The sequence below is a fragment of the Pseudoalteromonas sp. OFAV1 genome (genome assembly GCF_021532595.1).
GTDB lineage: Bacteria > Pseudomonadota > Gammaproteobacteria > Enterobacterales > Alteromonadaceae > Pseudoalteromonas > Pseudoalteromonas lipolytica_C.
The window spans coordinates 1-57,423 of record NZ_JAKGBG010000030.1 but is presented as its reverse complement, the minus strand read 5'-3'; the positions used below and the strand labels follow the sequence as shown (position 1 = coordinate 57,423).

The window sequence follows — 57,423 nt, the reverse complement described above, 5'->3', positions numbered from 1 at the left end:
GCCCCTGACTTAGAGCTGTATTGTGGTGTAAATACCACATCCTTGTCATCGCCTAAACCAAAGCCACTGTCTTCAACATCAAACAATAATGTTTTACTGGTTTCGTCAACCGTAACACGAACCTTAGGGGTACGTGTATCACTGGCTCTAATAGCAGCTTCAATTGCGTTATTAATCAAATTGCCAAGTATCGAGACAACCCGCTCTAGCATATCTTTACGGGTGATCGATCCTAGTAAGCTGTCTGGATTAAGCTCAAGGATTACATTAAGTTCACGGGCTTTGTGGTATTTACCGACCAGTAAACCAGCTAGCACTGGATCTTGGATCCTTTCGAGTAAATGATGGATCTGCGCTTGCGAGCCTTTGCTTTCTTGACCAATTAACTCAATCGCCTGCTCTGTTTGCCCCATTTGAATTAACGCACCAATTAAGTTTAGCTTGTTTGAGTAATCATGAGTTTGCACTCGTAATAACTCAGCAAAAGCTTGTACTTTGGTTAATTGCTGCGATAAATATTCAAGCTCATCCGCAGGGCGCATACTCAGCAAAATACCATCAGCCTCACCTTGCACTTGCAATGCATATCGCGACAACACAATGCGTTTATCAGCAGCAAATAATTCAAAACCAACAATCGGACGCTGTTGGTTATGCATTAAAAATTCAGCATGTTCAGGAAGCAAATCTTCAAGCTTAAGTGGCTGATGGATACAGCTGGTCGGTTTACCGAGGATTTCGCAAGCACGCTGGTTTAAGTTACGTACGTTCCCTTCAGGATCGAGGGCGATAATGCCACTACGAACGGTATTCAAAATAGCATCTTGCTCAGAGAACAGCCTTGCTATTTCGTCAGGTTGTAAACCAAAAATAGCGTTACGAACTCGTTGACCAATATACACCGCAGCCAAAATGCTCAAACCCACTAACAACAAACCCCAGAGCATGATTTCAGCACTACGAGCACGAATAAGCGGTTCAATTGATTGCACTAAAAAACCAACCGAAACCAGTCCTATTACTTCACCTTGCTCTGAAAGCACGGGTACTTTGCCACGGATAGACTCACCCAAACTCCCTTTTGCAATCGAGACATACCGCTCACCACGCAGTGCAGCTTTACTATCACCGCCCACCATAGGTTTACCCAGCTTATCAGAGTCGGGATGAACAATACGGCGTGTATTCCTATCACCGATAACAATAAAGCTCGCTGCGGTTAGTTCACGAATATGCTCTATTTGCGTATTTAACTCATCAAGCCCTTGCTTGGTTTGTAATGCATTTTGCACGTCATCTCGTGAGGCAATGCTGGTTGCGAGCGAAAGCGCTTTATCACCCATGTGGCTATGCAAGCTTTCTGCAGTGATCTGATACACCAAAGCGCCAAACAACACAGCTTGCAAAACACATAGACCGGTAACCCAAATAATGAGTCGCGTTTCTAAGCGCTTTGGTTTTTTAACCACATGCTGAAATGGGTTTAGCTTATTGGTGTATCTCATATCAGTGCCTTGTTCTACGCATGTTGCTCTGCTTGCGTAGCTGCTTTGTCTTTACGACGTTGGACAATATAGTCTTTCAGTGGGAACAACAACACTAAGATCGAAATCACAAAAATACTCAGTGTTAATGGGCGGTCCCATAAAAAGCTCAGCGAGCCATCTGAAATCATCATGGCACGACGGAAATTCCGCTCAATCATATCACCGAGAATAAAGCCAAGTAATAAAGGCGCCATCGGGAATGCTAACAATCTAAGCACCAAGGCCACCAGCGCAAAGCCCACCATCATAAATAAATCAAAGGTGTTAAATGACACTAAATACACACCAATTAAGCTGAAGAATAGAATCATCACTGTCAGCACAGATTTAGGCATCGCCAGCACTTTAGCGAAATACGGGATCAACGGCAGATTCAAAATCAGCAGTACAATATTGCCAAAATACATACTGACAATGACTGCCCAAAACACGCTTGGGTTTTCTTGCATTAACATAGGGCCCGGCTGAATACCGTAGGCAATTAATGCACCTAGCATAATTGCGGTGGTACCAGAGCCCGGAATACCTAAAGTCAGTAATGGTACAAATGAGCCCGTACAAGCTGCATTATTAGCCGACTCAGGTGCGGCTAAGCCACGCATCGAGCCCTTACCAAACTTATCTTTTAGTGCCTTTGGAGCAAGGTTGCGTTCAGTGGCATAGGCCATAAAGCTGGCAATCGTTGCCCCTGCGCCCGGTAAAACACCGACAATAAAACCAAGTAAAGATGAACGGCCAACCACAGGAGCCATATCTTTTACTTCTTCTTTGGTTAGTTTTGTTGAACCGATTTTTGGCGTATCAGGATCATCAATTTTTTTATCAGGTTCAGCTTCAGGGCGCGCCACATTAATCAGTGCCTCTGCCAGCGCGAACGTTGCCATTGCCACCAATAAAAAGCTAATTCCATCTAATAAATCAGCTTGGCCAAAGGTAAAGCGCTCGGTACCTGAAGAGGGATCAATACCAATTGTAGCCAGCATTAAACCAAATACCGTCATCATCATAGCTTTTAAAAATTGCCCTTTATTAGAGAATGCGGCAATGGCCGTTAAGCCTAAAAACATCAGTACAACATAATCAGGCGATTGAAAGCTTAATGACACTTTCGCTAATAATGGCGCTGCCACCATCAATAAAATGGCGCCAATCGTACCGCCTATAAAGGATGAATAAGCTGCAATAGCAAGGGCTTTACCTGCCTTACCCTGTTTTGCTAGCGGGTAGCCATCAAATGATGACGCTACCGTCCCCGCCACGCCCGGCGCATTAATTAAAATAGAAGAAGTAGAGCCACCGAATATAGCCCCGTAGTAAACACCCGCCATTAAAATCATGCCCGAATCAGCACCAATGCTGTAAGTGATCGGGATCATCAACGCAATCGCAGTAATTGGACCAAGCCCAGGTAGCATACCGATGAACGTGCCAACAAAGCAGCCAATAATCACATATAACAAGTTGTTCCAGTCGAGTACGGTCGACAAACCTAACATAATTCCATCAAGCATAACTTAACTCCACAAATTGCCAGGTACTAAGTAAATGCCCAGTACTTGTGTCATTAAAAACCAAAAAACCACAGCCACAGGTACAGAAGCAAACAACAACACCGTCTTACGGCGCTCACCCATAATAAAAAAGCCAGCAATTAAAAAGGCACTGGTGGCAATTAAAAAGCCGAACGGTTCAAGCATGGCGCTATAAGCAACCATCAACACCAACAATGCAAAAGTACGTAGTAAGTTGCCCTTACTGAGTAGCTCTGCTTTTTCTGTTGGCGCTTGCTTTAATAAGTTGGCACCGATCGATAGTACGCACACCACAATACCGAATACCGCATACACTTTTGGTAAGGTTGCAGAAGTAACGCTTTCGTACTCTTCAAATGGCATAAGTGGAATTTGCCAAGCCACAAGGGCGTAGAGGGTAAAGAGGACCAAGAATAAACTTGGTCCTATTAGTTCACGGTTTAACATTGTCTAACCTTAGCCTCGGATAAAACCAAGCTCTTTCATTACAACGCGTAATTGCGCCTCTTGCTGCTCAAGCGATTTAATAAACGCATCTTTTTCTTGAAATAGATTTAGCCAACCATTGCGGGCACGAACCGCTTCCCACTCAGGGGTTTGTTGCAACTTACGTAGCTTTTCTGTGTACTGGGCTAGTTTGTCTGCTGGTAAGTCTGGGGTTGCAAAAAAGCCGCGCCAGTTTACGAATTCCATGTCGTAACCTAGCGACTTTAAGGTTGGAATTGCTGGGTAATCAGGCAATTTATCGGCAGAAGTAACCGCTAAAATACGTGCCTGACCACCATTTGCGACTTCGAGTGCTTCACTTAAGCCTGTTGAAAGTAAGTTGACCTCGCCCGACAATAAACCTGCCTTCGCTTTACCACCAGCATCATAAGGAATGTAACGTAATCGACGGCCATCAATACCCGCCGCTTTCACCGCTTGTGCTGCCACTAAGTGATCCATGCTGCCGCGCGCAGAGCCACCCGCCACTTTTACAGAGCCTGGGTCTTTTTTCATAGCATCAATAACGTCTTGCCATGTTTTAAATGGCGAGTCATTGCGCACAACAAATGCACCATAATCAGCAATCATGCTGGCAACTGGCGTTAAATCGCGATAGCTGTAAGGAATTTTGCCTGATAATGCACGCAGAACGATAGGCGTTGAGTTAACCATCAACATATCGCCTTTTTTAGTGCCCGACTCAATCAAGTAAGCAATTGCACGGCCACCGCCGCCGCCCGACATATTCTGAAACGATGCATTGTCTTCAATGCCCGCTTTCACCATTGCTTCACCGACACCACGTGCTGTGGTATCCCAACCGCCACCTGGGCCACCCGGCACCAAAAAGTGTAAGTTTGCCAATGCCAGTGGGCTGGCTACTAATAATGAAGCTGCTAAAACAGATCTTTTTAATGATTTAAACATAGTCATAATGCACGACTCCTAAAATAAGTACTGCATACGAGCACTGATGCCCATACCTGAATCTTCATCACCAACCAGCGTAGAAGCACCGGCACCGTCAACATCGCTGTAAATCAGGTTGCCCATAAATTTAATATCGCTGCTTAGGTAATAAGATGTACCTAACGTATAAGTGGTTACGTCGGTACCTTGTTGTTTGCTGCTGGCATTCATTTGCGACACACGGGCAACAAGCTCCCATGCATCTTTAATCCCTTTTGGTTGCACAAATAATGCTGAACCTGCTTTGTAACGGCGCTGCTCACCGCCTAAGAAATAACTCGCCGAAACATGAAAGCCATCAAAACGTTCACCATCAAGTTCATTGCTACTATCAACCGTATCGAGGTAACGGCTGGCATATTCAGCCTCTAAAGTGAATGCATTCGCTTGGTAGGCAAATTCAAGACCGCTTTGCGACATACTATCTAGTGCTGCCGTTTCACCACCAACTGCGTAATCCACTAAGCGAACATTGGTTTCACGCACTTCACCACGGGCAAAACGAGCGCTTAAGTCATTGCCGCCCATATCACGATAAGAGTGCCAAGCACCTATATGAATCACATCACCCGGTGCTGCACTTGACCAAGTTAAGCGACCTGTTACAGCCAATGTTAGTTTGTCATCTTCGTCATGGCCCGATGCACCAAACGCGTCGTTTTTGTAAACACCCACCGCGTAACGTAAGCCTGAGTCTTTGAAGTATTGATAAGCCGAGATACCCCAGCGGAAGAAAGGCGAGAAGGTATTAGCAAGGGTACTGCGCTCAATGGTATTTATGTGTTTAGAGCTGGTTAGCGCATTGAGTGACATGTCTTCACGGATTTTACCGGCTTTTACTTTTAAGCCGTTGTCGAATGTATAGCGTACACGCGCTAACACGATTTCAGCCGTGCCTTCAGCAAATTCGAGTAATAGTTTGTGATCCCAGTTGCCATGTTCACTTTCAACATAAGTACGGATACGGCGAGGGAAGAAGTCGCTGCCTCCTGCGCCATCATTGTTGGCATTGTAAGCACCGTCGAAATAGTTGTAATCAAGTTGTACGCGACCACCAAATTCTAAGTTGAAGCCGCTAGATGTTTTTAATGAATCCACTTCTTTTTGAAGTGCATCGAGTTGTTGTTGTAGTTTTTCAGTGTCGCTTTGTGCGAATGCTGATGTACTTGCTAACGCCGCTGCAACGGCTAAAGCGAGCTGTGTGTTACTAGCTTTCATGAATTACTCCACACCAGATTATAATTATTTGTTGTCGTTGATCGGCCTACTGCAATCGGCGATCTGGTTTGGAGCATAGTGTTAACGATAGATTAACGAAATGTTTAGGGGGTAAGTTGCATTGATGGTGATAAATGGCTTTTTGCTCATAAAATTCATGAACAAAAAGCACATTATTGGGGTTTAGTATAAAATCTAGGCAAATTAGCTGCTTAAAAGTCGTAAAACTAGCTAAACGTCATCTCAGGAATGTCACCAGAGACAATAAGCTTGCCCTGTGTCTTAGCAATAATCTCATCAACCGAAACACCCGGGGCACGCTCTAATAAATGAAATGCACCGTCTTTAATTTCTAAAAGTGCCAAATCGGTGATCACTTTATTGATACAACCAACACCCGTTAACGGCAAACTACATTCAGTCAGCAGTTTTGATTCACCATGCTTATTAGCATGGGTCATAGTACAAATAATGTTTTTAGCGCCAGCCACTAAATCCATCGCACCGCCCATTCCTTTAACCAGCTTTTTCGGGATCATCCAACTGGCAATGTTGCCGTTTTGGTCAACTTCAAACGCACCCAGCACGGTTAAATCAACGTGGCCACCACGGATCATGGCAAAGCTTTCTGCTGAGCTAAAAATAGCCGCCCCCGTTGCAGCGGTGACCGTTTCTTTACCTGCGTTGATCATATCGGCATCAACTTGGTCTGCACTTGGGTATGGCCCCATACCGAGTAAACCATTTTCTGATTGCAGCATCACTTCGATGCCATCAGGGACATAATTAGCGACCAAGGTTGGAATACCGATGCCCAAGTTAACGTAGTAACCATCCTGTAGTTCCATCGCCACGCGTTTAGCGATTTGTTCTCGTGATAATGCCATCAGCGTGCTCCTTATTGATTCTCTTGCTTAGTGGTAACTTTCTCGATGCGTTTTTCAAATTCACCTTTAATCACCCGGTCAATATAGATACCCGGCGTGTGAATTTGGCTTGGCTCTAGCTCCCCTGGCTCAACAATTTCTTCAACTTCAAGAACCGTAATTTTGCCAGCGGTTGCTGCCATTGGGTTAAAGTTCATCGCCGTATGACGATATATGCAGTTACCATAACGATCTGCTTTCCACGCTTTAACTATCGCAAAGTCGCCAGTAATGCTTGGCTCCAATAAATAGTCACGACCATTAATATTGCGGGTTTCTTTACCGTCAGCCACCGGAGTACCCACGCCAGTTGCGGTATAAAATGCAGGAATGCCCGCGCCGCCAGCTCGCATTTTTTCAGCTAAGGTGCCTTGTGGTGTGAGCTCAACTTCTAGTTCACCATTTAATAGCTGCTGCTCAAATAGCGCGTTTTCACCAACGTAAGAGGCAACCATCTTGCTGATTTGCTTATCTTCAAGTAGCACACCTAAACCAAAACCATCAACACCACAGTTATTCGATACCACGGTTAAACCACGGGTGCCTTGATGTTTAATTTGCGCAATTAAGCCTTCAGGAATACCGCATAAACCAAAACCACCGGCTATCACTGTCATGCCATCTTCAAGGCCAGCCATCGCTTCGCTATAACTTGTAACTACTTTATCAAAACCTGCCATTGGCTCCTCCTATTGTGCAGTCCAACCGCCATCAATGGCGATTGCTTGGGCGGTAATATTGCGTGCTGCATCGGCCATTAAAAAGCTAACGGTATGCAGGATCTCATCTAAGCCGATAAATGCTTTTTTCGGCATCGGTGCTAGCATAATCGTGTCTATTACTTGTTGCTCAGAAATGCCATGTTCTTTGGCTTGCGAGGCAATTTGTTGCTCCACAAGCGGCGTTTTTACATAGGCTGGGCACACGGTATTAATCGTGATATTGGCATCGCCAGTTTCGAGTGCCATGGTTTTAGCAAAGCCGATTAAGCCATGTTTTGCAGCGATATAAGCCGACTTATATTTAGATGCCACCATGGCATGGATTGAACCAATATTAATGATGCGACCAAAATCTTGCTCACGCATGCGAGGGAGTACCGCCTTAGTCATCATCGCCGGGCCAACCAGCATAACTTGCTGTAAGAACTGCCATTTATCAGCCGGAAAATCTTCAAGCTTCGCAACGTGCTGAATACCCGCATTATTAATAAGTACATCAATTGGCTGATTAAGCTCAGTGAAAAACTGCTCTATTGCATTACTATCTGCCACATTTAGTGCATACCCTTCGGCGCTGCCGCCTTGTTCAACAATGCCTGCTGCCGCTTGTTGTGCTGCTTGCTGATTTAAATCAGTCACAATAATAGTGTGACCTTGCATCGCCAGTTGCTGGGCAACATAGAGACCAATACCACTTGCTGCACCGGTAATTAAAACTGTTTTGCTCATCGGGCTACTCCTCTAAAAACTCACTGATAAGCTGCGCTTTCGGGGCGATTGAGAAAATGCCATCAAGGTGTCCCCAGCCCCCTTCAATTTCTGAAATCTCAACGTCTTTACCTGCTGCTTTCATTGTGTCAAACACGGTGCGCATGTTTTCAGGGCGAAGCAGTAAGTCGTTCGTTGCGGGTAGTAATAATGTTTTGGCAGAGACATTTTTAAGTGCCGTTGTTAAATCGCTTTGCATACCAGCGGTAAATAGTTGTGATGCCCGGACCAAATAAAGTACATGGTTGGCATCTTGCGTTTTAGCTCGTGCCATTGCGCGCTGAGCGAGTACTTGGTTTAACTTAGGCAAGGTGCGAATGTCTTTTAACGCACCTTCATCCAATACATTAAAGTCAGGGAAGCTCGCGTTATAAATAATTGGATGCATCGCATCTTGCGTAATATTAAGCATGGTTGCTGCTAAGCCATCTAATGGGCGCTCTTTGCCGTAGTAATTACCTTGCTGCCAATTTTTATCTAAACGAATTGGTAACGCCCATTTTTCAAGTGCAGCGACTGTCCATGCATCCATGGTTGCAGCGCCAATCACATGAATTAAACGCTCTACTTTATCTGGGTAACGTGTTGCCCACTCAAGTGCTTGAAACGACCCCATTGATGCACCCATCACAGCATGTAACTTAGTGATACCTAGGCTGTCGAGTAAGCGCTTTTGCACATTCACAAAGTCAGTAATCGTAACCACAGGAAAATCTAAACCATATGGTTTACCTGTTTTTGGATTAGTTGACGCAGGGCCTGTAGTGATGACATTCGGATCATGCCAGTTGGCATTCACTAAAGTATCTGAGCTAATCACATAATATTTATTGGTATCGATAGCTTTACCTGGGCCGATAATCGCATCCCAATAACCCGGTAAGGCATCATCCGCTTTATATTTACCTGCGGCATGAGAAGTACCAGAGAAGTAATGGGTTATTAAAATCACGTTATCTTTATTGGCGTTTAGTTTTCCGTAACTTTCCCAACCAATGTCCACTTGCTCTAAAGTCACACCAGACACAGTGGTAAAATCTTTTGTCGTAAAATGCTGTTTTTCCACCAGCATGGTGTCGGCATTGTTGGCGGCGCCAAACGCAGTGCTACTAAATACAACTAGCCATAGCAAAATTATTAATTTGGTTTTCATTGCTGTTCCTTAAAAGAAAATAAAGAGTCCGAGTGCCAATGCGACACCGATAAGCGGAATAACCGCAGTCAGCGCTGCCATTGACCAATACGCTCGTTGATGCGTTTCTTTACAGATAGCGCGTATTGTAGTGACCACATAACCATTATGCGGCAAGGTATCGAGGGCTCCAGAGCTAATTGCCACTACTCGGTGCAGTTGTTCAGGGTTTACACCCATGTCTAAATAACCCGGTGCGACAAGAGGTAATGCAATGGCTTGCCCGCCTGAAGCAGAGCCTGTTAAGCCAGCAATTACACTGACCGCAACCGCAGCACCAACCAACTCATTCCCCGGCATATGGGTCATCACATCGACAGCGGCGGTAAATGCTGGTGATACTTTCGCCACAGCGCCAAAGCCAACCACAGCAGCGGTATTACCGATTGCCACTAAAGCGCCAGTTGTACCAACATTAATCGCGTTACCCATATCGTGAAAATGCTTGAAGTTAATAATCACAATACTCAGTACACCACCAAGTAAGGCAACAATAAGCGCTGTTTGCTGTAGTACATCATGTAGCGTAAATGATAAAAGTAGCACCACGATCAGCGGGATCACACCCGTAATTGGATGCGGACGACGACGCTCAATAATGACAGGGTCATCATCACGCGCTTCAAAGGTCTCGCCGTTAGCAACGGCCTTTTTGATCATCTTGTTTAACCAAAAGTAACCTGCTGTCGCCATGAATATAGCCACCACTAAGCTCACTTCCCATGCTGCATAAGGCGATGTGCCAAGGTGCTTAACCGGGATCCAGTTTTGAATTTCTGGCGAACCTGCTGAGGTCATGGTAAAGGTCACCGAACCAAATGCCAGCGTTGCTGGAATAAAGCGGCGCGGTAAGTTTGCATCTTTAAACAGACTTAATGCCATTGGATAAACAGAAAACGCAACGATAAAGACGCTCACGCCACCGTAGGTTAAAACTGCACAGGCAATCACAACCGCAAGAACGGCGTGCTTCATACCTAGTTTACCCACAATGTAACTTGCAACACTGTCAGCAGCACCGGTGTCTTCCATGAACTTACCGAATAACGACCCCAGTAAGAACATAAAGAACCACGCACTTAAGAAGCCTGCAAAGCCATCCATATAGGCGTTAATAAAGTTTGTATCTGCCGATACAGGGAAAATGGCCATGCCACTACTAAGTGCAACTAATAGTGCACAGATTGGCGCAGCGATAAATAAATTTACCCCACGCAGCGTTAAAATGATCAGCAGTATCAAACCGCCTAACAGTCCTATCATGCTCAGCATAGACATTCCTATAATTATTGTTATTACACAGATGAGGTGACATCGGAATAATGCCTTCAGTCTTACCCTAAGCGTTCAAAAAATACATAACACTAAGGTACTATCTGCTTTAAAAATAGCTTAATTGCTTGATAAATAAAGGGCTGTGGCGGGTATAGCACTATGGTACTAATTCAATTTTTGCAACTATCTTCTACATTAACTGACAGGTGACACGGGCAAATCTTATTAAGTCTTCGGCAACATCAATGTGAGTGGCCATAAGACTAATGACAACAATAACAAGGAATACAACATGATAAAGCTTAACCCAAAAGTCGCGCCACTTACTCTGGCTGTATCACTTGCTTTGGCAGGTGTCAGTGCTCAAGCGGCAGAACAAGCCGAACCTGCAGCAAAAAAAGGGGAACTTGAACGCATTCAGGTAACAGCACGTAAAACTGTTGAAAACCTGCAAGAAGTTCCTGTCGCAGTCACTTCAGTGGGTGCTGAAGAGCTGGCAGAAAACGGCATCGTCGTTATGACCGAAGTTCAGCAGTTCTCGCCAAATACCACCTTGCAAGCAAGCCGTGGTACAAACTCTACTATTACCGCGTTTATTCGTGGTGTAGGTCAGCAAGATCCACTTTGGGGTTATGAGCCGGGTGTAGGTATCTATATTGATGATGTTTATCTTGCTCGCCCACAAGGTGCCGTACTTGATCTTCTTGATGTGCAACAAATCGAAGTATTACGTGGTCCTCAAGGGACGCTTTACGGTAAAAATACCATTGGTGGTGCCATTAAATACGTCACCAAAGAAATGAGCGGTGATGCAACGTTAAACATTCAAGGCACTGTAGGTAGCTATAACCAAAAAGATTTAAAAATTACCGGCCAATTACCGATTGTTGACGAAAAGCTTTACGTAGGGTTTGGTTTTGCAACGCTAAATCGTGATGGCTTTGGTGAGTTTTTAACATCGGCTCTTGATAACCAAGACCGCGAAAACTACAACAAAGACGTAACCGCAGCTCGTGTTACCTTAGAGTACACACCGACCGATGACCTTTTCTTCCGCTTAGCGTGGGATAAAACAGAAGATAAATCTAACGCGAAAGGCGGCTATCGTTTACTGCCTAGTCTACTAACTGATGCGCCAGTACCAAACAGCGTGTATGACTCATACACCAGCTTGCCTACATGGAACAAAGTTGAACTTGAAGGCTACAGCCTGACTGCACGTTGGGATATGAGTGATAGCACAAGTATTAAATACATAGGTTCAAGCCGCGAAAGTTACTCTCCAACAAATATCGACTTTGACAATACCTCGTTGCCAATTTTCGATGTACCGGCTATTTACGATGATGAGCAAACCACTCACGAGTTACAGCTAAATCATCAAGGGGATAACTACAAGCTTGTATCAGGCCTTTACTATTATGATGGTGAATCATGTGGTCAATTTGAGGCTATTTTAGGTATCTTAGGTCAAAGTCTAGGTGCACCGGGTCTAACTCGTGAAGTAAGCGGTTGTAGTAATTCAAACAGTAAAGCAGCCTATATTCAAGGCTCGATTGATTTAACCGATAAATGGTCAATGACACTCGGCGCGCGTTACACCAAAGATAAAAAAGAAGCACAGGTTAACAACGGCCTAATCTTTGACATTGTTTATCCAGAGTCAGGTTGGGTGCCAGGTTACACTCGACCAGAAGGCCAACTTGTACCAACGGTACTCGATGATGAAGAAGAGTGGTCACGTTTCACACCGCGTGCAGGTGTTGAATATCAATATTCAAACGACATCATGTTCTTTGCAAGTTACGCGCAAGGCTTTAAGTCAGGTACTTTCAACCCACGTGCAACTACTGCAGAGCCAGCAGCAAAACCAGAAATCGTTGATTCATTCGAAATCGGTATGAAGAGTGAGTGGAACAACAACTTACGTGCAAACGTAACGCTATTCACCCTTGATCATAAAGACCGTCAATATATTTCGGTATTACCGGGCGACAGCGCAGCAGATCTAAACCAACGCTTAGGTAACATTGGTGAGTCAACATCAGATGGTATTGAGCTTGAGCTTAACTATGTTGCAACAGAGTCACTCAGTTTTGATGCGTCAGTAGGTTACATCGATAGTAGCTTTGATAACGTAATTGACTACAACCCAGAAACCGGTGAAGCATTCGATAAATCAGACCGCTTTAGTGTATCAAATACCCCTGATCTTACCTTTAATCTGGGTGCAACATACCGTATGTACACAGAAATGGGTGACTTTGTTATCAATGGTAACTACTACCACAGAGGTGACTACGCACTATTCGAAGAAGATAGCCTATTAACGCAAGATGCTTACGGTATCTTTAATATGGGTATCACTTGGTACAGCACTGATGGCCACTGGACTGCTGGTCTTTACGGTAAAAACTTAACGGATGAAGAGTACATGATTGGTGGTTACCAGTTCGTAGCGCCTGATCCAACAGACCCAACAGATACCAGCAAATACACCCCAGGTTTAGGTGGTGATAATACGCTGATCGGTTACTACGGCGACCCTCGCACTGTAGCCTTCACTGTTGGTTACCGTTTCTAAAATAGAACCTAAATCCTTGTGTGAGAAAGGTTTGTCTGAAACTTCCCTTCAGGCAAACCTTGTTTCAAAACGCAAAATCACTTATAACATAACGCATTGGAGAATCGAGGGAATGTCTTTAGCTGTGAACACCATAATCGCCGATGATCACCCGTTATTTAGAAGTGCATTGCGTCAAGCTGCCGCGACATCAGTGCCAGAAGAACATATCAAAGAAACCAGTGACATTGATGGTTTGTTTGCACTGTTAAGCGCTCACCCTGAGATTGAACTGATATTTTTAGACCTCACCATCCCTGGTGCAAATGGCCTACAAGCCCTTTCGCAACTGCGTAACCACTACCCAGATATTTTAGTGATTATGGTCTCTGCCAATGAGACACCAGCCATCATAAAACAAGCAATGAGTCTTGGTGCTGCAGGCTACATTCCTAAGTCATCTTCTTTAGATGTCATCAGCGAAGCTATTAGTCATGTACTCAACGGCGACACTTGGTTACCACCTGAAGTAGATTTAACCGATGTAGTGATCAACGACGAACAAAGTGAATTTGCTCGCAACCTTGAAAAACTAACTCCACAGCAATACCGCGTACTCGCGATGATTGCCGACGGTTTATTGAATAAACAAATCGCCTTTGAAATGTCGATTCAAGAAACCACAATCAAACAACATGTGTCAGCGATTTTACGCAAACTAAATGTTTATAACCGCACCCAAGCGGGCATTTTGTTTAATCAGCTTTCGCAAGTTGGCAAAATCGAAGAAAGCTAATTTAAGCATTCACTCCCAGTTTTAATTTGAAATTCCCATAAATGGGAATTTTAAAACCAAGAAAAACAATAAAAGCCATTAACTTCAACACTTTAAAGATTGGCATACTCCTCGCTTTAGTGCTCACATCAAAAACTATCTAAGTAAAAATAATAGATACAAATGAACACTAAGGACAACATCGTGTACACAGCTTGCAAAAAACTTGGCAAAAAATTAATCCTTCCAACGATTACTCTTCTATCGCTTATTTTAAGTGCCTTTTCTGCACATGCAGATGAGCTTGACCAATGGCTGGTTGAGTTAATGCAAAAAAGAAATATTCCCGGGCTACAACTTGCTGTCGTTCGAGATAATAAAGTAATTAAAGTTGCCAGCTACGGAGTTGCAAATATTGAAGATAATATCGCCGTTGATGCCGACACTTTATTTGTGATTAATTCCGCAACTAAAGCCTTCGTTGGTGTCGCACTGATGCAACTTGTTGAGCAAAAGAAGTTAGACCTTAATGCACCTATTGGCACTTACCTACCCGAGCTGCCAACTCAGTGGCATGCTATAACAACAAGAGAATTAATGAGCCATACATCAGGTTTACCTGACATCATAAAAGATGAAATTGCTAATCTAATCTCAGATCAAGGGCCTGATGATGCATGGCAACAAGTACAAACCAAACCATTAGAGTTCGAAACCGGCACCCGTTTTAAATATAACCAAACAAACTACGTCATTATTGGTAAGTTAATTAATAAGTTATCTGGGATGCCATTTCAGCAATTTATAGCAAAAAACCAGTTACAAAAAACTGAGATGAACAGAACACTTCAAGCGGGCTTTGGCAATCTCAACAATGTTGTAAAACACTCGGCTAGACGATACGAAACGCAAGGTAATGAACTAATAAATTCAAGAGAAGCCATTTTCTCACCAATGCTACAAACCGCCGCAGGTATGGCCTCAACAGCAACTGAGCTAGCAAATTGGCTAGTGGCATTACAAACAAATCAATTTATTAATGCACAAAGTATTCAACAAATGTGGACCCCGACTCGACTAAAAAATGGTCATACTCAAGGCTTTAATCAGCGCTTAAATGGCTACAGTCTTGGTTGGCCTGTAATGGGACGAGAAGAACATCCGGCATTAGCTGCCATAGGTGGTAACAGAGCAGGTATCTTTATTTACCCTGAAGATAATATGTCGATAGTAATCTTAACCAACTTGATTGGCGCAATGCCATCGCAATTTGTAGATGAAATTGCGGGCTTTTATATCCCTGAAATGAAACAAGAAAATGGCTTTGGTTTAGCGAAAAATATTAAACGCTTATGGCAAGTTCTTGAAGTGCAAGGCTATGAAAATGCAATTACAGCTGCGGATCAATTAGCTAAAGACGAGCAGATCCAATTTACTGAAAGCGATATTAACTTATGGGGTTATTCGCTTATTAACCAAGACAAACTCAATGAAGCGTTAGCGATTTTTAAACTAAATACGCACCTTTACCCACATAGTTACAATACCTTTGATAGCTTAGCAGAGGCATACTGGTACCTCGGTGATCTCAAGCAGGCAACCGCCAATTATAACCATGTGTTAAAGCTTAAACCTGATAACACACATGCTAAAAAGCAGCTGGCTAAGCTTGCAAAGTTACTACAGTAGACTGCGCTTTATATCTGTCCCACTTTTGATTTTATTAATCCCAAAAGTGGGAAAACCCATCTCACCTAAAAAATAAAACCTTTAAAATCAATAAATTAAATCTTGGCACGTTCCTCGCTTTTGTGTTGCTAAACCTACAATACAATGAAATATAGCCAATGGATTTAGACAGCACACTAAAACGCAAACCTCAGCAATCAAAAGCTAAAAAATGGCTTTTTGGTGCAGCTATTGGCGTGTCAGCTCTTGGCGCTTTAATGGTGTATCAATGGGCGACCCCTACCGCGGTTGCTGCAAGCCAATTGCAAATAGTGACCGTGAAACAAGCCGATTTTGTGGTAAAAATACGTGGCTTTGGCCGTTTAAAGCCAAAGTATCAACGTTATTTAACCAATACCGACACCGCAATGGTCGAAGCTATCCATGTATACCCCGGCACTATCGTTAAAAAAGACACTGTGATTTTAAGCCTCGTCAACCCACAGCAAGCGCAGCGTTTATCGGTTGCTCGGCTAGAGCTTGCTCGCCAAAAAGCCAGTGTGAATGAGCAAAAAATTAATCAGCAAAGTGAGCTACTTGAGCGCCAAGCAAATCTCGCCATATTAAAAAGTGAGCTACAAAGCGCAGAGCTTAGAGTCGATGCCGAAAGCAAACTGATCGAGCAAGGAATTGTTTCAAGCCTCGATTACAAACGAAGTATGCTAAACGTTGCACAGCTTACAGAGCGAGTAAGTATCGAGCAGCAACGCCTTGCACAGCTTAAAGAAATGCACTTACAACGTAGCAAAATACAGCAAGAACTATTAAGCCAATTTGAGCTTAATTATCAAGTTGAGCAGCACGCTTTTGATCAGCTGCAAATAACAGCAGGCATCGATGGCATGCTACAAGAGTTGAATGTTGAACTTGGCCAAAACCTAGTGCCGGGTACCCGCCTTGCGGTGGTTGGCTCAAACAAAGCACTCAAAGCAGAGCTAAGCGTTAAGCAAGCAGATGCCGAAAAAGTGGCACTCAATATGGCAGCGAAAGTAAACACCTTTAGCCAAGCAAGCCACGGTGAAGTTGATGCCAAAGTCACCCGAATTGACCCTATCGTTACCGATGGTCGAGTTATTATCGAACTTGATTTACAAGGCACACTGCCTGCCAATGCCCGCCCCGATTTAAGCATTGAAGGCTATGTCGTTAGCAACATTATTCCTGATGCATTAACCATTAACGTGCCACAAAAAGCACAAGCACACAGCGAAGCCACGCTGTTTAAACTTAATCCAAATACCCAGTTAGCAACGCCAACCAATATCGAATTTGGTACACTCAGTGACAATCAAATTCAACTTTTGAGCGGTGCCACCGTGGGCGAACAGCTGATCATTTCAGACCTTTCTAAATGGCAGCATTTGGCAACAATAAAAATCGAACAGGACAGTTTATGAAAACCAACACGCTTATCTCATTAAACAAAATCGCCAAAGTTTATCGCGGCCAAAATGTTGAAACCTATGCATTAAAAGACATCAGCCTGAATATTAACCAAGGTGACTATATCTGCATTAGCGGCCCATCTGGCTGTGGTAAATCGACACTGCTGTCATTATTAGGCTTACTCGATAGCCCAACTGCTGGCGACTATTTCATTAAAGAAGTCGACACAAAAACCCTCGATATGGATCAGCAAGCTGAACTTAGAAACCTTCACATTGGTTTTATATTTCAGTCGTTTAACCTAATTGATGAATTATCGGTTTTTGACAACGTGGCACTGCCACTCACTTACCGAGAGCCAGCCATGAGCCCTAGCGAAATAGAGATTGCGGTAAAACAAGCCCTTGATGAAGTGGAAATGGGCCACCGTGCCCAGCATAAACCCAATCAATTATCCGGTGGTCAGCAACAGCGTATTGCTATTGCCCGCGCACTGGCTGGCAAGCCAAGTATTTTATTAGTGGATGAGCCAACCGGTAACTTAGATTCAAAAAATGGTGATGCTGTCATGGACTTGCTTGATGAGCTGAATAAAAAAGGCACCACCATTTGTATGGTAACCCATGACTTACGTTATGCCGGACGTGCTAAAACGCAACTTAAATTGCTAGATGGTGAAATTGTTTCCTACTCAGAAGCTCGCCAAGCACCTAGCAGCGACACCACAGAGCATGCACTCGAAAGCGCCGAGGTGATGTAATGAAATTAACCAAAACACGTGCCCAACTGAGCTTAGCGTGGGCATCATTAATGAATGCACCGGGCTTTGTCACTGCGGTTATCGCAACGCTTGCTTTAACACTTGCCACCTTGTTTGTAGTGCTTAGCCTTGTTAACAGCTACTTTTTAAAGCCCCTTGATGTGTACGATGAAAGCCGCATGGTGGTGGTTGAGCAATCACTTACTTATGATGACTACGATGCCACCGGCTTTCAAAGCTATCAGTCGATGGTGCATTGGCTTAAGCATAATCAAAGCTTTGAACAAAGTATGATGATCAATGCAGGTGAGCAAATTTTTGCAAACCTCGATGGCGAGCCAAAAGAGCCTGTGCTGTATGTTGGCGGCAACTATTTTGACTTATTAAACACGCCATTTTTAATGGGACAGGGTTTTGATCTTGGAGAAACGCTCGAGACTCCTGATGATCGGGTCGTTATATCTGCTAACTTTTGGCGCAAGCATTACAACAGCGACCCGAACATTATTGGTAAAACACTTTCAGTCATGGCGGGTGAAACCGATTATGTTCACCGTATTGTCGGTGTTGTTGATGATTCATTCAGCCCACCTTACATGTTTAAAGCAAGTGATGTTGAAGTGTGGTTTCCATCAAGTGCGGACCGCCGTTTCTTTCACAATGACGATTGGCAAAGCCCATGGACAAACACTTTTAAAAACCTAAAACTAATTGCTGTTTTAAAGCCTGGGGTCACCATAGATCAAGTTAAAGTCGATTTAAAACAGCAAATTGATACGGTTAAATCAGAGTGGCTAAACAACGGTGGTATCACCGATGTAAAACCTGAAGTAACCCCGTATCGCGACGTTGAGCTGGGTAATAACGATGACTTAAGCTTAATGATGTTAGCCGGTGCAGTAGGGCTACTGATTATTGCAGTACTTAACGTCAGTACTTTTTCTTCTCGCGCGCTCTTGCTCAACATAAAACCCTCGCCTTGCAGGCGGTGTTAGGTGCTAAACGCAGCACGTTATTTAAAAGTATCTTTTTACAGTCACTGATTTTAATGACCTTATCGGTAAGCATTGCGCTGTTTTTATCGGTATGGGGCATACGTTTATTTAAAGTATTGGCAGAAGGCCGATTACCACTGGTTAACAGCTTGGCGGTTGATAGCACGTTGGTCATTGTTGCCATCATACTGTGTATTGCTCTTGCTTATATTTTCTCTGTAATTACAGCGCGTTTGGTGAATTACAAAACCCTAAATACGCAAATGCAGAACAGTGGAAAAGGCGGGGTTTCGCAGGTATCTGGCCGTACAGTGCGTATTTTAATTGGCTCACAAATGTTTGTTGCCGCGCTGCTTGTGAGTTTTTCGGTGATGGTAGTGAGTAAAGCCATGGGCACGATTAACCGCCCACTCGGTAGTGATACCGAAAACCTGTATTTTGCCAACCTGTTCCAGCCAAATAATCAGATGTCATTGGCGGAGCGCTACGAACATATGCTGCAATACAAGCAGGTTTTGCTTGATAGCCAAGGCATTGATGATGTTGCCCTGGGTCACAGCCCTGTTTCGCAAAGACAAAATGCCAACACCCTGACTGATGTAAACGGGAAAAGCTCAATTTTCTTCCCTAGTCAGTGGGTAGGGCCTGATTACTTTGCGTTAGTTAACACCAAAATTCTCGCTGGCCGCACCTTTAGCGAACAAGCTATACGTGGTGAAACCAACGAGATACTTGTCTCGGTCAGCGTTGCAGAGAACTTATTACCAAGCCAAGACTATCGAAATATTATCGGCAAGAGCTACCAAGGCTTAGAAGAAAAGATGTATGAAGTGGTGGGTGTAACCGAAGATTTTAATCACCCTAAATACTACGATGAGTCGTTTGGTCGTCACATTTGGTGGCCAGCGACACCATATAGCTACATGTTTACTATTAAAGCTACTGATGGCGTTAAGCTGACTAATAAACAAATACTTAATACGCTAAAAGAAAAGAACAGCGACTTAACCATGTGGCAGTTTAACGACTTACAGCAAGAGTACGACAATTTACTGTATATGAGCCGTCTGACCGTGGTTCTGTGTAGTACCTTAGCGTTATTTACTCTATTATTAGCAGCAATCGGTATTTTTGGGGTACTGAGCTATAACCTTGGTCTGCGCCGTTATGAGTTTGGTATTCGCATGGCATTAGGTGCGAAAAAAGCGCGCTTATTCAAGCTGATGAGTGTTGAAGCCATTATTCCTGTGCTCATTGGCTTTGCAGTTGCGCTCGCTGCGGTAATGGTGAGCTTTTACATGTTACAAGGGCAGCTAATGTCGTGGCTGGTGCTTGATGTAAGACTGCAATTACTCGCTTGGAGTATTACCTTATGTATTGCGCTATTTGCTTGCTTTAGACCTTTGGTTTTACTACTTAAAGCAAAACCTATGGCTGCACTGCGTAACGATTAACAGCACAAATGGTGGCTTAAGTTTAAGCCACCTCAACAGGATAATAAGAAAACATCATGGACAAAATCTTAGTCATAGACGATCAAGCTGATGTACGTCTGGCTGCTATTGTTGCATTACAACAACTAGGCTTACCATGCCTTGAGGCCGAAGGCCCTGAACATGCGCTTGAGTTATTAAAAACCGAGCACATTAGCCTGATTTTGCTCGATATGAACTACAAGCTCGACACTACCTCAGGTGAAGAGGGATTACGCTTTTTAAAGCAACTAAATCAATTAGGTTCGACCATACCTGTCATTGTGATGACCGCATGGGCCAGCATTGACGTCGCTGTTAAAGCCATGCAATTAGGGGCAGTCGACTTTGTTGAAAAGCCATGGAATAACCTACGCTTAACCGCCGTTGTACAACAACAACTAAAACTTAAGCAAAGTAATCACGACAACGCGTGCTTAAAGGCACTTACCAGTGACTCACAAGCACATTACATAGCCCAATCAGAAATCATGCAGCTGTTACTCGCCAAAGCTGAGCGCGCTGCAAAAACCGATGCCAGTATTTTAATTACCGGCGAAAATGGCACAGGCAAAAGCTTATTGGCACATTATATTCATCAGCATTCACTCAGAGCTGATAAACGCTATGTAAGCGTGAATGTTGGCGCCATTGCCCCAACGCTATTCGAAAGCGAATTATTTGGTCATAAGAAAGGCGCTTTCACTGATGCCAAAGAAGACCGCTTAGGACGATTTGAAATTGCCGAAGGCGGCACCTTATTTTTAGATGAAATTGCAACGTTAAGCCTCGAGCTGCAAAGTAAAATGCTCCGCGTGCTAGAAAGCAAAGAGTTTGAAGTGCTAGGCTCAAGCCAAACCAAAACCGCCGATGTTCGCATTATTTCTGCCACCAATAGTGAATTAGCTACAGCCATTGAGCAGGGTGAGTTCCGCCGTGACTTATTATTTAGGCTTAATACCATTGAACTCCACATTCCACCTCTTCGCGACAGAAAAGACGACATTGCCCCATTAGCTGAACACCTGTTGTTAGTGCATGGTAAAAAATATCAACGAGCGAATATGGCGCTCAGTGATGATGCCCTAAAGGCGCTAAAAAATTACAGTTGGCCTGGTAATATTCGTGAGCTAAGCCACTGCATTGAACGTGCGGTGATCATGAGCAATAACAACAATATTCAAGCCAATGACCTCATTTTAGATCAACCAAGTTGCGAGCAAACAAATAGTAATGCGGAACAAGCTTTGCCACTATTGCCCCTTGAAGAACTTGAAAAACAAATGATTCAAAAAGCGCTGCTGCAATTTAATGGCAATGTTATCGCCGCAGGAGAATTTTTAGGATTAAGTAAATCGGCGATTTATCGTCGCATTGATAAACATCAGCTCGATTTAAAAGAAGTAGAACGCTAAATGAGTAGCAAGTTGTCGTTAGAGCAGCGTATTCGACGCTATTTTTATATGGTTATAGCGCTGCTATTAACGCTTGGTATTGCCCTTTCGCTCAGCTTAAAACTAGATTGGTTTGCCAGTATCAGTCTATTATTGCCGTTTATCGGGATAAGCGCTTTTGCTTTAATTAAAAGCTACCGTACGATCACCGATGTGGTTGAACGCTTTGGTCTGCAACTAGATGCACTGGCAAATGACGAAAGTAATAGTTGGCATTTAGCGTCTTATCAAAGTGGGCGAGTCGCAGCACTTAAACAAGATTTTGCCAAGCTCAGCAATAAAATAGCCAAGAACAAACGCCATTACATGCAAACAGAAGAGTTTGTTTTTGAGTTTGCCAGCATGCTGGACTTACCCATCGTTATCCTAGACCCCCATAGCTTGATTTACTTTAGTAATAAGGCGTTTAAAAACAGTATTAACCATCACCAGATTGAAGGTAAATCGGCCAGCGACTTAGGCATTGCCGTGCATGATGGCGAATGGCAACAAAACAGTGACTCACTGTTTAAACAACGCTTTCAAATCTCATCGCAGACTTTTTGGCGGACCGGCAGAAACTTTGAATTACTAACCTTCTTTTCAATTGAGCAACAGCTTCGCGATAATGAACAACTTGTTTGGCAACGGTTAATTCGAGTGTTAAATCATGAAGTGCGTAACTCACTCACGCCGATTTATTCAATGAGTCAGTCATTGCAAACCCTTAAACGCCAAGGGCAAATTAGCAGTCACGATGATCTCGCCCAAGATATGCTGCAAGTAATAGAAAAACGCGCTCAGCACTTGCTTGATTTTGTAGCCAGTTACAGTGCGTTTGCCAAGCTACCACCCGCACAAAAACAGATAATCAGTAGCGAGCAATTAAACACTCGCTTAAGCGCTATCTTTCCTGAACTAGTAATAAATAGCAGCGAAGAGTTACATTTTAATGCCGACCTAGGTCAGCTAGAACAAGCGTTAATCAACTTGATAAAAAATGCCTTTGAAGCAGGTAGCAATTCAGCCCCTACCCTCACTTGGTCAAGACAAGGTAATAACTTAAGTATTGCAATTAGCGACCAAGGTTGTGGCATTCAAAACCCCGATAACTTGTTCGTGCCATTTTACTCAACCAAGGCAAATGGCACAGGTATAGGGCTGGTGATCACCCGAGAACTTGTGCGCAACCAAGGTTTTGAGTTATCGATAAACTCAAAGCCCCAGCAAGGCACACAAGCTAAAATTACCATGATTAAGTCAGTCGCTTAATCATGCGTTTTAAGGCAGGCGCTTTCAGAGGCTTATAAAGCAATGGATAGCCCGCATCGAGCACTAACTCGCGTATGCCTTCATCATGATTTGCGGTGTTAACGATAGCTGGTAAGCGTGTTAGTGCGGCTTGCTCAATTACTTCAAGGCCTGTTACTCCATCATCAAGCTGATAATCAATAATCAACAATTGCGGTAGGGCTTGGCTTGCCTTTAGCTGCTCAAGCTCCGCTAAGTTAGTGGCCGTTGAGATTTCGCAGCCCCAGTTCTCAAGTAACTGTTTTAATGCCTCTAACACGTTGCGGTCGTTATCAAGCAACCAAATACGCAATTGCCCCAGCTCTGTTTCTTGTGATGCCTCTGCACCTTTGGCTTGCGCTGGCGCAGCGCTGACTTTACAAGGTAGTGTTAGGGTAAATTGCGTACCTTTACCAAGTTCAGATCCCATCACTAGGGGGATTTTAAGCAAATCACAAATACGTTTGGTAATAGCCAGCCCTAAACCTAAGCCTTCAGCACTTGGTTTTGCACCAAGCTGTTTAAACTCTTGGAAAATAGTTTGCTGATCATTGGCAGCAATACCAATACCGGTATCTTCAACAATAAACGACACATGATTATCTTCGTACTGCATTTTTAAGCGCACTTCACCTTGCTCAGTGTAACGAATCGCATTACTCAAAAGGTTACGCAGTACTCGGCGTAATAGCGCTTTGTCGGTATGCAGGCGCACATCGCAGGTTTCAACAATAAATTTCAAACCTTTTTCACGCGCTAAAGCTTCGTAATCATTGCGAAGTGGTTCAACAAGAGAACTGGTTGCAAATTCGCTCATTTGTACTTTAAACGAGCCTGAATCGAGCTTGGTTAACTCTAAAATACTCGATAACAACTCTTCGGCGCTGCCTAATGAATTCTTTATATTCATCGCCAGCTCTTTAAGCTCGGTGTCTTGGGCTTTTTCATTCATTAAAGAACAAAATAAACTCGCGGCATTAAAAGGCTGTAATAAATCGTGGCTGGCAGCCGCAAAAAACCGGGTTTTACTGACCGTTGCTTGCTCTGCCACTTGCTTTGCCATCGACAACTCTTGGTTTGCTTGAGTCAATGCCAAGGTGCGTGCTGCGACTTTTTCTTCGAGGCTAACATTGGCTTCTGTTAACGCTTTTTGTTGTTTTACGAACTCGGTGATGTCGGTATAGGTTGTTACAAAGCCGCCACCTGGCAGTGGGTTACCTTGCATTTCAAACACGCGACCATCATTGTGTGAGCGCTGGTATTTATAAGCACTGCCTTGGCGTAAATAGGCTAAGCGTTTTTCAACTTCGCTGGTCATGCTCTCGCCGCTAAATAAGCCTCGCTCGGCATTAAAACGAATAATGTCAGCAACTGGGCGGCCTATGTAGAGCGCATCATCTGGGTAGGCGAACATGTTTTTGTAGCCTTGGTTCCAAGCAACTAAGCGCAGTTCACTATCAACTACACTAATCCCTTGTTGAATGTTTTCGATTGTTGATTGTAATAAATCACGATTAAATTTGAGTACTTGGCTTGCCTCATCAACAAACTCAGCAACCTGCTCTAGCGGCTGACGCTGCTCATCTTTAGCTACATCTAAAATAAGCCGCGCCGATGCACCACCTATCACCGCTGACATCTCGCGCTCAACCAGTAGCTCTAACTCAACATTGGCGGGACGCTTCCACTTACTTTTATCATCAGGAAAGTAATGATTAACCAAAGACTGCGCCGCTTCTTTTTCAGCAAATCGCTGCAAAAGTGCACCTAGGTCGTGATAGCTCAAGGGCTGCAGATGATTACTCACCCGAGAATCACTCAGCTGCGATACAAACTTATTGCTCTGTAAGCGTTCAGCTAAGGTTGCACGACTAAATAGCGGCACTAAAAAATACACTAAACAGTTCGCACCTAACGACAGCAACAAGGCTTGGCTGATACTTTCCATGCCTAAAGAAAATAAATCGGTAGGCGCGAGCCAGCTAATTCCCCAAGGTCCATCCACAAGCCATAAGCTATCGCGACCTAAACCTCCAGCAATATTTGGCAGTAAGAGTGTGTAACCCCAAATGATAAAGCCACTTAAAATGCCCAATTGTGCGCCGCGACAGGATGCTTGTCGCCACCATAAGCCAATGATCATGGCCGGTGAAAATTGTGCGACTAAGGTAAACGACATTAAACCCACATTGGCAAGGGTTGTACTTTCGCCAAGAACCCGGTGAGTAAAATAACTAAGCAATAAAATCAGTACGATAACGATTTTACGCGCATGTAATAGGTTGTTTTTATCAAGTCCGCGGCTACTCGATGTGAGCTGTGAGCGGCGTAAAATAAATTGATTAATAAAGTCATTGGTGATCATCACTGAAAGCACAATGGATGACACAATCACCATACTGGTTGCCGCTGAAAAGCCGCCTAAAAACGCCAATAGCGCCACAAAGGCATCATCAGCCGCCATAGGTAGCGCCAATACAAAGGTGTCGTAACCGACTTCTTGACCTTGAAAGTAAATTAATCCGGCGTATGCAATTGGTAGAATAAACAGGTTGATAAGTAATAAGTAAATCGGGAATAGCCAACGTGCCGAGGCCAATTCTTTATCGTTATTTTTCTCGATAAAGCTCATGTGGAACTGCCTTGGCAAACATAAGGTCGCCAAAATACCAAGTAAAGTATGGGCAACATACACATAGGTCGGGCTTTGTGTAGCAGCCACTTGCTGATCAATATTTAGTTCATGGGCTTTATCGTACAGTGCCACTGGGCTATCAAATAGCGCAAAACACACATACAAACCCACAGCTAAAAATGCCAATAACTTAACCACAGATTCAAAGGCAATACTGGCAATAAGACCGGGGTTATGTTCGCTAGGCTTTAAGCGCCTTGCACCAAATAAAATAGCAAACAGTGCTAATACAAGCGTGATATAAAAAGTACTATCGGCCCATACTTCATGGCTTTGCATCATTGAACGGTTAGTTAATAAATTAATACTTTGTGCGGTAGCACTTAGCTGCAAAGAGATATAAGGCACAATAGCAATCACTGAAATCAATGAAATGAGCCCTGATAAGCTCGACGACTGACCATATCGCGTAGCAATAAAATCTGCCATCGAGGTTATTTTTTGCTGCCTACAAATATGCGCTATACGGCAATACACTTGCCAACCAAAAATAAATAGCAAAATAGTGCCGGCATAAGTCGGTGCTAGCCACCAGCCATTATATGCAGCTTGTGCTGTGGTACCAAAAAACGCCCAAGAGGTGCAGTACACTCCAAGCGATAAACCATAGGTTAAGCCTTTAAAAGGCAATACTTTTCTTTTATCAGCCCAGCCTGCAACCGCAAATAAAATTGCCAGATATACAATTGCAAGAAGGCTTATTGACCAAATTGAGAACATCGTGTGTTTTTATTTTAATTGTTATAGCACCAGCATAGTTTTTATTGCGCGTAATTTACAGCCTAACTTTAGTGCTAATGCATTGTATTGCTGAAGTTTAAAAAACAAACACAAAGAAATGAGAATTATTTTCAATTGAGTATTGACAGACACGCAAATCTAATTGATAATCACTATCAACAAGACAGTGAAGTGTTATGACTTGTTCGGAATAAACTGATTTGTTTCTCGACCCTGAAACACGTGTGGCCCACGATAAAGCTAAGATCGCCTGTTGCTAATCGCAACGCCCCTTGATGTTGGCAACAGGTGATCGCCCTACTATTTTACTTGCTACATTGCTCATATCGGTGACGGTAGATATGAAACTAAAAAAGCCCTTACAGGGCTTTTTTTATGTCTGAAAAACAAATGATGGCTTGTTAACGGCGATTCTTGCGCGCACGCGCTCGGCGTTGTTTTTTCTCTTCTTCTTTTGCGGCTTTTTTTGCCTCTGCAGCAGCGCGAAGCTGTGCAACCATTTGCTCTTCTTCTTCACGCATGGCCGGTGTTTCCATGGTAATACGACCAATAATGCCATCGCGTAATTCGTTAATAAGAATTTCAGACATCTTGTAAGTATCGATTTGATTACCACCGCGGATACAGCCACGCTTTTTACCTGCCATTTCAACAAACTCCCAGTCAGACTCTGGTAGCTCGTCAATTTTATAACGGCTTTTTAAAAGCTCTGGGTATGCATGCAGTAAATATTCAGCGGTGTAACTAGCCACTTCTTCGTAATCGATAGCGGTATCACGAATTGCACCGGTTGCTCCTAAACGATAACCTGAGTTTTCGTTTTCTACTTTAGGCCACAACATGCCCGGCGTATCGTAAAGCATAATGCCATCGTCAAGCTTAATACGTTGCTGCGCTTTTGTTACCGCAGGCTCATTACCTGTTTTTGCCACAATACGGCCAGCTAAGGTATTAATAAGTGTTGATTTACCAACATTGGGAATACCCATGATCATGGCTTTAATTTGTTTATCAGCACCCACTTTATGCGGCACTAATTTTTTACAAAGTTCATTAATACGGTGTACTTCACCCGCTTTATCATTACCAAAATCAATCGCTTTCACGCCACTTTGCTGCTCAAAGTAGTCTTTCCAAGCTTGCGTCAACTTAGGATCAGCTAAGTCCGCCTTGTTCATGATTTTGATCACCGGTTTATCGCCACGAAGCGCAGTAACCATTGGGTTTTCACTACTGTAAGGAATACGGGCATCAAGTACCTCAATGATCACATCCATCTGTGGCATGATTTCTTTAATTTCGTTGCGGGCTTTGTTCATGTGACCCGGGAACCACTGTATTCCTGCTCTACTCATTAGATTATTAAGCTCTTTATTTTAAAGGCTAACGCCATGGGGATTTTGCTGATAGGTATAGTTTACTACATCAAGCAGGATTGTTTAAAAATAAAATCATGCCTTCCATCACCACGAAAGACGAGCGACTACATGCGCTGTATCTGCATGCAGTGAGAATGACCAACCATTGCGCTCACATAAGCGTTGCACAATACCTAAACCTAAGCCGTAGCCGTGAGAAGCTGTTTCAGTCGCCGTATACTGGGTATCACCGCCACTGAACTGATTAGTGATTAATAATTCATGCTCTTTAATCAAAATTGCAATCGGTTCCTGTCCTGCAAGGGTATGCTCAAACGCGTTTCGCACCAGGTTATTAACCGCAATAGAAAATGCCTGTGCATGCCCATAAATTATGGGATTGGCGAGCTCATCAAGTTCAACACCAACGAGCTTACCGTTTAACAAATAGCGTTGCTGCTCTACTGCTTTTCTTACCAGTGGCATTACTAAAAACTGCTCATCATACAAGCCATCATCAGTTTCACGAGCAAGACACAAAAACATTTCGATCATTGTATTCATGTCGTGTGTTGCCCGCCTTACACGATCTAGCACCTTCATATCGGCAGGAGTCAATTGGCTTTGTTCTAAAAGCTCTAGGGCGCCGGTAATGACTGTCACTGGCGTACGCAATTCATGGCTTGCTGAGTCTGTAAAATAGCGTTCTCTTGCGATGAATGCACTCACTCGCTCAAAAGCCTGCTCTATTGTACTTGCGAGCATGCCAACTTCATCATTTGTATATCGGTTAGCATGTATACGCTTGTAATCTTCGTTTGATAATTGCTCAGGATTAATGTCGGCCACAGCTTTAGCAAGTTGAGTTACGGGAGCCAAAGCTCGACGCATCACAACAATTCCAAGCCCAAAGCCTAATAACCCCAATGTTCCTACAAGGCTGCTAATAATAAGTAATAACCACCAATCCTCTGACGAAGAAGCCTCAATCTGCGCGACATCAAACACTACAAACCCAGGTGACTGCTCATTGCCTGTATCAATTACGGCAACATGTAATTCTTCGCTATCAAATTCATACAAGCCTACTGCTGGATTTGTTTGCGCCCACGCTTGAAGTGATTGAGGTAAGTTATCTACTTTATCGTACGCCTTAAGATTTGTAGTAATAGCAGGGTAGTTATCTGATGCAACTTGCAATTGCTGGGTTAGCACACGATCTTCACTCAATCTTATTGCAGCAAAGAAAGCAAACCCCCATGCAATACTGAGCACAGCCACACACATTGCAAATGCGATAGCGACACGTTTGTGCAAACTATGCCGATACATTATTGCACGTCCTTTGCAATTCGATAGCCGATACGGTGCACAGTATGAATCAATGGTGTATCAAATGGTTTATCAATTGCCTGTCTTAACTTGTACATGTGCGAACGAAGCGCGTCACCATCGGGAGGCTCATCTGCCCATAATAAAGTTTCGAGACTATCGCGTGTAACAACAGAAGGAGATACCTCCATTAACCGCTGCAATAACTTCATACTTGCAGGATTAAGCTCAATAAGCTGGCCTGCACGATGTACTTGCAAGGTGGACTTATTCATCGTTAGATCAGACACAGTCAATACCTTGTTGGTATTGCCATGACTCCGCTTATAAAGAGCTTGAAGGCGCACATGTAACTCTTGCAATGCGAATGGCTTTACCAAATAATCGTCGGCTCCGACTGCAAACCCTCTCAGTTTATCATCAAGCGTGTCTCTCGCAGTGAGCATAAGTACAGGTGTTTCAACGTCAGCTTCAGCTCGCAACTTTTGACAAAAGTGTAAGCCATCCATCCCTGGAAGCATTAGGTCTAAAACAATGACATCAAACTTGTTGTTCATCGCTAGTTGCATTGCACTTATACCGTCATAAGCAAAGTCCAAGAGATAACAGTGCCTTTCTAGATACGCAGCAATATTCGCACTAATGTCACGATTATCTTCAACAATCAAAGCTCTGATCGGCTCAGTATTCAAAGCATCTAGCATTTTTCTTCCTTACCAAGCGTAATCTAATCGCAATCCGATCAGCGGTTCAGCTTCGCTATCGTCAACGACTTCAATTCCTCGGCGGTAATCAAACTCAGTGTCATCAGCTGATGAAGCTGCCGTGACATTTATAACATCAAGGAAGGCGGTAACATCAATAGGACCAAAGGCACGTCGGTAATCTACACGAACATTCAATGAGCCTGATCCTTCTTTACGGCCAACATTACGCTCTGTAATTTCCTTAGAGTAACGCAAAGGCTGCCCTGGCCCCAAAACATCTTCATGTACAATAAATATGTCATCTGGTCTGCCAGAAAGGTATTTATATCGTCCAGCAAGCTTCCAACGGTCACTTATCTCCCATGTCAGCCCTAACGTGGCAACATGTTCACGACTAAATTCAGCAGCTACGTCGCCAAAACCATCCTTTCGGTCTACGACCGCATCATTGTAAGAATAGGTTGCACTGGCGTAAAGACCTTCGAAAATAGTAGCATTAAGCACAAAATCAGCACCATATGAAGTACCATCACCATCATTTGCATAAGTTCCACTGGTACGGTCTAGGTCAACCACTAAGTCGCTAAGTTGCTGATAATAAACTTCCGTTAGTAATGACCAGTTGGCATTAGGGAAATATTTAAAACCAACACTCGTATGGGTAATTTTTTCAGTTTTAAGATTATTAGTCTCGTTAGCTGCAAGTTCTAAATATCGCGGTGACTGATGAAATAACCCCGCCGTTGCAAAATACCTTACCTTTTGACTTGGCATCCAGTTGATGCTGAATCGAGGTGATATAAAACTTTCATCAGCAAACCCATCTCGTTCAAATCGTAAACCTGTACCAAAATCCCAATCACCCATTTCAAAAATTTGTTCTATGTAGCCTGTATAGTTTACTTCTTTCAAAGACGTGACTGAATTAAGGCTTTCAGGGGTTAGTACAATAAACTTTTGCTGTGGGTCTGGTCTATAATCGTCACTATCATAAACATACCGATTCCATTCACCATCTAAAAAGGTGCTGTAATCTAGTTCAATTTGCGTAATTCGGGCACCGACGCTCAACATCCCTAATTGATTTTCTACCTCAAAATCACTTCTCCAACCAATTTCTGTTTCACCTTCAGATATAGTGATAATGTCTTCTCGAATAGGGTATTCAGAAGCTGGCGCTCCCTCGGGCACAAGATCTGGATAAGCCTCACCTTCAGAGCTCAATTTATCACTTTTTCGGTAGTAAACTTTATTAGTCAAAACAGCAGTTTCACCAAGTAACGTGGTCAATGTTAAACCATACAAGTCACTATCTTGCTCGGCATTTTGCAATGCAGTATCTTCAAAATTAGGTGATTCAGAAACATGCTCAACGCCACGAGTATATTTCTCATGCGTATCCATGAGTAACACTTCAAAAGTGTTATTTTGATTAATGGGTATCACTGATTTAAAAATAATATCCCTTAAAACAGGTTCACCAATATCTAGCTCTTCGATAGTTTCAAACAAGGCACCAAAATCTAACCGCCTTGCAGAAAAAAGCATAGTTGCTTCATCAGTGATATTTATAGGGCCGTCATAACCAACTTCATAACCAGCAAGGTCGTAGCGAAAACTGGCAGATGGGCTAGGGTTACCATCGGCCACTTCTAGCTTCAGTAAAGACCCTGCACGACCACCATAAGCTGCTTGCCACCCGCCAGGTGAAAATTCTGCTCCATTTATCACATTGGGGGCAAATATAGAAAAGCGACCACCGCCGCCTACATCTTCCTCTTCACCTAACGTCGCATCAAAGTGAATAGCTTTATCAAAAGGAAAATCATCAACAAAGAGTAAATTATCTCTTGGGCCTCGACCACGCACACTAAAACTTGCAAATTCACTGTCAGATGCGACACCTGGCAATCCATCTAGAGAAAGTAGTGGATCTGCACCTCCTCCCACGGCACTTCGCAGAGATTCTCTGTCGAGATAGGTGCTAGAGCCTGAAGTAAATGTATCAGCTTGTTGGGCTCTTACTTCAACTACTTCTATGGCTTGTTCTCTAAGGTCAAATTCAACCTTCGTATTTTTACGAGTTACAACGCGAATACTTGGTTCGTATAAAGCCGCAAAGCCACTTTTTGTAATCTTTATTGAGTAAAGGCCCGGGTCGAGTCGCTCAACAACAATACGCCCTTGTAGATCAGTTTGTAAGGTTTGTATTGCAGAGGTTTCTCGTTCCTTAAGTATGACTTGTGCGTTTGGAAGTGGTCGATCTGTAGTCTGATTTTTAACAATAACCGTTATTGCCCCAGGCTCTTCTACTGCGTAAGAGTAAAATGCCAAACTACTCAACAATAGCCATGTAAATGACCAGAGTATCTGTCTAAATTGCTCTCTCATAATTGCGTCCCTCTTGGCATCAACCATGATCTTGATTTCAATAACTTGCACATACTTTCATCCTCCCAAATAGCCCTAATTATTGAATTCGAATTAATCAACTTTAGACGTTAGCAAAGTAAATGTGACTAAAATGTCACCGGCGTAATTTAGGTTTATGAATACTGCTTTTGATAATAGATAAGGATTAATCAAAAGTTTCGCTGGAGATATTTAAACGTCGGTAAGATTAATTGCGCTATAATGGCGCAAATTTTTTCAAGTAAGCAGTTATGGCTCTTAAATCAACCATTATTAAAGCGCAATTATCGCTAAGCGATATGGACCGCCACATTTATCAAGATTTCAATTTAACACTGGCACAACATCCATCAGAAACCGAACAACGCTTGATGATCCGCTTGTTAGCTTTTGCACTTAATGCTCGTGAAGGCTTAGAGTTTACGAAAGGCTTATGCGCAGATGACGAGCCAGAGCTTTGGCACATTAACTACAGCGAAGAAATTGAATTATGGATTGAGCTAGGTTTACCTGATGAAAAACGTCTGAAAAAAGCCTGCAATAAAGCCAAGCAAGTTGTTTTGTATACTTACGGTGAAAATAACCAAGCAATTTGGTGGCAAAAACATCAGCCTAAGTTGTATGATTTTAAAAACTTGAGTATTTTTAGTCTCGATTATGCTGCTACCCAAGCACTAGCAGAGTTAGCCGATCGTAATATTAAGCTCACCATCACAGTTCAAGATGGCGAAGTATGGGTTAGCTCAGATACAGCAAATATCGAAATTAAACCGCAACAGTTAATGTAAGGAATGCGATGGCAATTAGGCAGGTTGTAGTATTACACGGACTTTATATGTCGGGCTTTGTGATGCGCCCTCTGTGTGCGCGTCTCGAAAAGTCAGGGCTTAAAATACTCAATTTGACCTACAATACACTCTCCCCCGATAGAGCGGCAATTTTCGATAAGATTGATCGCTTTATTAATGGTAAGCCAACCGCCTTGGTTTGCCATTCAATGGGGGGGTTAGTCGCCCGCGCTTACCTTGAAGCCAATTCACTACAAAGTCGCCATGTCGAAAAGGTAATCACCTTAGGCACTCCACATAAAGGCAGCCATATTGCTAAGCAAATGCAGCAAAAAGGCTTTGAAATGCTGTTAAAAAACAGTGTGGAATTTTTATTATCAGAGAATGGAGATTGGCCGTTTAATGCCAAGCTTTATAGTATTGCCGGCGACTTACCAATAGGGCTAATGCCACTGATTGCCAAAGGCAGTGTTTCTGATGGTACGGTTTTGATAGATGAAACCAAGCTCAATGGCATGGCAGAGCATAAGGTGTTTCATTTGAGTCACACCAGTATGATCTACTCACGCCAAGTGATGGATTACATTATTAAGCTTATAAATCAAAGTGAGTGATACTTTAATCTTCAGCACTTGCAGCCACTTTGTATGAGATTAATACAATGATCCCTAAAATCAGTGGTACTGGTGCAGCAATGTAACCAAAGGTATCAAAGTTTGCGAAGCTAGCGCCGGCTAAATGACCTACTAAACCGATAACAAATGCAAGTAATGCAATCACTACAACAACTATTTCAGCTTTACTTTCTTTAACTGTTTTACCGTCCATTTTTATTCTCCTGGTTAAATGCGGTAAGGTCATTATGCGCTTCTATTTCGTTGCTTTTTTGACCTAAATCAAGTTCTAAATCGGCGTGTTTATCAGCTAATACAAACTTTGTTTTAGATCATACTTTCTGCTTAATTTTTGCATATCTGCAAAATAAGGTAGATTTTTTGCTCAGTTGCCCCAAGTGTATATAACAGGTAATTCAATGTTATGTTGATAGTGCACTAGCGGGTAAAAACCGCCTTTGATAGCTAAAACCTATCACGGCGTTCGAATTAAACCATTTTACAGATTAACCAAGATGGCTAATACTTAACACCAAGCACTAGCAAGTAAACAATTAACGGTTTTTTTAAGGAGCAATCTATGTCACAGGTAAATGCAATTGGTTTAAACAGCGCAAAAAGTGAAGACATCGTAAATTCACTAAACTCTTTACTAAGCTGCTACCAAATTCAATACATGAACGCACGTGGTTTTCATTGGAATATCAAAGGTCGAAACTTTTTTGAATTACACCTTAAATTTGAAGAAATTTATAACTTACTACTTGAGAAAGTAGATGAGATTGCAGAGCGTATTTTAACCTTAGGTGGTACACCTGTGCATGCATTCTCTGAGTACATTGAAGCAAGCAAGATCAGTGAAGCTAAAAATATCACTGAAGGTACTGCTGCTGTTGAAAATCTTTTAGCGGGTTACAGCACGCTTATTCAGATGCAGCGTGAAATCTTAGCGCAAGCAGGTGATGCGGACGACGAAGGTACAGCATCATTAATGGGCGACTACATTAAAGAACAAGAAAAACTTGTTTGGATGTTAAAAGCTTACCTTGGTTAATGTTTAGAACAGAGACTAAAAAGCCCTCAATTGAGGGCTTTTTTACTTTAACCACTTTCTTAAATTTTCGTACTCGGGCCTTGCTTGAAAAAGACTCTCGGCATCTGGGTGAAAATAAATATCCATTTCTACCCCCGACCAAACTACCTCTAACAAATTGCGGGCAATGATATTTGCTTTAATATAATCAACACGTTTGTAGCCCCGCGCTTTTACGGCCTGAAAGTAAGCCTTTGCAATCTCAATACTATCAGCCGTCGCTAATTCAAATTGCTCCAAATTCACTACCGCATACTGAATTGATTGTTCAGGGTATTTCATGATTTCTTGACCGACTTCAGTGCTAAATGAAGCAACCGCCTCTTTGTTAAAGCTGCCGCTCATTTCCACATAAATCACTGGCGGCTCAACAAAATAGCGCCAATCACCATGGGCTTTAAACATGCTTACCCCTTTGAAATACAACTTAAGTTTACGCTTATAAACGTTATTTACTTATTTATCTAAGCCTTAATTCGGTAATAAAGCAATAAAAAACGCCATTTCTAATGCCTTTTCTTCAAGGCTTTTAAAACGACCAGATGCGCCGCCATGGCCTGCATCCATATCGGTTTTAAACACCAAAATGTTGTCATCAGTTTTAAATTCACGCAGTTTTGCCACCCACTTCATTGGCTCCCAGTATTGCACTTGAGAGTCATGAAAGCCGGTAGTTACGAGAATATTAGGGTAGTCCTGCGGCTTAATATTATCGTACGGCGAATATGCCTGAATCACATCATAAAACGCAGGGTCATTTGGATTGCCCCACTCGTCATATTCATTCGTAGTAAGAGGAATACTCTCATCTAGCATGGTGGTTAGCACATCTAGAAATGGCACATGACAACCGATACCTAAATAAAGCTCAGGAGCTTGATTTACTACAGCCCCCATCAGTAACCCTCCAGCACTACCACCAGAGGCAAATACTTTTTCTGGGTGTGCATAGCCTTGCGTAGTAAGAGCACGCGTAACATCAATAAAGTCACTAAAGCTGTTTTGCTTATATTGCTTTTTACCTTGTTCATACCAGTGACGGCCTAGCATTTCGCCACCACGAATATGCGCAATCGCATAAACAAAGCCACGGTCTAGCAAACTTAATGAGCTGCTTGAGAAGCTAGGATCGATGGTAATTCCGTACGCACCATAGCCATATTGCAGTAGTGGGTTAGTGCCATCTTTATTAAATTTATCAATACGATAAACCAAAGACACCGGCACTTGTTCGCCATCTCTTGCGGTGATCATTAAACGCTCTGAACGGTAGTTTTGCGGGTCAAACTCGCCGAGTACTTGCTGTTGTTTTAATAAGGTTTTGTTCCCGGTTTTTAAATCAACATCATACAAAGAACCCGGCGTTGTTAAGCTCGAATAGTAAATGCGTGCAGTGCTCACATTCGGCTCTGGGTTCATTGCAATTGCGGCATAATAACAAGGATCATCAAACTCTAAAGTAAGGCGCTGATCGTGCTCATTAACTACCACAAAACGTGTTTGGCCTAGCTCTCGCTCAGTGAGGATAAGGTAGTCATCGAATATCTCAACCCCTTCTAACAACACGTTTTCGCGATGCGGGGTATGTTCTTGCCAAAGACTTTTATCGCCAACGGTACTTTGTGTCGCAGTCATTAAGCGAAAGTTTTTCGCTTGCCAGTTAGTCACAATGTAAAAGGTATCACCTAGCTTATCAACATCGAACTCATGGCCTTCTTCGCGTGGCATTAAAGCGCTAAACTCCCCCTCTGGGTTATTAGCATCTAGCACCCAAGTATCGTTTGTTTCTGTGGTCGCAAGGTCAATAATGATAAGGCTTTCATCGCGGCTTTTGCCAAGCCCCATGAAGAAGCTTTTATCTTGTTCTTCATAAACCAATACGTCATCAGCTTGCGGGGTGCCTAAAACATGGCGGTAAACCTGAAAACCCAACAAAGTTTGTAAGTCTTTTTTCACATAAAAAACGGTTTTACTGTCATTAGCCCATACCACTTGACCTTCGGTGTTTTCGATAACATCACTAAACATCTCACCATTGGCAATATTTTTAAAACGCACGGTATATATACGGCGACCTTCGGTGTCTTCTGAGTAAGCAAGTAGCTGTTCGTCAGGACTAATAGCCACTTCGCCCAACTCATAAAATTCGTAATCGCCGGCTAATTGATTTACATCTAACAACAAGTGCTTATCGCGCGCTTCTATGGAGCTGCTGCGATAATGGCGCGCATATTCATCATCGCCACGTACTTCTGAGTGATACCAATACTGACCATCTTTCACAGGTACCGTGTTGTCGTCTTTTACAATACGGTCTTTTAACTCATTAAATAATTGTTCGCGCAGAGGTTTTATGTCTGCTAGTTGCTTGTCGCAATAATCGTTTTCGGCATTTAGGTGCGCTAATACATCCTCATTTTCACGCTCATCATCACGCATCCAATAATAATTATCGGTGCGAGTCTGTTGATGAGTAGTTAATTGATGAGGGTGTTTTTTGGCAACAGGTGGATGCGCTAATAAAGACAAAGAATACGATTTTGATGACACAGGGAAAAACCAAAGTAAAAAACGAATTGCAGGCAGTTTATCACAGAATTATACCAATCAGCTTAATTAAGCAGTCTATTTTGAGGCAATAAAACCTCGTTGATAACAAGGCAAAAATTTCGTTATTTAGTTGTTCTAAATGAGAAATTTTTAACGCAGTTAGCGACAGGTTTAATCCCTCAAAATGATTAAGTATTATTGCGGGTTGGTATTAAAAAAGCCCACTCAAATTGAGTGGGCTAAGCAATGCTAAAATAGCATTTAGGGGGAAACTGTTAATGTGACACTTGTTGCCACGCCATAGCCCAACTTTTCCCAACTCCCGGTTCAAAGAGTGGGTTATGTGAATCTTTAACACGGCAAAACTCACTAAACGGCCATGGCTTGCACATGTAAATATGACCCGTTTTAGGTTGAAGTACTTTTACACCTGCATTGTAATCATTGCATGCTTGTGGGTAGACATAGTCATACTCGTTTAATCTATCTTGTACTCGCTCTTCACATTTAGCGATGCAATTAAACGCCACTTTTACATGCGTTATACCCGAACCTTCTAGGGCATAAATTTGGTTTGAACGGTATGCAACCACCAAACCTTGCTCTGTCATTTTGCCCGCTTTAACCAACGGAATATGCACATTAATATGTTCAGCCACAGAGCGAGGCCAATTATGAGGCTCTCCATCATCTGAGCTCACAATTGCATATTCGAATGATAAATCGACTAGCTCTCCTTGCATGTCATAAAAGGTCACTATCACCTTATCACCAACAAAAAGTTGGGTATGATGATTTAAGCAACCAATTGGCAACCATCTTCCAGAGGCCATTGACGTATGCATAAACAAAATATCACCCTAAGAGCAACGAATAGGTACTATAGTAACAATCGAACAAAATATTTATGTAAAGTTTGAGGCAAAAGAACCAAAGCACGTAGATTATGTGCTTATCAGCGGTCCCGCTATCATAGTCTTAAAACCTTAGACCGGAAACTTTGCGTCCTAACCTTTCAGTTAGTTTGCCAAAAACAAAATGAGTATAATCGCGACCAGAAAACAAATCAAACAAAAGAATGTAATCAAACATTATATATAGCAAATAGTTACTATATTTTAGTAACAAAAAAGCCAACCGTTTGGTTGGCTTTTAAATAGCTAGTCTGTACTAATTATGAGCTGGCTTAGTTCTGGTAACCACTCTATAACCTGCACGGAAGATATTAAGAACACCATTGCCCACATCACTCATTACAATGTACAAACATGGAACAAGTACTAATGTAATTAAGGTTGCGAACATTACCGCAAAACCAAGTGCTACTGCCATTGGAATTACGAACTTAGCTTGTAAGCTGGTTTCAAACATAATTGGTAATACACCGGCAAAGGTCGTAATTGAAGTCAGTGTGATTGCTCTAAAACGTGCACACCCTGCTTCTATAACTGCTTCACGTGTAGAAAGCCCTTCGCGACGCGCTTGGTTTACAAAGTCAGTCATGACCAGTGAATCATTGATCACCACCCCTGCAGCAGCGATTAAGCCAAAGCCCGACATTAAACTAATGTCTAGACCAAACCATAAGTGACCCCAAATTGCACCGGTTAAGCTAAATGGAATAACCGACATTACAATGAGTGGTTGCGAATAGCTCTTAAGCGGTACTGCAAGCAAGATATACACTAAAATCATACCACCAATGAAGAACATAATTTGCTCATTAGCTTGTGCTTGCTGCTCTTCAATTGAGCCACCTAGCTCAGTTTTTACTGATGGATACTCTTCTTTAAGTTGCGGTAACAGAGTCTCTTTAACTTGCTTAACGACTTCGCCTGGCTCAATCGCTTCTTCATCGATACTGCCATAAATATACACAGTTCGATAACCTCCTTCGCGGCGAATATAGCTAATACCTGGCTTTTCAGTCAGCTCTACAACATCACCTAATAGTACTTCTTTACCTTCAGGTGTTGTAATTACTGCATGTTTAAGAGATGCAAATGCTTCACGTGTCAGTTTAGGGTAACGCACCATTACGCGCACTTCTTCGCCACGGCGAATAACACGTTGCGCTTCACCACCGTAGAAGCTTGCGCCAACTTGGTTTGCGATATTGGCAAGATCTAACCCTAAATCATATGCCACAGGTTTTAAGCTTAATTGCACTTCTTTGCTCGCCGGGTCGATGGTTGAGCTAATATCAAATAAGCCTTTTTGCTGTTGCAGTAATTGAATAAAGCGACGACCTGCCTCGTTCAATGTATCGATGTCAGGCCCATACAGTAAGTAACCAAACTCACCATCCATGCCGCCACCATTCACATCATCGTAAATTTGTAATGATTTGACACCGGCAATACTTGGCATTTGCTCACGCCAGCGACGAGATAATTCAAATGCGTTGTATGGACGAAGATCTTCATCAACAAGTGGCGCTAAAAGCTGCGCTTCAGTACGCCCTTGGTTAAAGACTAAAATGTCACGAATAAGTTTTTGACCAAATTCACGCTCGGTTTCTTTATCAACATTAACCACCATCGCTTCAATTTCTCGAATTGCGTTAATGGTTTGAATATCCGACGCATTTTCATTCATTTCTAAACGAATTTGCGGGAAATCATGCGGTACTTTTGGGGTTGGAACAACACGCACTTGATTTGATGAAATCAAACCAAACGTCATAATTAATAAGCCCACAAAAGAAAATAAAACAAGCCAGCGCCATTCAACACAACGTACGATAAATGCTTTATAAGGACCATTTACAAACTTAAAAAAGCGCTTATTAAAACGAGCACGCCAGCTGTTTGGATTAATAGGCGGAAATTTAGTGTGGGCGATATGAGCAGGTAATATAAGCTTCGACTCAATCAAACTGAATATTAGACACAGAATAACCACCACCGCGATACCAAAGAAAAATGCACTTTCTGGCCCGCTTGATAATGTAAACGGTGCAAACACAGCAATCGTAGTCAATACACCGAATGTAGCTGGGGTAGCAACACGTTTTGCACCATTCACTACATTGACAACACCACCGCCTTTTTTCTCAATTTCGGTGTAGGCGCTTTCCCCTATGACTATGGCATCGTCGACCACGATCCCCAGCACCATAATGAATGCAAATAACGACACGATATTAATACTGATACCAAATAATGGCATCATCATCATTGCGCCCAAGAAACACACAGGTAAACCAATCATTACCCAAAGCGCTAACTTAAAGCGTAAGAAGATAGACAACATAATGGCAACCAAGATAGCCCCTTGAATTAGGTTGGTTTTCATCATGTCTAAACGTGCGTTAAGGTAATAGGTCATATCCATAAGAGGTTCAAGACGCAAGCCCGCAGGCAGCTCTTTGTTTTTCTTATCAATATACGCTTTCACTGAATCTGCAACCGGGATCATGTTTTGTTCTTTGGTTGCTTTTACAGACAAATAAACCGCATTTTCGCCGTTAAATTTAAAGTAGCGTTCACCTTCAATAAATTGATCTTTAATTACAGCAATATCTTGCAACAATACCTTCGCACCATTAGCCCCCACCTTGACTGGAATTTGGCGGAACTCTTCACCACTGTAATATTGGTTTTCAACACGAACAGAGATAATACCTGCATCAGTGCGTAATTGGCCGGCAGATATGTTGGCTGAATAACGACGAACAGCACCAGCTACATCACTTAACGTTAAGTTGTATTGGCGCAGTGAGTCTGGGTCAATTTCAATCGCTATTTCATCTAACGGCACATCGTTTTGCACCAGCGATACGTTTGATAATTGCAGCAACTCATCTTCAATTTGATTTGCTACAGGCTTTAACTCTGTCAGCGGAATATCACCAACGAGCGTCATACCGATCACGTCTTGACGAAATTCAACCTGACTAATGGTGACAGGCTCCATTCCCGCAGGGAACGTGGCAATACTGTCGACGCGTAACTTCACTTTGTCGAGCACATCAGTGAGCTCAGCATCTGTGTTTATCTCAAGGCTGGCACGGCCACTATTTCGAAACGAGCGGTAAACACCGCGCTTAATTTCGGTAACATCTTTTAGTGACTCTTCAATTTTGATCAGAATACTTTCTTCTATTTCTTGTGGTGATGCACCCGGATAATTCGCCTGCACCTCAATATAGTTAATTTCAACATTCGGGAACATCTGGCGCTGAATAGTGAAATAACTAATGATCCCCATGATGATGATAAACACCATCATTAAGTTAGCAGCGACCGAGTTATTAGCAAAATAGGCTATCAGGCCTGACTGCTTTTCTGTGTTTGTATCAGTCATAGTGTTACCTTAAAGCTTTTCAACCGCTGCAGTTTCTGCATCGCTTGTCATTTCTTTCATACCAGCAATCTTTACTTCCATACCCGCTTGAGGGTACTCAGGTAAAGTAAGAACAAGCTGGTCATTCACTTCAAGGCCATCACTAATGTAGAAGTACTCACCTTCTTCACGCACTACAGTTACTTTTCGTGGTTCAAGTTTATTCTCATCATTTACAATCCACACTGTTTGGTTATTTACCAAAGACTGCGGTAAACGATAGATATTTTGTAACATGGCACCTGCAAAGTTAACTTGTACATAAGCACCAAATTTAATTGGTTGTACGTCATGCTTTAAACCGTATGGGTCTTCAACACGAACCACTAAGTTACTCATACGTGTCGCGTTATCTACAACGCCTAGATCGCGGTCAATCTCTGCTTCACGAGTAAAGCTGTTTAAGCCTTTATTGATAATGGTCGCTTTAACGCCTTTTAAGCGCTTAGGTAAAAACACGCTGTCAAAGCCAGCAATTGGTACGATGATTTCTGCACTTTCAATGTTATTTAGCTCAGCAACCTGGCTACCTACATTTATGTATTGACCAACACCAATTTCACGGCTGATCACTAACGCATCGTAAGGTGCTCTCACTTCACAACGCGCAAGGTCACGCTCAGCACGTTTAAGTGCTGCTTGCGCTGATTTAACAGCTGCTTGCGCGCTTAAAACTTGAGGTTTACGTAAGAATAAGTCCGTGCGCTCGCGCTCTGGATAGCGTCTTGCCTCCTCCAATGCAACTTTAGCTTGTGCTTGCTCTTCAATCAGAGCCGCTTGAGCACTTGCTAATGATGCTTCAGCTTGAAGTACAGCGGCTTCGTAGTTGTCTTTCTCGATAGTGAATAACACTTCACCACGAGCGACAATTCCACCGGGTACAAAGTTTGGATGCCAACTGGTCACTTCGCCTGCGACTTGCGATGCCAATAATGTGCTTTCAAGTGGCTTCACTTCACCGTAGCTATTAATAACCACTTGATGATCATCGCTGGCAACAGGTTCAACTTGGACAAGAGGTCGAACATCTACCACTTCCTTGTCTTTTGGTTCTTGGGCAATAGCATTGATACCCATAAAGCCAATAATACCGACCGCTAAAGCAACGATTGGCAATATCCATTTTAGTAATCTCGTGCTCATAACTTACACCTTTAATATTTTAACTGCCCATATCATACCAAAGCTGACAGAAACATTAATGTGACATTTGTAAGTAACTGTTACAAAACAGGCAAAATTGGCAACAAATTTAAAAAACGCCAATTAAGAACAATTTGTTACAAACAAAAGTAAAATAATATCAAAGAATTACAAAGCAGCCCTTACACTTGTTAACAAATAACCTTTTATCATGGGTTTATTTCATTAAACTGATTTGAGAAATAATTAAAGGAACAATTAGAATGAAAATAACAAATATTGCTTTGGCATTAAGCCTAGCGCTTGCCATGAATGGCCATGCTATTGCAGCTAAAAAAGAAGAAAAAAAACCAGAAACACTTGCCGAAATGATCAAAGATAAAAGTGAATATGCTGGTATCTTTACTCTCTACCAAGATGACAAGACCGGTAATAACCTAATGGTTATAGACCAATCTCAGCTTGATACACCCTTTGTATACTTTGCCCACACAGTTGACGGTGTTATAGATGCGGGTCATTTCAGAGGGGCATACCGTGAAACAAAATTAATTGAATTTCGTAAATATTTTGACCGTATTGATATTGTAAGTAAAACTCCTCGCTACAAATTTGACGAAAACTCAGCGCTTGCTCGCGCTGCCGATGCCAACATAAGCGAAGCTGTACTTGCTAGTATTAAAATTGAAAAAGAAGAAAACGGCAAAATAGCATTTAACGTTGATAAGCTTTTTTTAAGTGAAGCACTGCATAAGGTATCACCTTGGGTAAATCCAAAAGATAAAGATGCTAGCAAACGCTTTAAACTTGGAAAATTAGACGACAAAAAATCACGCATCACCATGCAACGCCCTTACCCAAATAACCTTGATGTTGTTGTTGATTACGTGTTTACTAATGCCGAGCCAAAAGTACGTGGCTCAAGTGCAGTAAGCGATCCACGTAATGTATCAATTAAAGTACAACACTCATTTGTCGCACTGCCAAGCAACAACTATCAACCACGTTTAGATGATGCACGAATTGGTTATTTCACCAATCAATTCGATAATATGACATCTGCAGACTGGGCACCGTATGAAGATGTAATCAAGCGCTGGGACCTACAGAAGAAAGACCCATCAGCCGCACTTTCTGAACCAGTTAAACCAATTACTTGGTGGATTGAAAATACCACGCCAGTTGAGTGGCGAGATACTATTCGTGATGCAGTGTTAGCTTGGAACAGCTCATTTGAAAAAGCAGGCTTTAAAAATGCTATCGAAGTAAAAATACAACCTGATGACGCTGATTGGGATGCTGGCGATATTAACTACAATGTATTGCGCTGGACTGCATCACCACGCCCTCCATTTGGCGGTTATGGCCCTGCTCTTGCGAACCCATTAACCGGTGAGATCTTAGGCTCTGACATCATGTTAGAGTATGTTTTCATGAAAAACCGTTGGATGTACGACACCTTATACACCCAAGGTGCAGCAACACTTCAAAGCAGCCCAAGCACCTCAGAACTGCATTGTTCACTGGGTCACAGCATTCAAGAAAACATGATACTTGCTAAAGGCTTAGGCACAGGTGCAAGCATTGAAGACAAAGAAATTTTACGCCAAGGCTTAACTCAACTGGTGTTACACGAAGTAGGCCATACCCTTGGCCTTAACCACAATATGAAATCGTCAATTTTGTGGGATGAAAAAGAAGTTCACGATAAAAGTAAAACCCAAGGTATCATAACTGGCTCGGTGATGGATTATGCACCAGCAAACATTGCCCCTATTGGCATGCAGCAAGGTGATATATTCCAAACAAAACCAGGCCCTTATGACGATTGGGCGATTGAATATGGCTATAGCCCGGCTTTAGCTGATAAAGATGCCGAACAACAGCGCCTTGAGAAAATTCTCGCTCGTTCATCTGAGCACGCTTTAGCTTTTGGTAATGATGCTGATGACATGCGTGCTCCTGGACGTCATATAGACCCTCGTGTGATGATTGGCGATATGTCATCTAACCCTGCCGCTTATGCTGATGATCGTATGGAGCTTATCAATAAGCTGTTTACTGAGCTTAAAGACAAAGCCACTGTTGATGGTGAGTCATACCAACAACTTGTTACCTCAGCCAACATTTTATTTAGAAGCTACCGCACACAAGCTGGCGTAGTATCTCGTCAAATTGGTGGTGTTTATGTAGAGCGAAATGTGGTGGGCGATGACAAAAATGGCGCACCATTTACGCCAGTGCCACTTGAGCGTCAGCAACATGCAATGCAAATTTTAGCTGACAAAGTGTTCTCACCAAATGTGCTTTCAAGCATGCAGCCAATTTATAATTACCTGCTACAACAACGTCGTGGTTTTAACCATTATGGTAAAAACGAAGACCCTAAACCACATGGCATGATTTTAGGCATGCAAAAGCTGGTACTTGCTCAGTTATTACACCCGGCTGTCATGCTGCGTATTTCAGATAGCGCTATGTATGGCAACGAGTATTCACTTAACCAATTTATGAATGACTTAACAGCAAGCATTTTTGTAGACAGCAAAAAAGCAAATACCTTAAGTCACAATCTACAAGTTGAATATGTGAATCAGCTAATCGCGATTGCTGGTTTAGGTAAAGCGAGTAAGCACGACAACCTAGCCAAAGCAGCTGCGCTTTATCAGTTAAATCAAATTGCTGATATGAGCGTGCCATGGGGTGCAGACACCGCAGCTAAAGCACATAAGCAATATATCGATCGCTTAATTAGTAAAGCCCTCGAAGCATAAGCAAAGCAACACAAAAAAGGCTGCCAATTGGCAGCCTTTTGTTTTTAAAGTTAACGTCTATCAATACACGACGAGGGTAATATGTCTTTTGGCACAGTCGTTTTATTCTCACCAACCGCTTGCATGCCCGTTACAGGTTTATCAAAACCACAAAGCCAAGCGATAGGGCTTGTTGGGCTTCCGACAACAACGGCAGGGCGAAAACTTAACACTGTATTTTGCAAAGGCATCGATACTTTATTACCCAAACTAATATGAATCGCTCCGTCTTCAACAGTGATCCCCGTAACCCGATTACCAATTAAAAACTTACTTGCAGGGACACCTGCTTGCTCATTGTTTTTTGGAAAGCGGCCGTGCTCCAAATAAAAGGTTGTAACGTCTTCTCGAATAGTTGACGCCATAGCTAAGGGATCCGCTAGTTCACTGCGCTGAATATATTGACTGTATTGTGGTAATGCAACAGAAGCTAAAATGCCGATGATGGCGACTACAACCATTAACTCAATCAGCGTAAATCCTTTATTTTTCATACTATCTCTCCCATTAAGAATAGAGGCTCATATGCTCCCATTAAGAAATGGGCAATTAATATCACCAATAAAATACTAAATGCAGTAATGAGTCTGTTGATATGCGCTGTGATTTCATCGCGTAGGCCTTCAAGTTTATTGGCGACGAGGAGCTCTAGCTCTTCGGCAATATCCAAGCCATTACTTTGACATGTTTTTAAATGAGATAACTCACGATTATCGTTCTGTAGTGTTCCATACAATGGAAACTCAATTAACGCGACTAAAGCGTCATAATTGTGCCTAATTTGTTTGGGGATTATTAGCCCTAATTGGGCTGATGAAGCACTCAGTAAAGTCAGATTTGCAAACTGTCGAAGCGCATTTACAGTCAATATAATAACCATCAAGAACAAGCCGAGCACAATACTTGCTACCAGCCAGAACCTAGCTAAATTAGCCATGTGCTCTGTAACTTGCACATCAAATTGGCTAAACACATTTGAGAACGAAGGAATAACAAATTGCTGGTAAATAAAGTTAACAAGGATGAAAACGGAGAAAAGTACACCCAGATAAAGCAACTTGGTTTTATAGTCGAAAGAGTGCTCTTTTAGTGTTGATGATAACGCTGCATAACTTAACGCTAACCTTTGCTGCTGTTCACCTTCAGCTTCTTTAAGGTTTTTTGCAAGCTTAGTGGCTAATGGACTATTCTTTTGTCCATCATTATAAATTTCTAAGTGTTGCGGGGCGCTAAGCGCTTCTTGCTGTGCTTTATTTAGGCCACTCATTGGCGATAATAATCGACATAAATAGCCTAATTGATTCCAATTCATATCTTATCCTTTCGATAGCGATAAGATACTGTGCCATAAAGCAACAAGTTAATAAACGGAATATTACTTAGACATTTAAGCCATTGCAGGGCGCGATTTATAATACTGAATACACCCTAGTTGTGCGGCATTAGTCAGTAATATCATTACAAAGGTCAGTATGTGAGACACGCTCGGTGTCGCCATAGCGAGCTCGGCAGCGAGGCCGCAGCTTCCAGCAACAAATTGCAGGCTAAAGTAGCGGGCGCTTAAATTACTAATATCACCACTTTTGATGGTTTTATAAGTCTGCGGCATAACACGAATAGAGCTCATGACTAACCCCACATAGGTTAACCAATTGAGTACTGTTGCAGTTTCAAGAGATGGGCTAAGTAATAAAGAAAAAGGGATCATCGACAGCAATAGCAATCCAACCAATTGTAACCGCTGCGCACGAGCTGCGTTATAGCGAGCAAAGTAGTAAAGGATCAGTGCGCTTAGCGTACCAGTAACAATAAATGGTAGTGCCATATAAAAGCGCTGAAAGAACAGATTATAAGTAATGAAATACACGCTTTGCGCAACACCAAAGCTCATCATTAATAACGAAACGCCCGACACACTGCGATTTTTACGGATTTTATTTAAAAGCGGATAAAAGCTAAACGCCAAAATAAAGCATGAAATAACCGGCAAAAAATGCGCCAAAATAGACCTCTCTCGTTACAATTTAGTTAATAAGTTAGCAATTTATAAATTAGCCATAAAAACAAAGTAAACCCTTGTTTTTTATGCATTTTAAAAGAGCGCGGCATTGTAATGAGAGAACGCTAGAATGCAATAAAGAATAAAAAACAAACAACCGCTTGCTGGCAAGATATCCATACAGGGTGTTTACAATCAATGACACTTTTTAAGCAGCTTGAATAGTTATGGCAATATGGGTACATTGAACAAAGAGTGCTCAGCAGGAGAAAGCAATGAAATCAGTTATATATGCATTAGTGTTAAGTGCTTTTTTGGTTGGCTGTAAAAGCACTAAACAACAACTTGCTGCGCCGCCTAGTGTCGCAAGCTTGATGGCCGCCGAGAAATTTCAACAAGTAGAATTACCTGATCCCGCGTTATTTACTTTACCTGCTGATGAACAAAAACGTTTCCTTGATTATTTCACGCAGCGCCAAGGTGACTACTTAAGAGACGATGAAATTCTTTATCACTACCTAGAAAATAAACTCACTAACTTTAACTATTATAGTGCCACCCTTAGTGCGCAAGAGGCATTACGTAGGCAGCAAGGTAACTGTATTAGCCTCGCCATTTTAACCCAAGCTTATGCTCAGCTTGCTGGGCTTAAAACAGGCTTTCAGGCGGTGTCGAGTGAGCCGGTTTACAGTAAACAAAGCAACATAGTGTATGTATCGGGCCATTTTCGAACAAAAGTTTACGCACCACTAAATGAGGACGAGCATAACTTAGTAAAACCAGGCACTGTCATCGATTACTTTCCAGCGCGTGGTAGCTTTTACTCAGGCCGTGCCGATTTAAAAGACTTAATTAGCCGTTATTATAGTAACTTAGCAAGCGAGGCCTTGGCTAAAAAGCAATTCAATTTAAGTTACAGCTATATTTTAAAAGCTAACGAATACACACCACATGCCCCCTCACTTTATAATTTAGCCGCAGTTTTACATCGCCAATCGGGTGATTTAGCGGGCGCAAAGCGAATTTACCAAACAGCTATACACTATGACCTTGATGATACTAATTTACTGCACAACTACGCAGTACTCGCCAAGCAACTTAATGATCCTGAACTAGTTGAGCAAATCAACTCACAACTGGCTTTGCTTGAGCAAGATCCGTTTGAATTGCTAGCAACCGCGATTAACGCTCGCAACAATGGTAAATATTACAAAGCAAAGCAACAGATTGAAAATGCTATTGCGTTAGCCCCGTACTTATCTGAACCCTATATTGAATTAGCAATTATTAGTTATCAGCAAGGCAATGAACAACGCAGTAAAGAGTGGCTAGAAAAAGCCATAGAGATAGAAAATAAAGACGAAAAACTGGCGCTTTATCACGCCAAGCTTTTCGCTTTATCTGAAAAACACTAAGTTATAACGAGTAATAAAAACTTAGCCATGCTCGTAAATCATTTTCAAAGTCGTCGCCTTCTACTCGGGCAACGCCAAAGTCAATATTTACATCATTCAAGCCCGCAGGCCCCATACCAAAACTAAAATCTCCCTGCCATTTAAGCCCGTAACTTTGCGCATAGACTCGGTTATCAACCTGATGCTGTTGGTAGTAAAGCCAAGGCAGTGAATCTTTGTAACTTATGCCCCCGCCATAACCTTTATAGCGCTCACCTAGCTGGCTAATAAACGGCAGTTCTGGAGCAACAATAAAGCCACTTTGCGTTTGTTGATTAATTAAATTTGACTCATAACCACCTAAAGCAAGTGCGCTGTCATCGCGATATTGCTGAGCGAAATTAACATAAACAGGAATATCAAAGGCATAACCGCTTAATACGGTGGCAAAGTTATAGCCCTGCCAATTGTTTGAGTCAGCATCACCGGATAACCACTGGGCACTCACAGACTGAGCAAAACCATAACGCTGCCTATCATGTTGCCATTTTTGCTTAAGACCAACTGTTAACCATTGATCATCTCCTTCACTAAAATCACTGTAGTTATAGCTTAGGCTCGGTGTGATACTAAGTTGTTGAAACTGCATTGGGTAACTCATGGCAAAATGTGCCCCAGTGTTACTTAAGTCCAGCGACATTTGAGAATGGTATTGCCTTGCTGTTTCAAGGTCGTAATCAAATAACAACGCTTTAAATTTTAAATCAAATTTCGAGTACTTAACCGCCGCGAACACCCCTTCCAATGCTTTATCATGTAAATCAGCACTATAGCCTGCTTGTAAATCAAGCTGCTTTAAAAAGTCACTACTTTTAACCCCAAGGGTAAGAAGTGAAGATGAAGCTGAATAATATTGAGATGCCAGCGAAAAAGTCGGCTTTTGCTGCCATACATCATAATTGGCTGGCTCAGTTGGGCTTTGCGGGTAAATCTTCGCCTCAGGTAATACTTCGCTCGTTACATCTCCTCGCGGCGGAGCTGCGCTTTTAGCAAACTCAACAACCTCTAATCCGTGTGGTTGCTCAGCAAAATGCTTAATGTTAGGCCCTTCAGCAGTGATCGATAAATACAAAAGTTCACCATTGTTCATTGCCATTGGGTGTGCGACAGCTTCTTGTCCTTGTGTTAATTGGCTTAGTGAATTACTTTGAAGATCATAATGATACAAATCGAGAGCTTTATTTTTACCCGCTACAAAATAAAGTCCTTTGCCATCAGCTTGCCAGTTGGGCTGTGACACATACTGATAGCCTTCAGGCATAGGCACGGCATGTGACTGCTGACCACCCAAGTCTTGTATATACAACTGCCAATTAGCATTCAATGTCGCTTTTAAATAAGCAAGCTGAGTTTTATTAGGGCTTAATAATGGATAGTCATAAACCGTTTCTAGGCTTTTCTCAAATAAAGGTGTTGCGACACCCGTATTGAGATCAAACCGCACCAGCTCCGAAAAGCCATGCTTAGCTTGCTCAGCGTAAACCGTTTGTCCGTTATCACTAATTGTAAAACGGCGCAGCCCTGCATGATGCGTCAATGCACTGACCTCTCCGGTCTCAATATCATAACGGTATAAGTCAGAAATACCCTGAATTGCGCCTTTAGCAACGGTTGTGGTGGCGGTGAAGAACAGTGTATTTTCGTCTAACCACTGTGGGTTTTTTATGCCCTGTCTATTAATTTGATGAAGCACATGTTTTTGTTTACGTTTAAAAACACGCGGTGCTTTATCAGCAATATCAGCAGGGTCATCATCGAGTAGCGCTTGCTGTTCTTTCGCAAAGTCATCTGCTGCCTGTTGATTATCATCAGTGCTGTAAATAACTAAACGCGTTTCGTCATCTTTGTTGCGCTCAACAATAGCAAGCTTACTGTTATCTAAACTTAAAACAGGGTTCGAGGCGTATAAATCAAGTTCTAACCAAAGCTTACTTGTAAGTGCTTGCTCACTTGCTTCTTTAGCCATAGCTTTGTAAGTATATTCGGCAATAAAACGACGATAGAGTCGCTCTGGTGAGTCGCCAAATACGCCGCTAAAGGCCTCATCAAAATCACGCGATTTAACCGCTTGCATGCGCGTCCAAACTGCATCAAGGGTTTGCGCTGAATAGTTCTCTTCGAGCCAAGCAAGAAAGCGAGATCCCATTAAATACGCCATTGAGCCAGCTAAATAGCCCCCTTCGGTACTACTTAATTGGCTATATTGTGGCAATGCACCTTGCTGGGCAAATTCAACCAGTATTGCCTCTGAAAGGTTATCGTATAAACGACCCCGCCCTGTCATTTTCGACTCCAGCAGCGTTGCATACCCTTCGGCGGCCCAGCGCGGCATTTCACCATCAACTAAATCGTAAATATCCCAACTATTGCGAATAGCTTGGCGTAAATCGCTTCGTGTAGGCTGAGCAAGGTGCACTAAATGAATATATTCGTGCAAAATCAATAGTTGCTGCCAACCATCAGTATTAGAAATCACGGTGTCAGATTGCGGTGGTGTAGTAAACAAGGCCATTAAAGGCTTGTTTGTCACCGGTAGAGCAAAGCCATTCGAGGCGTTGAATGGGTCGAAAACCAACACATCGACGACTTCATCAAGGGCACGGTTTTGCTGTTTTAATACCTTATCGCGGACAATTTCAAGTTCGGTTGCCGCGGAGCGGGCCCATTGCTGGTTCTGCGTACTAAAATGTACGTTAAAGTGTTCGGTATGAATAGTTTGCCAAGTCTCTTGACTTGAAGCATGGCCAGCGGCAAGTAGCGCCACCGTTAATAGGGCTTTTTTCATCACAATCCTTGATTAGCAAGTTGCTTAGTTCAAGGATTAGTATGCGTACATTTTTTAAGTGATTGTAGTAAAAAAATGTAAGAAATTAATCTATTTTAATTGGCCTAACTAAACCGAGCAGTTGATAGATTATAAAAATAGTCGCAGCAAACATTAAACTACTTCTTAGCGCACCTAAGCCAGCCAGCATCATGGTCATTGTTAACAACAAAGCGATGCCTGTCACAGCAAAGCTAACACACAACCCGGTGCACTCTTTTTTAGAATGAACAAAGTACAATAAAGCGACAACACCGAAGATAGCTAGAGTAGGTAAAAAATAAATCATTATGAGCCCAGTTACTTAACACTGCGCTATCATACCTAAAATCAACACAAAAATAAAGTTATTGAGAATTATTTTCATTTAAAACCAATTCCGCTCAACGCCTTCTATTTCATATAGGGCGAAATCAGCAAACTGCTCAGCCAGCTCTGCTTTTAAGTAAGGCATTGATACAGAACCAGAAGCCAGTTGTATATACAAGTTTTTCAACTGCGATCTTCGCATTAAGTAAGTGCTTGTTGTTGTAACACTTTGCGCTTTGTAAATTTCAAAAACACGATATTGAATACCTAACATGCCTGTTTTAAATACAGCAAAGAAACGGCCATCATGTTCATACATCGCCATACCTGTTTTTTGATAACTTAAAAACACACCAATCATCAACAACAGAGCCACTAAAATGCTCCAAAGCATCATAGTAGCATTAAATAAAGCATTGAAAATTAAAGCAGAAACTATAGTTGGCAGTAGCACGTATAAAAGTGTGTTTTTATAAAGTAACGCCCGCTCTGGCTTTATAAAGTGAAGCTCTGTTAAATCAACAAACCAAGGAAATAACCAACGACACACAGTTTGCACTTGCTCTTTAGTTAAGACTGGCATCACAAAAGTTTGTTTATTTTTATGTGCCGCGACCCCAGCGGCTATACCGCCACTACTTACTTGTGGGCAAATCAAGGTAAAGCGATTCAGCAAACGCGCAATAATATTCTGTTTGATTTGCACACTTTGAATTTTCAAAACACTAATCGATAGTTGCTGACGCTCAAATAAACCTGCCACACGCTTAAACTTATCGTCCTGAAAATAAAGCTTAAAATTAAAAAATCGCACTAAAGCCATCACTACAGACAGTAAAATGGCACATAAAACAATTGCAATAACCATGATTAACACTGCTATTGCAGCGGCGCTGCCAACAAAAGCAGCTTGCTCATTAAGCATGGCCTCAAGGCGGTTTATGATATTTTTTTCGAGGTACTCAAGAATCACATTCATAAATGGAGCCAGTGCGGCTAAGGCCAAAATCGCCATGTTCGACATCAAACCAAATTTAGCAATTTCAGCATTGCTAATCGTTAAGGTGTGCGACTTGTCAACGGCTTCGCTTTGCTCAATAGGCGGCTGTTCTTGTTGTTCTAACTGAGCCTTAAACGCCATCACTTGTTCGCGTACATGCTCGGCATAGCTAAGCTTTACTCCCGGGATCACAGCTTCTTGAGCGCTACTTCCGGCAGCATCAAATATACAATTAACTAAATTAACCGGCTGAAAATAAAAAGGTTCGGCAATATTTACGTTTTGTACTCGAGCAAATTTTAGGGTTAGCCGCTCTTTTTTAAATACCCCTTTATTGAGCAGTATTTCGTTACCATCCGTTATGCGATATTTAAAATTACGATAATAAGCAAAGGCATATAGCATTAAAAATACTGAAGCGACTGAAGCGGCTACCTGCCCCCAAAACATTTTTTGCTCTACTTGAGTGACAAATAGCACCAAAATTGGCAATAAGTTCAAAAGGCCATCTTTTATAAAGCGCAGTGCAAAATGAACAATAAAGTACAGTATTGCCCATGGCGAGACACGTTGCCATTGCTGATCATTCATCGGCAAACTCATTATCTTGAGCTGATGTGATATCACCATAACCCTGCACAAACTGGCGAACATCATTGCACTGCTCGTCAGTTAAACCGCTGATATGTAAATCAGCACTCATGCCACCCGCACTATAAAGCCTGAGTGTTGCTAAGCCTAATTTTCGCTCAATTGGGCCGCGATGAATTTCGGTGTGCTGCACGCGAGAAATAGGCAATAGGGTAACTTGTTGCCAAATCAAACCTCGTTTAAATGCAATATCATGTTCGCGTACAGCCACGCCTTTGGCGCGCACACTAAAATAGTTATAGCTCAGGGAGATTACGACAAGGACAGGTAAAATAGCTAACCAAGGTGCTGCAACTGCCTCGGTCAAACCTTGATTTAAGTGCCTAACCACAATAATTGTGACCATCAATGGGATGTAAAATAATAGCCAATTTATTTGTACTTGCCAGATAGCATTTTCTGCAAGTGGCTGAAATTGAATCGTTTGATGCTTTGGAAGGGTTTCTATTTGTTGATTACTAAACACGGTAATTCCTTGTAAAGGCCAGCTGTGCCGGCCGTTATAAGTTACACCCAGCGTAGTTTTGTTGCAAGTGTATGGCTTGCACCGGGTGCAAGCTCTACTGCATCGTCAAGTACATTAGCGGCTTCTAGGCACAACATCACGTGATATTCGTCATCAGCAAAATTTGATAACCGTTTTGATTTCTCGATCCATGGGTTCCAAAGTACACACGATGTTGAATTTTCGCGGCCTACTTCAATAATGCCATCTGGCGTGATGATACGCTGCGTATCTTTCGCTTCGGTGTAAACCATGTCTGTTTCACGTGCAAACGATACGAGTTCATTTTGCTCAAATGGCCCTTCTGCAAATTCGATGTATTTCGCACCTTGCAGACCATCTACTTTTGTTTCTTCGATTGCAGGCGTTGGGAAATATGTGTGCAGTGCTTGAGTAAACTGTACGGTTTGGTTATCTAAGTTAGTGGTTGTTAAACGCAGCTCTAAACTAGAGGTTAAAATAAACTCGGCTAATAGCTTAGTTTTATAAGGCCAATACTTTTCATCAATTTGCGTCATAGGCAATGACAAGCTGATATAAATAGAATCGTCTTGTTCTTTTACTTCTTCAGCACGCCATAAACATGTGCGAGCAACACCATGCGCAGGCCAGCCTTCATGTTGGCTAACACCAAACCATGGCCAACAAATCGGAATACCACCTCGCACACCTTTACCTTCTTGGTAATCTTCTAATTCAGAGACCCATAATAGTGGCTTTTTATCGGTTGGCGTGAACTCAGTAATTTGTGCACCTTGTAAAAAAATCGTCGCTGTACAAAACTCGCTTGCAACCTTAATAAACTCAAGTCCGCTTTCACTTTGCTCAATCGTAACTGATGGCGATAACTTCATAACTCGTCCCATTTGATGAAAGAAAAACCAACCTTACCCAATGCAACCGTCATTAGTAAATAATATTTAGTTATTTACATAAATTGTTTTACTACAAAAAGGTAAGTCACTTTATAAGTGCATGTTAAGTCCTAAGATCATTTACTAAAGTTAATTGACTAAATTTAAATTTTTATTCTTACTCTAAACAAATAATCCACCTCAAAACCATCGATATTAAACAGTATTTATAGCTTAGATAGCCATTATTTATTTGAACTCAATTTATTAGACATGTAATATTTCGCGATTGCGGCTGTGAGCGTCGCCAATTTAAGAGACAGAAACATGCAAAAGTATGACGAGCTATTAGTGTCGTTACGTAAGGTGATTAGAGCTATCGACCTACACTCTAAACAACTCAATAAAACATCAGGGTTGACCGGCCCACAACTACTCATTATGAACGAAGTTGCACAAACCGATGGCATTACGGCAAGTCGCATTGCCCAGAATGTGAACTTAAGCCCTGCAACCGTGACAAATATTTTAGACCGTATTGAGAGCCGAGAGCTCATCACCCGCGTGCGCAGTCAACTTGATAAACGTCGTGTCAGTTTGTATTTAACCGAGCGCGGAAAACAGCTGCTTAATCAGGCTCCGCAGCCCTTACAAGAACACTTCATAGAGAAATTCACCGCTCTTGAAGAATGGGAGCAAAGCTTACTACTTTCATCTATGCAACGAGTCGCTGCTATGATGGATGCTGATCAGCTCGATGCTTCACCACTTCTCGAAGTTGGCGCAATCACAAAGACGTTTGAACCATAAAGAAAATTTAAACTAGTTGATTAATATTAATTTTATGTGGCTAGTCTTGGGTTCATCACAAATATCATCTATGCTTTATAGTACCGATTCCAATACTAGCGATTATTCATGCTTAAACTTTCAAAGTTAGCCCTTGCTATTGCTTTGGGCACTACTTCTAGTCTTAGTCAGGCATCTGAAATCGATGACCTTCAAAAACAGTTACAGCTTCTTCAGCAACAAATGCAACAACTTCAGCAAAAGCTAGATGCAGCAGAAGAAAAGTCAAAACAGCAAGCTGCAAAGCAAGAGCAAATTGATGCACAAGTAGCAAAGCAACAAAAGCAACTTGAGCAGCAAACAGCTGCTGTAGCAACACCTGAGAAAAAATCAGGTATTAAAGTAGGTGGCGCTGTACGTACCAACTTTAGTCATACATCTTACAATGACGGTAATAAAAATCGTGGTGGCGACTTCGACTTTGATATTTTCAGGCTTAATTTTGCAGGTGATGTTGGTGATGTGCAGCTAAACGCTGAGATCCGTTTTTTCGATTACATGACCGCTGTTAAGTATGCTTATGCAGCCTATGACTTTGCCGAAGATTGGCAGGTGCAGGCAGGTATTACTAAAGTCCCTTTTGGTAACTGGCCGTATAATTCACATAACTACTTTTTTGGTACCACTTACTATGTTGGTTTAGAAGATGACCACGACTTAGGTGTACTATTTAAACGCAAAATTGCTGACAACTGGCAAATTGACCTTGGCTTTTTCAAAAATGATGAGTTAGGTGGCGTTGACGGTTATGTAAGCGACAGAAGTGACCGCTACTCTTACGATGTAGTTGGTTTTCGCTCAACCGAAGAAGGTGTATACGCTGAACCAGGCAATGCTATTGGTGAATACAACACTTTCTCTGGCCGATATGGCTATCACTTTGAACATGACGGTGGCACAACAGAGCTTGGTGTCTCAGCTCTTTCTGGCGGACTACATGATGGTGAAGATAAAGCCGGCGATTACTATGCCTGGGCTGTGCACTTAAACAGCACAATTGGTCCATGGAATTTCCAACTACAGCATGGTGAGTATAACTACGATATTGATAACGTAAACCGCATGGCCGTGGGTGCTTATGCCTTTTACGATAGTATCGCCGCAGAAGCGACCATGACCAATGCCAATATCGCTTATAGCCTTCCAGTAGAATGGGGTCCGGTAACGAACCTGCAGTTTTATAATGACTACGGCATTATTTACGACAAGTCAGACAACAGCGAAGATACATGGATGAACGTAACCGGTGTATCTGTCGCTGCAGGTGGTTTATTCACTTACTTTGATTTTGTACAAGCGAAAAACCAACCATTTGTTGGTGGTTCAATTGCTGGCGACAGCGACG

45 protein-coding genes and 1 riboswitch are annotated in these 57,423 nt (G+C 42.4%); of the genes, 16 read left to right on the top strand and 29 right to left on the bottom strand.

Features of this window, described 5'->3' with window-relative positions; genetic code table 11:
• The 10 genes from L1267_RS15740 to L1267_RS15695 form a co-directional block, all read right to left on the bottom strand.
• The coding region (locus L1267_RS15740) for a Spo0B domain-containing protein (RefSeq protein WP_235383362.1) at positions 1-1,505 on the bottom strand (1,505 nt) is incomplete at its 3' end.
• A gap of 14 nt (positions 1,506-1,519) precedes the next feature.
• A complete protein-coding gene (locus tag L1267_RS15735) occupies positions 1,520-3,058 on the bottom strand; it encodes a tripartite tricarboxylate transporter permease (RefSeq protein ID WP_235383361.1) in 1,539 nt (512 codons plus the stop codon).
• Positions 3,059-3,061: 3 nt separating this feature from the next.
• The gene (locus tag L1267_RS15730; protein ID WP_062567509.1) at positions 3,062-3,526 is read right to left on the bottom strand and encodes a tripartite tricarboxylate transporter TctB family protein; all 465 of its coding nucleotides are present in this window, start codon (positions 3,524-3,526) and stop codon (positions 3,062-3,064) included.
• A gap of 9 nt (positions 3,527-3,535) precedes the next feature.
• Positions 3,536-4,501, bottom strand: coding sequence for a Bug family tripartite tricarboxylate transporter substrate binding protein (locus tag L1267_RS15725; protein ID WP_425343234.1), 966 nt, complete (start codon positions 4,499-4,501; stop codon positions 3,536-3,538).
• A gap of 12 nt (positions 4,502-4,513) precedes the next feature.
• Complete coding sequence (locus L1267_RS15720; RefSeq protein ID WP_235383360.1) at positions 4,514-5,755, bottom strand: OprO/OprP family phosphate-selective porin; 1,242 nt, start codon at positions 5,753-5,755, stop codon at positions 4,514-4,516.
• A 227-nt stretch (positions 5,756-5,982) separates the two neighbouring features.
• Positions 5,983-6,642 carry a 3-oxoacid CoA-transferase subunit B gene (locus tag L1267_RS15715; protein WP_130050233.1) on the bottom strand — a complete coding sequence of 220 codons (660 nt, stop codon included), beginning with the start codon at positions 6,640-6,642 and terminating at the stop codon, positions 5,983-5,985.
• 11 nt (positions 6,643-6,653) lie between these two features.
• Positions 6,654-7,361 (bottom strand): CoA transferase subunit A, encoded by a 708-nt coding sequence (locus tag L1267_RS15710; RefSeq protein ID WP_119853699.1) that lies wholly within the window; start codon positions 7,359-7,361, stop codon positions 6,654-6,656.
• A gap of 9 nt (positions 7,362-7,370) precedes the next feature.
• Entirely contained in the window at positions 7,371-8,132 is a 762-nt protein-coding gene (locus L1267_RS15705) for a 3-hydroxybutyrate dehydrogenase (RefSeq protein ID WP_235383359.1), read from the bottom strand.
• Positions 8,133-8,136: 4 nt separating this feature from the next.
• Positions 8,137-9,324, bottom strand: coding sequence for an E22 family MetX-like putative esterase (locus L1267_RS15700; RefSeq protein WP_235383358.1), 1,188 nt, complete (start codon positions 9,322-9,324; stop codon positions 8,137-8,139).
• 9 nt (positions 9,325-9,333) lie between these two features.
• The gene (locus tag L1267_RS15695) at positions 9,334-10,635 is read right to left on the bottom strand and encodes a GntP family permease (RefSeq protein WP_054552324.1); all 1,302 of its coding nucleotides are present in this window, start codon (positions 10,633-10,635) and stop codon (positions 9,334-9,336) included.
• Between the two features lie 295 nt (positions 10,636-10,930).
• Here L1267_RS15695 and L1267_RS15690 point away from each other — a divergent pair, with 295 nt between their 5' ends.
• The 9 genes from L1267_RS15690 to L1267_RS15650 all read left to right on the top strand — a co-directional run bounded on the left by L1267_RS15690 (position 10,931) and on the right by L1267_RS15650 (position 23,022).
• Entirely contained in the window at positions 10,931-13,222 is a 2,292-nt protein-coding gene (locus tag L1267_RS15690; protein ID WP_199527208.1) for a TonB-dependent receptor, read from the top strand.
• A gap of 112 nt (positions 13,223-13,334) precedes the next feature.
• On the top strand, positions 13,335-13,997 hold the full coding sequence (locus L1267_RS15685; protein WP_054552322.1) for a response regulator transcription factor: 663 nt from the start codon (positions 13,335-13,337) through the stop codon (positions 13,995-13,997).
• Between the two features lie 162 nt (positions 13,998-14,159).
• Positions 14,160-15,665 (top strand): beta-lactamase family protein, encoded by a 1,506-nt coding sequence (locus L1267_RS15680; protein WP_235383357.1) that lies wholly within the window; start codon positions 14,160-14,162, stop codon positions 15,663-15,665.
• A gap of 158 nt (positions 15,666-15,823) precedes the next feature.
• Positions 15,824-17,101, top strand: a complete 1,278-nt coding sequence (locus tag L1267_RS15675; RefSeq protein WP_235383356.1) for an efflux RND transporter periplasmic adaptor subunit — start codon at positions 15,824-15,826, stop codon at positions 17,099-17,101.
• Positions 17,098-17,850 (top strand): ABC transporter ATP-binding protein, encoded by a 753-nt coding sequence (locus L1267_RS15670; protein ID WP_235383355.1) that lies wholly within the window; start codon positions 17,098-17,100, stop codon positions 17,848-17,850. The genes L1267_RS15675 and L1267_RS15670 overlap by 4 nt, the downstream gene beginning before the upstream one ends.
• Positions 17,850-18,845, top strand: coding sequence for an ABC transporter permease (locus L1267_RS15665; RefSeq protein ID WP_235383354.1), 996 nt, complete (start codon positions 17,850-17,852; stop codon positions 18,843-18,845). The genes L1267_RS15670 and L1267_RS15665 overlap by 1 nt, the downstream gene beginning before the upstream one ends.
• Complete coding sequence (locus tag L1267_RS15660) at positions 18,839-20,299, top strand: FtsX-like permease family protein (RefSeq protein ID WP_235383363.1); 1,461 nt, start codon at positions 18,839-18,841, stop codon at positions 20,297-20,299. The genes L1267_RS15665 and L1267_RS15660 overlap by 7 nt, the downstream gene beginning before the upstream one ends.
• Positions 20,300-20,355: 56 nt before the next feature.
• Entirely contained in the window at positions 20,356-21,732 is a 1,377-nt protein-coding gene (locus L1267_RS15655; protein WP_235383353.1) for a sigma-54-dependent transcriptional regulator, read from the top strand.
• Positions 21,733-23,022: a sensor histidine kinase gene (locus L1267_RS15650; RefSeq protein ID WP_235383352.1), complete on the top strand. Its 1,290-nt coding sequence runs from the start codon at positions 21,733-21,735 to the stop codon at positions 23,020-23,022.
• Here the strand turns inward: L1267_RS15650 and L1267_RS15645 are convergent.
• From L1267_RS15645 to L1267_RS15625, 5 genes are all read right to left on the bottom strand, one after another.
• The gene (locus tag L1267_RS15645; protein ID WP_235383351.1) at positions 23,006-26,455 is read right to left on the bottom strand and encodes a PAS domain-containing hybrid sensor histidine kinase/response regulator; all 3,450 of its coding nucleotides are present in this window, start codon (positions 26,453-26,455) and stop codon (positions 23,006-23,008) included. The genes L1267_RS15650 and L1267_RS15645 overlap by 17 nt on opposite strands.
• A 422-nt stretch (positions 26,456-26,877) precedes the next feature.
• Positions 26,878-27,831, bottom strand: a complete 954-nt coding sequence (gene ylqF, locus L1267_RS15640) for a ribosome biogenesis GTPase YlqF (protein WP_138558098.1) — start codon at positions 27,829-27,831, stop codon at positions 26,878-26,880.
• A gap of 108 nt (positions 27,832-27,939) precedes the next feature.
• Positions 27,940-29,166 carry a sensor histidine kinase gene (locus tag L1267_RS15635; RefSeq protein ID WP_235383350.1) on the bottom strand — a complete coding sequence of 409 codons (1,227 nt, stop codon included), beginning with the start codon at positions 29,164-29,166 and terminating at the stop codon, positions 27,940-27,942.
• A complete protein-coding gene (locus tag L1267_RS15630) occupies positions 29,166-29,870 on the bottom strand; it encodes a response regulator transcription factor (RefSeq protein ID WP_135923003.1) in 705 nt (234 codons plus the stop codon). The genes L1267_RS15635 and L1267_RS15630 overlap by 1 nt, the downstream gene beginning before the upstream one ends.
• A gap of 9 nt (positions 29,871-29,879) precedes the next feature.
• Positions 29,880-32,315, bottom strand: a complete 2,436-nt coding sequence (locus tag L1267_RS15625) for a TonB-dependent receptor (protein WP_235383349.1) — start codon at positions 32,313-32,315, stop codon at positions 29,880-29,882.
• Positions 32,316-32,536: 221 nt separating this feature from the next.
• On the opposite strand from L1267_RS15625, the gene L1267_RS15620 reads away from it, so the two are divergent.
• Complete coding sequence (locus L1267_RS15620; RefSeq protein WP_138558096.1) at positions 32,537-33,073, top strand: YaeQ family protein; 537 nt, start codon at positions 32,537-32,539, stop codon at positions 33,071-33,073.
• Between the two features lie 8 nt (positions 33,074-33,081).
• The gene (locus L1267_RS15615) at positions 33,082-33,687 is read left to right on the top strand and encodes a PGAP1-like alpha/beta domain-containing protein (protein ID WP_135923006.1); all 606 of its coding nucleotides are present in this window, start codon (positions 33,082-33,084) and stop codon (positions 33,685-33,687) included.
• Between the two features lie 4 nt (positions 33,688-33,691).
• Here L1267_RS15615 and L1267_RS15610 read toward each other — a convergent pair whose 3' ends face one another.
• Entirely contained in the window at positions 33,692-33,901 is a 210-nt protein-coding gene (locus L1267_RS15610) for a hypothetical protein (protein ID WP_054562952.1), read from the bottom strand.
• A 366-nt stretch (positions 33,902-34,267) separates the two neighbouring features.
• Here L1267_RS15610 and L1267_RS15605 point away from each other — a divergent pair, with 366 nt between their 5' ends.
• Positions 34,268-34,741, top strand: a complete 474-nt coding sequence (locus L1267_RS15605; RefSeq protein ID WP_054552310.1) for a Dps family protein — start codon at positions 34,268-34,270, stop codon at positions 34,739-34,741.
• Between the two features lie 42 nt (positions 34,742-34,783).
• Here the strand turns inward: L1267_RS15605 and L1267_RS15600 are convergent, their stop codons facing one another.
• From L1267_RS15600 to L1267_RS15580, 5 genes are all read right to left on the bottom strand, one after another.
• Complete coding sequence (locus L1267_RS15600) at positions 34,784-35,185, bottom strand: hypothetical protein (protein WP_235383348.1); 402 nt, start codon at positions 35,183-35,185, stop codon at positions 34,784-34,786.
• A gap of 66 nt (positions 35,186-35,251) precedes the next feature.
• Complete coding sequence (locus L1267_RS15595) at positions 35,252-37,330, bottom strand: S9 family peptidase (protein ID WP_235383347.1); 2,079 nt, start codon at positions 37,328-37,330, stop codon at positions 35,252-35,254.
• Between the two features lie 275 nt (positions 37,331-37,605).
• A complete protein-coding gene (locus L1267_RS15590; RefSeq protein ID WP_135923009.1) occupies positions 37,606-38,175 on the bottom strand; it encodes a chitin-binding protein in 570 nt (189 codons plus the stop codon).
• Positions 38,176-38,284: 109 nt separating this feature from the next.
• Positions 38,285-38,369: riboswitch (cyclic di-GMP riboswitch) on the bottom strand.
• A 131-nt stretch (positions 38,370-38,500) separates the two neighbouring features.
• On the bottom strand, positions 38,501-41,638 hold the full coding sequence (locus L1267_RS15585) for an efflux RND transporter permease subunit (protein ID WP_135923010.1): 3,138 nt from the start codon (positions 41,636-41,638) through the stop codon (positions 38,501-38,503).
• A gap of 9 nt (positions 41,639-41,647) precedes the next feature.
• The gene (locus tag L1267_RS15580) at positions 41,648-42,820 is read right to left on the bottom strand and encodes an efflux RND transporter periplasmic adaptor subunit (RefSeq protein WP_235383346.1); all 1,173 of its coding nucleotides are present in this window, start codon (positions 42,818-42,820) and stop codon (positions 41,648-41,650) included.
• Between the two features lie 263 nt (positions 42,821-43,083).
• Here L1267_RS15580 and L1267_RS15575 point away from each other — a divergent pair, with 263 nt between their 5' ends.
• Positions 43,084-45,594, top strand: a complete 2,511-nt coding sequence (locus L1267_RS15575) for a zinc-dependent metalloprotease (protein ID WP_235383345.1) — start codon at positions 43,084-43,086, stop codon at positions 45,592-45,594.
• Positions 45,595-45,644: 50 nt separating this feature from the next.
• Here the strand turns inward: L1267_RS15575 and L1267_RS15570 are convergent, their stop codons facing one another.
• From L1267_RS15570 to L1267_RS15560, 3 genes are all read right to left on the bottom strand, one after another.
• Positions 45,645-46,127 carry a pilin gene (locus L1267_RS15570; RefSeq protein ID WP_175082627.1) on the bottom strand — a complete coding sequence of 161 codons (483 nt, stop codon included), beginning with the start codon at positions 46,125-46,127 and terminating at the stop codon, positions 45,645-45,647.
• Positions 46,124-46,945, bottom strand: coding sequence for a hypothetical protein (locus tag L1267_RS15565; RefSeq protein ID WP_235383344.1), 822 nt, complete (start codon positions 46,943-46,945; stop codon positions 46,124-46,126). Before L1267_RS15565 ends, L1267_RS15570 begins: the two co-directional genes overlap by 4 nt.
• A gap of 75 nt (positions 46,946-47,020) precedes the next feature.
• Entirely contained in the window at positions 47,021-47,635 is a 615-nt protein-coding gene (locus L1267_RS15560) for a PQ-loop domain-containing transporter (RefSeq protein ID WP_135923013.1), read from the bottom strand.
• 272 nt (positions 47,636-47,907) lie between these two features.
• On the opposite strand from L1267_RS15560, the gene L1267_RS15555 reads away from it, so the two are divergent.
• On the top strand, positions 47,908-49,047 hold the full coding sequence (locus L1267_RS15555; protein ID WP_235383343.1) for a tetratricopeptide repeat protein: 1,140 nt from the start codon (positions 47,908-47,910) through the stop codon (positions 49,045-49,047).
• 1 nt (position 49,048) lies between these two features.
• On the opposite strand, the gene L1267_RS15550 is transcribed toward L1267_RS15555, so the two are convergent.
• From L1267_RS15550 to L1267_RS15530, 5 genes are all read right to left on the bottom strand, one after another.
• Positions 49,049-51,871 (bottom strand): TolB family protein, encoded by a 2,823-nt coding sequence (locus L1267_RS15550; protein ID WP_235383342.1) that lies wholly within the window; start codon positions 51,869-51,871, stop codon positions 49,049-49,051.
• 85 nt (positions 51,872-51,956) lie between these two features.
• On the bottom strand, positions 51,957-52,199 hold the full coding sequence (locus tag L1267_RS15545) for a hypothetical protein (RefSeq protein ID WP_135923016.1): 243 nt from the start codon (positions 52,197-52,199) through the stop codon (positions 51,957-51,959).
• Positions 52,200-52,277: 78 nt separating this feature from the next.
• A complete protein-coding gene (locus L1267_RS15540; RefSeq protein ID WP_235383341.1) occupies positions 52,278-53,810 on the bottom strand; it encodes a PH domain-containing protein in 1,533 nt (510 codons plus the stop codon).
• Positions 53,803-54,336, bottom strand: coding sequence for a PH domain-containing protein (locus L1267_RS15535; RefSeq protein WP_235383340.1), 534 nt, complete (start codon positions 54,334-54,336; stop codon positions 53,803-53,805). The genes L1267_RS15540 and L1267_RS15535 overlap by 8 nt, the downstream gene beginning before the upstream one ends.
• Before the next feature lie 41 nt (positions 54,337-54,377).
• Positions 54,378-55,229, bottom strand: coding sequence for a D-hexose-6-phosphate mutarotase (locus tag L1267_RS15530; RefSeq protein ID WP_235383339.1), 852 nt, complete (start codon positions 55,227-55,229; stop codon positions 54,378-54,380).
• Positions 55,230-55,556: 327 nt separating this feature from the next.
• Here L1267_RS15530 and L1267_RS15525 point away from each other — a divergent pair, with 327 nt between their 5' ends.
• Positions 55,557-56,039, top strand: a complete 483-nt coding sequence (locus L1267_RS15525) for a MarR family winged helix-turn-helix transcriptional regulator (RefSeq protein WP_135923020.1) — start codon at positions 55,557-55,559, stop codon at positions 56,037-56,039.
• Positions 56,040-56,147: 108 nt separating this feature from the next.
• Positions 56,148-57,423 (top strand): porin (locus L1267_RS15520; protein ID WP_235383338.1); only part of this gene is annotated, 1,276 nt, incomplete at its 3' end.

Excerpts from the sequence above, each read along its gene's own strand:
- L1267_RS15675 (WP_235383356.1), top strand. The coding sequence starts at position 15,824 with ATGGATTTAGACAGCACACTAAAACGCAAACCTCAGCAATCAAAAGCT.
- L1267_RS15645 (WP_235383351.1), bottom strand. The coding sequence starts at position 26,455 with ATGTTCTCAATTTGGTCAATAAGCCTTCTTGCAATTGTATATCTGGCA.
- L1267_RS15550 (WP_235383342.1), bottom strand. The coding sequence starts at position 51,871 with ATGAAAAAAGCCCTATTAACGGTGGCGCTACTTGCCGCTGGCCATGCT.
- L1267_RS15715 (WP_130050233.1), bottom strand. The coding sequence starts at position 6,642 with ATGGCATTATCACGAGAACAAATCGCTAAACGCGTGGCGATGGAACTA.
- L1267_RS15580 (WP_235383346.1), bottom strand. The coding sequence starts at position 42,820 with ATGAGCACGAGATTACTAAAATGGATATTGCCAATCGTTGCTTTAGCG.
- L1267_RS15730 (WP_062567509.1), bottom strand. The coding sequence starts at position 3,526 with ATGTTAAACCGTGAACTAATAGGACCAAGTTTATTCTTGGTCCTCTTT.
- L1267_RS15530 (WP_235383339.1), bottom strand. The coding sequence starts at position 55,229 with ATGAAGTTATCGCCATCAGTTACGATTGAGCAAAGTGAAAGCGGACTT.
- L1267_RS15570 (WP_175082627.1), bottom strand. The coding sequence starts at position 46,127 with ATGAAAAATAAAGGATTTACGCTGATTGAGTTAATGGTTGTAGTCGCC.
- L1267_RS15680 (WP_235383357.1), top strand. The coding sequence starts at position 14,160 with ATGAACACTAAGGACAACATCGTGTACACAGCTTGCAAAAAACTTGGC.
- L1267_RS15705 (WP_235383359.1), bottom strand. The coding sequence starts at position 8,132 with ATGAGCAAAACAGTTTTAATTACCGGTGCAGCAAGTGGTATTGGTCTC.
- L1267_RS15700 (WP_235383358.1), bottom strand. The coding sequence starts at position 9,324 with ATGAAAACCAAATTAATAATTTTGCTATGGCTAGTTGTATTTAGTAGC.
- L1267_RS15605 (WP_054552310.1), top strand. The coding sequence starts at position 34,268 with ATGTCACAGGTAAATGCAATTGGTTTAAACAGCGCAAAAAGTGAAGAC.
- L1267_RS15555 (WP_235383343.1), top strand. The coding sequence starts at position 47,908 with ATGAAATCAGTTATATATGCATTAGTGTTAAGTGCTTTTTTGGTTGGC.
- L1267_RS15575 (WP_235383345.1), top strand. The coding sequence starts at position 43,084 with ATGAAAATAACAAATATTGCTTTGGCATTAAGCCTAGCGCTTGCCATG.
- L1267_RS15630 (WP_135923003.1), bottom strand. The coding sequence starts at position 29,870 with ATGCTAGATGCTTTGAATACTGAGCCGATCAGAGCTTTGATTGTTGAA.
- L1267_RS15650 (WP_235383352.1), top strand. The coding sequence starts at position 21,733 with ATGAGTAGCAAGTTGTCGTTAGAGCAGCGTATTCGACGCTATTTTTAT.
- L1267_RS15670 (WP_235383355.1), top strand. The coding sequence starts at position 17,098 with ATGAAAACCAACACGCTTATCTCATTAAACAAAATCGCCAAAGTTTAT.
- L1267_RS15720 (WP_235383360.1), bottom strand. The coding sequence starts at position 5,755 with ATGAAAGCTAGTAACACACAGCTCGCTTTAGCCGTTGCAGCGGCGTTA.
- L1267_RS15690 (WP_199527208.1), top strand. The coding sequence starts at position 10,931 with ATGATAAAGCTTAACCCAAAAGTCGCGCCACTTACTCTGGCTGTATCA.
- L1267_RS15710 (WP_119853699.1), bottom strand. The coding sequence starts at position 7,361 with ATGGCAGGTTTTGATAAAGTAGTTACAAGTTATAGCGAAGCGATGGCT.
- L1267_RS15695 (WP_054552324.1), bottom strand. The coding sequence starts at position 10,635 with ATGCTGAGCATGATAGGACTGTTAGGCGGTTTGATACTGCTGATCATT.
- L1267_RS15655 (WP_235383353.1), top strand. The coding sequence starts at position 20,356 with ATGGACAAAATCTTAGTCATAGACGATCAAGCTGATGTACGTCTGGCT.
- L1267_RS15590 (WP_135923009.1), bottom strand. The coding sequence starts at position 38,175 with ATGCATACGTCAATGGCCTCTGGAAGATGGTTGCCAATTGGTTGCTTA.
- L1267_RS15725 (WP_425343234.1), bottom strand. The coding sequence starts at position 4,501 with ATGACTATGTTTAAATCATTAAAAAGATCTGTTTTAGCAGCTTCATTA.
- L1267_RS15545 (WP_135923016.1), bottom strand. The coding sequence starts at position 52,199 with ATGATTTATTTTTTACCTACTCTAGCTATCTTCGGTGTTGTCGCTTTA.
- L1267_RS15610 (WP_054562952.1), bottom strand. The coding sequence starts at position 33,901 with ATGGACGGTAAAACAGTTAAAGAAAGTAAAGCTGAAATAGTTGTTGTA.
- L1267_RS15665 (WP_235383354.1), top strand. The coding sequence starts at position 17,850 with ATGAAATTAACCAAAACACGTGCCCAACTGAGCTTAGCGTGGGCATCA.
- L1267_RS15540 (WP_235383341.1), bottom strand. The coding sequence starts at position 53,810 with ATGAATGATCAGCAATGGCAACGTGTCTCGCCATGGGCAATACTGTAC.
- L1267_RS15635 (WP_235383350.1), bottom strand. The coding sequence starts at position 29,166 with ATGTATCGGCATAGTTTGCACAAACGTGTCGCTATCGCATTTGCAATG.
- L1267_RS15620 (WP_138558096.1), top strand. The coding sequence starts at position 32,537 with ATGGCTCTTAAATCAACCATTATTAAAGCGCAATTATCGCTAAGCGAT.
- L1267_RS15600 (WP_235383348.1), bottom strand. The coding sequence starts at position 35,185 with ATGTTTAAAGCCCATGGTGATTGGCGCTATTTTGTTGAGCCGCCAGTG.
- ylqF (WP_138558098.1), bottom strand. The coding sequence starts at position 27,831 with ATGAGTAGAGCAGGAATACAGTGGTTCCCGGGTCACATGAACAAAGCC.
- L1267_RS15735 (WP_235383361.1), bottom strand. The coding sequence starts at position 3,058 with ATGCTTGATGGAATTATGTTAGGTTTGTCGACCGTACTCGACTGGAAC.
- L1267_RS15685 (WP_054552322.1), top strand. The coding sequence starts at position 13,335 with ATGTCTTTAGCTGTGAACACCATAATCGCCGATGATCACCCGTTATTT.
- L1267_RS15525 (WP_135923020.1), top strand. The coding sequence starts at position 55,557 with ATGCAAAAGTATGACGAGCTATTAGTGTCGTTACGTAAGGTGATTAGA.
- L1267_RS15565 (WP_235383344.1), bottom strand. The coding sequence starts at position 46,945 with ATGAATTGGAATCAATTAGGCTATTTATGTCGATTATTATCGCCAATG.
- L1267_RS15615 (WP_135923006.1), top strand. The coding sequence starts at position 33,082 with ATGGCAATTAGGCAGGTTGTAGTATTACACGGACTTTATATGTCGGGC.
- L1267_RS15585 (WP_135923010.1), bottom strand. The coding sequence starts at position 41,638 with ATGACTGATACAAACACAGAAAAGCAGTCAGGCCTGATAGCCTATTTT.